The 49,756-nt window shown below is 64.8% G+C and carries 38 protein-coding genes and 3 pseudogenes; 25 read left to right on the top strand and 16 right to left on the bottom strand.

Features of this window, described 5'->3' with window-relative positions; translation table 11 throughout:
• Positions 1-118: 118 nt before the first annotated feature.
• Positions 119-1,159, bottom strand: coding sequence for a type VII secretion protein EccE (eccE, locus tag CSQ99_RS24610; RefSeq protein WP_281258510.1), 1,041 nt, complete (start codon positions 1,157-1,159; stop codon positions 119-121).
• A 50-nt stretch (positions 1,160-1,209) separates the two neighbouring features.
• On the opposite strand from eccE, the gene eccB reads away from it, so the two are divergent.
• Positions 1,210-2,709, top strand: coding sequence for a type VII secretion protein EccB (eccB, locus tag CSQ99_RS24605; RefSeq protein WP_099041622.1), 1,500 nt, complete (start codon positions 1,210-1,212; stop codon positions 2,707-2,709).
• A gap of 4 nt (positions 2,710-2,713) precedes the next feature.
• Here eccB and eccD (CSQ99_RS24600) read toward each other — a convergent pair whose 3' ends face one another.
• Positions 2,714-4,195, bottom strand: coding sequence for a type VII secretion integral membrane protein EccD (gene eccD / locus CSQ99_RS24600; protein ID WP_099041621.1), 1,482 nt, complete (start codon positions 4,193-4,195; stop codon positions 2,714-2,716).
• Between the two features lie 82 nt (positions 4,196-4,277).
• Here eccD (CSQ99_RS24600) and eccCa point away from each other — a divergent pair, with 82 nt between their 5' ends.
• The 12 genes and pseudogenes from eccCa (at position 4,278) to CSQ99_RS24540 (ending at position 27,522) form a co-directional block, all read left to right on the top strand.
• Positions 4,278-8,318, top strand: a complete 4,041-nt coding sequence (eccCa, locus tag CSQ99_RS24595; protein ID WP_176561207.1) for a type VII secretion protein EccCa — start codon at positions 4,278-4,280, stop codon at positions 8,316-8,318.
• A complete protein-coding gene (gene eccD / locus CSQ99_RS24590; RefSeq protein WP_176561206.1) occupies positions 8,315-9,775 on the top strand; it encodes a type VII secretion integral membrane protein EccD in 1,461 nt (486 codons plus the stop codon). Before eccCa ends, eccD (CSQ99_RS24590) begins: the two co-directional genes overlap by 4 nt.
• Positions 9,775-11,160: a type VII secretion-associated serine protease mycosin gene (gene mycP / locus CSQ99_RS24585; protein ID WP_099041618.1), complete on the top strand. Its 1,386-nt coding sequence runs from the start codon at positions 9,775-9,777 to the stop codon at positions 11,158-11,160. The genes eccD (CSQ99_RS24590) and mycP overlap by 1 nt, the downstream gene beginning before the upstream one ends.
• A gap of 84 nt (positions 11,161-11,244) precedes the next feature.
• A pseudogene (locus CSQ99_RS24580) lies at positions 11,245-12,672 on the top strand (MinD/ParA family ATP-binding protein); the annotation flags it as partial.
• A 22-nt stretch (positions 12,673-12,694) separates the two neighbouring features.
• Positions 12,695-13,057 carry a hypothetical protein gene (locus CSQ99_RS24575; protein ID WP_141562730.1) on the top strand — a complete coding sequence of 121 codons (363 nt, stop codon included), beginning with the start codon at positions 12,695-12,697 and terminating at the stop codon, positions 13,055-13,057.
• Between the two features lie 6 nt (positions 13,058-13,063).
• Positions 13,064-13,531 (top strand): YbaB/EbfC family nucleoid-associated protein, encoded by a 468-nt coding sequence (locus CSQ99_RS24570; protein ID WP_099041615.1) that lies wholly within the window; start codon positions 13,064-13,066, stop codon positions 13,529-13,531.
• Positions 13,528-13,839, top strand: coding sequence for a WXG100 family type VII secretion target (locus tag CSQ99_RS24565; protein WP_245909067.1), 312 nt, complete (start codon positions 13,528-13,530; stop codon positions 13,837-13,839). The genes CSQ99_RS24570 and CSQ99_RS24565 overlap by 4 nt, the downstream gene beginning before the upstream one ends.
• 43 nt (positions 13,840-13,882) lie before the next feature.
• On the top strand, positions 13,883-14,863 hold the full coding sequence (locus tag CSQ99_RS24560) for a WXG100-like domain-containing protein (RefSeq protein WP_099041613.1): 981 nt from the start codon (positions 13,883-13,885) through the stop codon (positions 14,861-14,863).
• 838 nt (positions 14,864-15,701) lie between these two features.
• Positions 15,702-24,374: an alpha/beta hydrolase gene (locus CSQ99_RS31785; protein WP_176561205.1), complete on the top strand. Its 8,673-nt coding sequence runs from the start codon at positions 15,702-15,704 to the stop codon at positions 24,372-24,374.
• Between the two features lie 44 nt (positions 24,375-24,418).
• Positions 24,419-24,604 (top strand): hypothetical protein, encoded by a 186-nt coding sequence (locus CSQ99_RS24550; protein ID WP_099041611.1) that lies wholly within the window; start codon positions 24,419-24,421, stop codon positions 24,602-24,604.
• Positions 24,605-24,635: 31 nt separating this feature from the next.
• The gene (locus CSQ99_RS31525) at positions 24,636-26,156 is read left to right on the top strand and encodes a hypothetical protein (protein WP_245909066.1); all 1,521 of its coding nucleotides are present in this window, start codon (positions 24,636-24,638) and stop codon (positions 26,154-26,156) included.
• A 367-nt stretch (positions 26,157-26,523) separates the two neighbouring features.
• Complete coding sequence (locus CSQ99_RS24540; protein WP_141562728.1) at positions 26,524-27,522, top strand: beta-ketoacyl-[acyl-carrier-protein] synthase family protein; 999 nt, start codon at positions 26,524-26,526, stop codon at positions 27,520-27,522.
• Here the strand turns inward: CSQ99_RS24540 and CSQ99_RS24535 are convergent.
• The 12 genes from CSQ99_RS24535 to CSQ99_RS24480 form a co-directional block, all read right to left on the bottom strand.
• Positions 27,509-28,291: an ESX secretion-associated protein EspG gene (locus CSQ99_RS24535; RefSeq protein WP_099041609.1), complete on the bottom strand. Its 783-nt coding sequence runs from the start codon at positions 28,289-28,291 to the stop codon at positions 27,509-27,511. The genes CSQ99_RS24540 and CSQ99_RS24535 overlap by 14 nt on opposite strands.
• A gap of 14 nt (positions 28,292-28,305) precedes the next feature.
• Entirely contained in the window at positions 28,306-29,898 is a 1,593-nt protein-coding gene (locus tag CSQ99_RS24530; RefSeq protein ID WP_099041608.1) for a hypothetical protein, read from the bottom strand.
• Positions 29,899-29,929: 31 nt separating this feature from the next.
• Positions 29,930-30,304, bottom strand: coding sequence for a hypothetical protein (locus tag CSQ99_RS24525; RefSeq protein ID WP_099041607.1), 375 nt, complete (start codon positions 30,302-30,304; stop codon positions 29,930-29,932).
• 75 nt (positions 30,305-30,379) lie between these two features.
• The gene (locus CSQ99_RS24520; protein WP_099041606.1) at positions 30,380-30,664 is read right to left on the bottom strand and encodes a hypothetical protein; all 285 of its coding nucleotides are present in this window, start codon (positions 30,662-30,664) and stop codon (positions 30,380-30,382) included.
• A 14-nt stretch (positions 30,665-30,678) separates the two neighbouring features.
• Positions 30,679-30,948 carry a WXG100 family type VII secretion target gene (locus CSQ99_RS24515; protein WP_176561204.1) on the bottom strand — a complete coding sequence of 90 codons (270 nt, stop codon included), beginning with the start codon at positions 30,946-30,948 and terminating at the stop codon, positions 30,679-30,681.
• Positions 30,949-31,015: 67 nt separating this feature from the next.
• Entirely contained in the window at positions 31,016-31,825 is an 810-nt protein-coding gene (locus tag CSQ99_RS24510; RefSeq protein ID WP_099041604.1) for an ESX secretion-associated protein EspG, read from the bottom strand.
• Positions 31,822-32,904, bottom strand: a complete 1,083-nt coding sequence (locus CSQ99_RS24505; RefSeq protein WP_099041603.1) for a PPE domain-containing protein — start codon at positions 32,902-32,904, stop codon at positions 31,822-31,824. The genes CSQ99_RS24510 and CSQ99_RS24505 overlap by 4 nt, the downstream gene beginning before the upstream one ends.
• Before the next feature lies 1 nt (position 32,905).
• Positions 32,906-33,202 (bottom strand): PE family protein, encoded by a 297-nt coding sequence (locus tag CSQ99_RS24500; RefSeq protein WP_099041602.1) that lies wholly within the window; start codon positions 33,200-33,202, stop codon positions 32,906-32,908.
• A 24-nt stretch (positions 33,203-33,226) separates the two neighbouring features.
• Positions 33,227-34,369, bottom strand: coding sequence for a hypothetical protein (locus tag CSQ99_RS24495; protein WP_099041601.1), 1,143 nt, complete (start codon positions 34,367-34,369; stop codon positions 33,227-33,229).
• 163 nt (positions 34,370-34,532) lie between these two features.
• Entirely contained in the window at positions 34,533-34,817 is a 285-nt protein-coding gene (locus CSQ99_RS24490; protein ID WP_099041600.1) for a hypothetical protein, read from the bottom strand.
• A 393-nt stretch (positions 34,818-35,210) separates the two neighbouring features.
• The gene (locus CSQ99_RS24485; protein WP_245909065.1) at positions 35,211-35,582 is read right to left on the bottom strand and encodes a YbaB/EbfC family nucleoid-associated protein; all 372 of its coding nucleotides are present in this window, start codon (positions 35,580-35,582) and stop codon (positions 35,211-35,213) included.
• The gene (locus tag CSQ99_RS24480) at positions 35,564-35,884 is read right to left on the bottom strand and encodes a hypothetical protein (RefSeq protein ID WP_099041598.1); all 321 of its coding nucleotides are present in this window, start codon (positions 35,882-35,884) and stop codon (positions 35,564-35,566) included. The genes CSQ99_RS24485 and CSQ99_RS24480 overlap by 19 nt, the downstream gene beginning before the upstream one ends.
• 128 nt (positions 35,885-36,012) lie before the next feature.
• Between CSQ99_RS24480 and eccA the strand changes: the two genes are divergently transcribed.
• The 9 genes and pseudogenes from eccA to aroQ all read left to right on the top strand — a co-directional run bounded on the left by eccA (position 36,013) and on the right by aroQ (position 43,887).
• The gene (eccA, locus tag CSQ99_RS24475; RefSeq protein WP_099041597.1) at positions 36,013-37,830 is read left to right on the top strand and encodes a type VII secretion AAA-ATPase EccA; all 1,818 of its coding nucleotides are present in this window, start codon (positions 36,013-36,015) and stop codon (positions 37,828-37,830) included.
• Positions 37,831-37,874: 44 nt separating this feature from the next.
• Positions 37,875-38,858: pseudogene (locus tag CSQ99_RS24470) on the top strand (MinD/ParA family ATP-binding protein); the annotation flags it as partial.
• Positions 38,859-38,897: 39 nt separating this feature from the next.
• Entirely contained in the window at positions 38,898-39,281 is a 384-nt protein-coding gene (locus CSQ99_RS24465; RefSeq protein WP_099041595.1) for a nuclear transport factor 2 family protein, read from the top strand.
• Positions 39,278-39,769, top strand: a complete 492-nt coding sequence (locus tag CSQ99_RS24460; RefSeq protein WP_099041594.1) for a DUF3237 domain-containing protein — start codon at positions 39,278-39,280, stop codon at positions 39,767-39,769. Before CSQ99_RS24465 ends, CSQ99_RS24460 begins: the two co-directional genes overlap by 4 nt.
• 30 nt (positions 39,770-39,799) lie before the next feature.
• A complete protein-coding gene (locus tag CSQ99_RS24455) occupies positions 39,800-40,402 on the top strand; it encodes a TetR/AcrR family transcriptional regulator (protein WP_099041626.1) in 603 nt (200 codons plus the stop codon).
• A gap of 84 nt (positions 40,403-40,486) precedes the next feature.
• Positions 40,487-41,701, top strand: a complete 1,215-nt coding sequence (gene aroC, locus CSQ99_RS24450; protein WP_099041625.1) for a chorismate synthase — start codon at positions 40,487-40,489, stop codon at positions 41,699-41,701.
• A pseudogene (locus tag CSQ99_RS24445) lies at positions 41,701-42,201 on the top strand (shikimate kinase); the annotation flags it as partial. The gene aroC and the pseudogene CSQ99_RS24445, both read left to right, overlap by 1 nt.
• A 139-nt stretch (positions 42,202-42,340) precedes the next feature.
• Positions 42,341-43,423, top strand: coding sequence for a 3-dehydroquinate synthase (gene aroB, locus CSQ99_RS24440; RefSeq protein ID WP_099041592.1), 1,083 nt, complete (start codon positions 42,341-42,343; stop codon positions 43,421-43,423).
• Positions 43,424-43,425: 2 nt separating this feature from the next.
• A complete protein-coding gene (gene aroQ / locus CSQ99_RS24435) occupies positions 43,426-43,887 on the top strand; it encodes a type II 3-dehydroquinate dehydratase (protein ID WP_099041591.1) in 462 nt (153 codons plus the stop codon).
• A 13-nt stretch (positions 43,888-43,900) separates the two neighbouring features.
• Here the strand turns inward: aroQ and CSQ99_RS24430 are convergent, their stop codons facing one another.
• Positions 43,901-45,727: a bifunctional sugar phosphate isomerase/epimerase/4-hydroxyphenylpyruvate dioxygenase family protein gene (locus CSQ99_RS24430; protein WP_099041590.1), complete on the bottom strand. Its 1,827-nt coding sequence runs from the start codon at positions 45,725-45,727 to the stop codon at positions 43,901-43,903.
• Positions 45,728-45,788: 61 nt separating this feature from the next.
• Between CSQ99_RS24430 and CSQ99_RS24425 the strand changes: the two genes are divergently transcribed.
• From CSQ99_RS24425 to CSQ99_RS24415, 3 genes are all read left to right on the top strand, one after another.
• Entirely contained in the window at positions 45,789-46,460 is a 672-nt protein-coding gene (locus tag CSQ99_RS24425; protein WP_425437867.1) for a TetR/AcrR family transcriptional regulator, read from the top strand.
• Positions 46,461-46,558: 98 nt separating this feature from the next.
• Positions 46,559-47,416: a shikimate dehydrogenase gene (locus CSQ99_RS24420; protein ID WP_099041589.1), complete on the top strand. Its 858-nt coding sequence runs from the start codon at positions 46,559-46,561 to the stop codon at positions 47,414-47,416.
• Positions 47,417-47,461: 45 nt separating this feature from the next.
• Positions 47,462-48,820, top strand: a complete 1,359-nt coding sequence (locus tag CSQ99_RS24415; protein ID WP_099041588.1) for an MFS transporter — start codon at positions 47,462-47,464, stop codon at positions 48,818-48,820.
• A gap of 25 nt (positions 48,821-48,845) precedes the next feature.
• On the opposite strand, the gene CSQ99_RS24410 is transcribed toward CSQ99_RS24415, so the two are convergent.
• The gene (locus CSQ99_RS24410) at positions 48,846-49,595 is read right to left on the bottom strand and encodes an IclR family transcriptional regulator (protein ID WP_099041587.1); all 750 of its coding nucleotides are present in this window, start codon (positions 49,593-49,595) and stop codon (positions 48,846-48,848) included.
• Positions 49,596-49,756 lie beyond the last annotated feature (161 nt).

Here is a 49,756-nt window from a genome sequence, read left to right as displayed (position 1 = left end):
CTTCCCAACCAGCGCGCCAACGCCGGTCTTGATCGAGATCCTGTTTCCGTGATGATCATCCTCGGGAAGGTGCGCCCACTTTCACGCCACCTCGCCGAGGCTCATCCACAGGTTCTGATCATTGCTCATCGGCGTCTTCTCGCAGGGTCAAGCACACAGTGGTCGAATAGCTGGGCACCGTCCACAACACCCCGAGGCCCGCGGTGGTGAGCAGATCGGGTTCGACTGCGAAACTGCAGAGCCGGAACTGCCCCTCGCGGCACATTTCCCACTTCTCGTCCACGGTTGCGAGGTTGACTCCGTCGCTGAGCTGATTGGTGGCTCCCGCTATCTCGCTGGCGGTAACTATCCGCGGGCGTAGGCCGGATTCGGTCAGTCGGTTGGACACCCGCTTGGTCGCTGTGGCGGCGGTACGCAGAATTCCTTCGCGCCCACCGCCACGTCGTCGGACGGCCTCAGGGCACCGCGATGGATCAAAGCGCACCACGATCCACACGTTTCGCTGTGCGATGGCGGGCAGCGGCCCGAGTACGGCGTCATACACCGCTGCGACCTCGGTGTGTCCGAACGATCGTGCGCCCTGGCTCACGATGTCGATGGAGTCGAGTGTGATGTCGAATTGACGCAGGCAGTCGATGAGCATGCGTACCGGCAGCATGTCGCCTGTCACAGTCATTCCGGGTTCCATGACCGTCAACGCCTGCGGATTCGCGTCGATCTTGATCAACGACAGCAAAGTGGTCCCGTCCCAGCGGAATCCGATTTGCGCCCCATCGGGGCCCGTGATGTCGAATGGTTCGCTTGGTTCGCCTCGCTCGGAGTTGCGGCGTCGATCGCGCACGAACCCCCATCGCAGCGCCGCGCTTCGGGCCAGCGTCGAGCCGCGCACCGGCGCCACGAAAATCAACGCGACTGCGAAGCCAGACACGCCGCCCTGCCAGCCGGGCAAGCCGAGCGCCAATGCGGCCACCACCCCCACCGCAGTGGATGCTTCCAGAGCGAGGAGATCTCCGAGCGGGATGAACCGGTGAGCGCCAACGTCGCCGGCCTTACTTAGCTGGCTGGGCGCGGCCGGGCGCGAGGGGACGGCCTCTGACAAGCGACGTCGCGGATTCAGCGAGGTCGACTTCCTGTTCGCTGTTAAGGGCAAGTGGGACACCGCGTTTCAAAATATTCGGCAAAGTGCATAACCCGTGCTATACCCGTAGGGTGCCAGCGCAAGTTACCACGCGTGCGCAGGTCAATGGCTACCGGTTTTTGATCCGCCGGCTGGAGCACGCGTTGATTCGCGGCGACTCGCGCATGATCCACGATCCAATGCGTGGTCAGATGCGCGCTTTGATCGTGGGTGTCGTCATCGCTGTCCTCATCACCGGCGCCAGCGGTGTGCTCGCGTTCTTCAAACCGGCACCAAACCTCGGCGACGCCCAGATCTTGCTGAGCAAGTCCAGTGGCGCGGTATTCGTCAAGATCGGAGACCGGGTGCATCCGGTTCTGAATCTGGCATCCGCGCGGCTGATCGTCGGCACCAACGAGAGCCCCAAGGAGGTCGACGACAAATTTCTCAATCCCTTGCCGCGGGGCGCGACAGTTGGAATCATCGGGGCGCCGACGAGCATCCGTCCCCCTGACGCCACTGCGATGTCGTCTTGGACGGTCTGCGACACGTTGCAGACCCCAGGCGTCACTGAGACAACCGGTTCCGTGAGTCTGCAGACCACGGTACTGGCCAACGAGCCGGTACTCGACGGTGACATCCGCGCCGTCGACAACGGGCACGCGATTCTCGCGGAGGCCGATGGCACCACCTACCTCGTCTACGAGGGTGTCCGTGCTCCCGTCGACTTGTCGAATCCGCTGCTGATCAACGGTCTTCACCTGCAAGACGCGTCACCGCGACAAGTTTCACGTGGCCTGCTGAACACGTTCCCGCTCGTCGAGCCGATCACTTCGGTCACCATCGATGGAGTTGGGGAGGCCGCCGGAGCGCTGGGGCCGGACTACCCCGTCGGGTCCATGGTCAAAACCGTCGACTCGCGCGGCGAGCAACTCTACGTTGTACTCCGCGAGGGGCTTCAACCCGTTTCGCCCGCAACCGCCGACATCATCCGCTACGGCAATCCGGGAGCTGACGCCGAAACCCGCGACATCGCTCCGGCCGCACTCGCCAACGCGCCGATCGTTCATCACCTCGCGGTGGACCACTATCCGTCGGTGTCTCCGCAGATCGTCTCACCGGACCCGGACCGGGTGGTCTGCATGGGGTGGCAGCGCTCCAACGTGGCGGCGCAGGCGACGGTTCGGCTGCTTGTCGGCCACCAGCTACCGACGCCCGATAGCACGCAGCCCGTGCGGCTGGCAACCGCGGATGGCAACGGTCCCGGCGTCGACTCCGTCCATCTGGTCGCCGGAACCGGCGAATACGTGCAAGCCACAGGTGGCGGACCCGACAGCGAGTCGGCGGGCCCGCTGTTCTACGTGTCGGACACCGGATTGCGCTACCACATCAAGGATTTGCCGACGGCAGAAGCACTGGGCGTCATCGGTGTCAACGTCGCAGACGGGCCTGCCAACGCGCCGCAACGGGCGCCGTGGCCCGTGCTGTCCTTGCTACCTGCGGGGCCGAACCTCTCCCAAACGGCGGCCCTTGTCGCACACGATGGGATGGCCGCCGATCCAGACAGCGTCACCGTCCGCGTGCCCGAGTGATTTGCTAGATCCGCAGCTCGCGGAAGAACGCGTAGAGCCGGATGATCCAGCAGCACAACGGAAACATCAGGCCGATCGCGAGATATTCGCCTAGCTCGACCCAGCGCCGGGTGACCGGCGAGAATTCCCGTCGGGGCGCGACCAAGCCGAACACGACTATGAGCACCATGAGCGCGACGAGCGCCACGATCGACCGGTTCTGCCAATCATCAACGTGGACCGCCGTTTTGACGATGACGACAATTGCGATCGTGAGTCCAGCGCCGATGAGCACCGCCGATTGAACCAGATCGTGGTGGCCGCGTCCGCGAAGACATAAGGCAGTTGCTATCACTGCAGCGAAAGTAGTTCCTTGCCAGAAGAACCCGTTACTGACGTCCACAGCTTGATAGCTGCCAGCGATCGCAGCGAGCGCAGCGGCGACAAGGATTCCCGTCAGGTATTCGTTTGCGCGCCTGACCCGTCGGATTAAGCCCTCCTCGGTCGGGATGATCTGCTTGCCGATCGCGTTCACGCCCTCCACGGTGGTGCCACCCTGCGTTTCGATGTCGTCGAGCGGTTCGCCCGCGGTGGGAACACGCGGGATGGGGAGCTTCGACAGCCCGATGGTGACGCGTGGCGCCAAATAGACGACGATCACGGCTGCGGTGGCCATGATGGCTCCTACCGTCCGCACTGGGGGATGCCAGAGCAACATCGCGGTCGCTCCAGCGCCACCGAACGTGCACGCGGCAATCACGCCCGTGTGCAGCGCTCGGCCTGCGCCCGAGATCAGAAGTACCACAAGCGAGCTGAGCGCGGTGACGGCAAAGGCCATGGGCAACGAAGTCGCGCCGAAACCGCCGGGCACGACATACAGCGATCCGCCGAAAACCAGCGGTAGCGCCACCGTGGCGACCCACGCCGAGCGCTCCGCGCCGGGTCGGAAGCCTAGAACGGACGCGAACACCACGCCCAACACGCCGAGTGCGAGCACGCCCGCGGGCACCGCCGGATCATCTGCCCAGCGCGGCAGGCTAGCGGCAAGCGTGGTGGTGGCGGCCAGTGCGACACCGAAACACGTCAACGCCTGCGCCTCGCGGGCCAACCAGTCCCGCGCGGGGGAAACCTCTGTCGACACGTGTTCGTCGACGTCATCAAACAGCAGGGGGCTCACCGGCCGTCCGACTTCGCGAATCATCACCAGATCGCCGTCGTGAATCTCGGCTTCGCTCAGCGAGCGTTGCGGGTCGATGGGCGCACCGCCCAACCGGGCCAGCGTCCATCTGTTGGCAGAGTCGTCAAACTGCACGTCACTGGCGGGATCTCGCACCGCGATCTGGTCGTTCGCGATATCGATGACCTCGTAGATATATTCGCCGATACTGACGTCGGCGGGCAGTCCGATGTCGAGATTCAGGGCGCCGACGATCAGCGTCAGCCTGCTCAACTCGGACTCGGACTCCGAATCGGGATCCAGGTCCGACAGTGACGGCGGTAAGGTCAAATGCGGTCAGCCTCCTGCGAATTGGGTGACTCCGACATTGACGATACCCATTCGCGGGTTCCGCGAGGTCGGGAGCAAACGGGTGCGTACGCAAGGTTTCGTCCGCCGCCTGCGGGTGGCGCCGCCCCGGATGCCCGGTGGCGAAGTTAATCTTGCGCCGCCGCCTGAAGTTCCGAGAGCCGTTCCGGGCAATCTGTTGTTTCGGCTCATGCCGTTCGTCATGATCGTCGCCGTCATCGGCATGATTGCGTTGATGGTCACCGTCGGCGGGCGTGACCTCACGAGAAACCCGATGTTCTTGATCTTCCCGATGATGATGATCATGTCGATGGCCGGCATGGTCATGGGCGGCACGGGACGAACCGGCAAGGCGGCAGCTGAACTCAACGAGGAACGTAAGGACTATTTCAGCTATTTAGCCAGCCTGCGTGATGACGCTGACACGACCGGAACCGAACAGCGCACCGCACTCGAATGGAGTCATCCCGACCCGCGCGCCCTCGCCGACGTGGTGGGGACGCGCCGAATGTGGGAACGCCGGCCGAGCGATGCGGATTACTGCCACGTGCGCGTCGGAATCGGAACGCATCGGCTGGCGACACGATTGATGGCACCTGAGACGGGCCCGCCGGAGGATCTCGAGCCCGTCTCGACCGTCGCATTGCGCCGATTCGTCAAGACCCATTCGGTGGTACACGCCCTGCCCACAGCGGTGTCGCTGCGCGCCTTCCCGACCATCACCTTCGAGGGGCAGCGAAAGCTGGCGCAGCAGCTTGTGCGCTCGATGGTCTTGGAGTTGTGCACGTTTCACGGACCCGATCATGTCCAAATAGCCGTGGTGACCGCGAATCCCGACGGCGAGACCTGGAGCTGGGTCAAATGGCTGCCACACGCCCAGCACACGATGACCCGCGACGGGATGGGTTCGGTGCGAATGCTGTTCCCGACGCTGGAATTGCTGGAAACCTCGCTGGCGGCCGAACTCGGCGAACGCGGCCGGTTCAGCCGCAACGCCCAGCCCGCCCAAGGCGTCAAACAGCTGGTTGTCGTTCTGGATGACGGTTTCGCCACTGGCGACGAGCGACTGATCACCGACGCTGGCATGGACAGTGTCACACTGCTCGACCTCAACGGTCCGCGCGACGGCGCGAACGCGCGACGCAGCCTGCAACTGGTCGTAGACGGTGACGACGTCGCCGCTCGCACAGCCGCGGGCGTCGAGCGCTTCGCCACCCCCGACACCATCACGTTGGCCGAGGCCACTGCCACAGCGCGGCGGATCGGCCGCTTTCGACCCGCCAACGCAGCACACATCGTCAGCCTGGACTCCGGGTCGCGCGCGGTTGATCCAGGACTCATGTCGTTGTTGAAGATCCCCGACGCTGCCGAAGTGGTGCCCGAGACGGTATGGCGTCCGCGGTCCCCACGTGAGCGGCTCCGCGTGCCGATCGGCATCACCCCCAATGGCCAGCCAATCGAGCTGGACATCAAGGAGTCGGCTGAGGGCGGCATGGGACCACACGGATTATGTATTGGCGCAACAGGTTCGGGAAAGTCGGAATTCCTACGCACGCTTGTGCTGTCGATGGTGACGTCGCATTCGCCGGAGGCGCTCAACCTGGTGCTGGTGGATTTCAAGGGCGGCGCCACGTTCCTCGGCTTCGACGGTCTGGCTCACGTCGCGGCGATCATCACGAACCTCGAAGACGAGTTGACACTTGTCGACCGCATGCGAGACGCGCTGGCAGGCGAGATGAACCGCCGCCAAGAGTCCCTGCGCGCCGCAGGCAACTTCTCCAAAGTCAGCGAGTACGAGCATGCCCGTGCCAACGGCGCCGACCTGGAACCGTTGCCCGCCTTGTTCATCATCGTCGATGAATTCTCCGAGTTGTTGGCTCAAAAGCCCGATTTCGCTGAGCTGTTCGTGATGATCGGTCGACTCGGCCGATCGTTGCACATGCACCTGCTGTTGGCGTCACAGCGCCTCGAGGAGGGCAAGCTGCGTGGGCTGGACTCTCACCTGTCCTATCGGCTCGGATTGAAGACGTTCTCAGCAGGCGAATCGCGCAGCGTGCTGGGCGTGCCGGATGCATACCACCTGCCTAGCGTTCCCGGCTCGGCATTCCTCAAATGCGATGCCTCGGAACCGACTCGGTTCAACGCGAGCTACGTCTCAGGCGATTACGTCAAGCCCCGGATGGCGGTGCGGACTGGGCGCGTCGCTCATCTGGGGGCGTTGGCACCCAAACTGTTCACCGCGACACCGGTGAAGAAGGACGTCATGCCCAGTGTGGATCTCACTTCAGCGGAGCCCGCGACGCGCGAGCCCGAACCGCTGCCGGTGTCGACGCCGGCCAAGTCCACGGTGTTGGATGTGGTGGTAGCGCAATTGCGCGGGCACGGGCGCCCCGCGCACGAGGTGTGGCTGCCACCGCTCGATGCGAGTCCTGCAGTCAACGAACTACTGCGGGACACGGAATGGGTTGCGGCACAAAATATCAATGGCCAGTTGTGGATACCGATCGGTGTGGTCGATCGGCCCTACGATCAGCGTCGTGACCTGTTGACGGTCGATCTGTCCGGCGCGCAGGGCAATGTGGCGGTGGTCGGTGGTCCGCAGTCAGGAAAGTCGACCGCATTGCGGACGCTGATCATGGCTGCCGCAGCCACGCACACACCCGAGCAGTTGCAGTTTTATTGCCTCGATTTTGGCGGCGGCACCCTGGCCAGCCTCGCCAAGCTGCCCCATGTCGGCGGGGTCGCCGGCCGGATGGACTCCGACGCCATCCGGCGGACAGTCGCCGAGGTCGCCGGCGTGCTGAGAGCGCGCGAACAACTCTTTCGCGATCTCGCTATCGAATCCATGCGCGATTTCCGGCAACGAAAGGCCCGCCTGGCCGCCCTACCGCCCGAAGAATTAGCTCGGGATCCGTTGAGCCAGGACAAGTTCGGTGACGTTGTCCTCGTCGTCGATGGATGGGCGTCGATCAAAAGTGACTTCGAGTCCCTCGATCCAGTACTCCAATCACTGGCCATCCAGGGCCTCTCTTACGGCGTGCACGTCGTAATCTCCGCGTCACGATGGATGGAGGTTCGCCCGGCCGTCAAGGACATGCTCGGCACGCGAATCGAACTGCGCCTCGGCGACCCGATCGACAGCGAAGTCGGGCGCAAGGCGGCCGAACTGGTCCCGATCGGCAGGCCGGGCCGCGGCATCAATCCCGAACGGCTACACATCCTGATCGCCTTGCCCCGGCTGGATTCCAGCTCCGAGGTTGAGGATCTGCCCGCCGGAGTGGCCGCGGCGGTCGAGTCGATGCGCGAACACTACGGCGAGCGCGCGGCGCCGCGCGTGCGGATGCTGCCTCACGACGTCAACCGCGAGGAGGTGATCCGCACCGCCGACGCCGCAGGTCTGTTGAGCAAGTCGCGGATCGCAATCGGCATCAACGAGGAGGAACTCGCCCCGGTCGTCGTGGATTTCGACGCACAACCGCACCTCGTGGCATTCGCCGACACCGAATGCGGCAAGAGCGGCCTGCTACGCAACATCGCCGCCGGCGTGATGGAGCAGGCGACACCGGCCGAAGCGAAGATCATCCTGGTCGACTTCCGGCGGTCGATGCTGGGTGTCATCTCCGACGAGCACCTCGGTGGCTACGCGACTGCACCCCAATCGTGTGCAGAATTGATGACCTCTCTGGCCGGTGCATTGAAGGACCGTCTGCCGCCCAACGACATCACCCAACAGCAACTGAAGGAACGCTCTTGGTGGACGGGGCCCGACCTGTTCGTGATGATCGACGACTACGACCTCATCCCGGGCGGCTCGCTGAACCATCCTCTGGGGCCGCTGGTCGAGTATCTGCCGCAGGCGCGCGATATCGGTCTGCGCGTCATCGTGACCCGACGCAGTGGCGGAGCCGGTCGGGCCATGCTTGACCCGATCATCGGCCGGCTGAAAGACCTGTCCTGCAACGGTTTGGTGATGAGCGGAGGTAAAGAGGAGGGGCCGTTGTTCGGTGGATACCGGGCCACGGCAATGGCGCCCGGACGGGGGATGCTGATCTCCCGCACCATGAAGAGCGGTGTCATTCAGCTGTCGAGGATGCCCGACCTGTGACGGGCGTGAACGAGCTGCGCGAGGTCGCCGTGGTGTCGGCCGCACCCGACGTTGTCCGCGTTTCCGTGTTCGGTGGCCGTACGCAGCTCGATGTGGCGCTGCCTGCTGATGTCCCGGTGGCCGCCTTTGTGCCGGAGTTGGCACAGCTGGTCAATGCCCGCGAAGCCAAACGAGACGACGAAATCGCCGACCGCGACGATCGGCGCACTTTCTGGGTGTTGAGCCGAGTCGACGGCGGCACGGAGCTCACGCCCGAGCAGACACTGCGCGACGCCGGCATCATCGACGGCGAGCTGCTTCGCATTTCGCAGCAGCGCGCATTGTCGCCGCCGACGCTGTACGACGATGTGGTCGATGCGGCCGCCCGGCTGAACAGGGCATCGTATGCCCCATGGGACGCCGCTGCGGCCGGCGTAATGGCCATCGCAGGGTTGTGGCTGTGCGCTGCGGCCTGGGTGTATTTACTTGTCACCCAGGCGCTGTCAGCGCAACGCGGAGTCGTGGTCGGCGGTGCGGTATTGACAATCGCCGCCATGGTCGGCGGCGGGGCACTGGCGCGCCGCACGCTCGGCCGTGCAGACGTCGCTGCCGCAGCCGCGTTACCAGTGGTAGCCCTGAGCGGAGCAGTGGGCTGGGCACTGACACAGCGGGTCGGCAACGTGGGTCTGGCCGTGGCGGCTGTAGTCCTGCTGGCACTGGTCGGCGTCTACTACCGGGTGATCGGAACGGGCCATGCCGTCTACGTCGCCGCGGCGGTGGTGTACGCGTTCGGGGCCGCTGCGTTGTTCGGCAGTGCGTTGGGGGTGCGCACGGAGGTGGCCGCCGTCGCCGTGGCCACCACGGCGGTGCTGGGCGCTGTGGTGGTGCCTATGGTGGCTGCGAAGCCGGGGCGCACAGGGCGGTCAACCGCCAAACGCGGTAAGCCGCGCAGAAAGCCCGACGATGACCCGTTCGCCCTGGTGGACGACGAAACGTCGGCCGCGTCCTTGCCGAGCGCCGAAGAGGTCTGGGCGCGGGTGCACTCGGCCGCACACACTCGGGCCGGGATGTTGGCCGGGATGTCCGTCGTCGTCATTGCAGCGGCGAGCACACTGCTGTGCGCCATGCCGTCCTGGCCTGCATTGACACTCGCGCTGGTGTGCGCGGCCGTTCTCGCCCTGCGCAGCCTGCGGGTCCGCACCGTTGCGGAGCGGGTGGCGCTCGCGGGTCCGGCGACAGCGTTGGTTCTGATTGCGTGCGCGCAGATCCAGTCAGCATCGGGGTCTGTGCGGGTGGCCGGTGTCGCCGTGTTGGGCGGCGCCGCAGTGGTCGCCGCAGTGGCCGGCATTTCCGTCGCGCGGGATCGGCCACCGCGATGGCTGGCGACGGTCACCGCCTACCTGGACTACGCTGCCGTCGCCGCGTTGCTACCAATTGCGTTGTGGCCGCTCGGCGTATACGACCTGCTGGGGCTGTGATGAGTCTCGTCCGCCGCTGGGCGGCGCTCGTGGGCGCTGTTCTCGTCGCGGTCGTGGGCATCGGAATTCCGTCGCGCGCACATGCGGTCACGCCGCCCGTCGTTGCGCCCGGCCCACCTCCGAGCGGGCCGGTCGGTCCGCCCATTCCAACGGAGCTGAAGGCGATCTGTGGGATACCGACCGGCGTCTTGGGATCCACCGACTTCATGAAGCAGACCAGCGCGGAAGCCATGCTCGAATACCGCTCGGCGTGGCGTTTCTCGCGGGGGGCGGGGCAAAAGGTCGCCGTGATCGACACCGGCGTAAACCGGCATCCGCGACTACGCGCATTGGAGGCCGGTGGTGACTACGTGTCGAACTCCGACGGGCTGCAGGACTGCGACGCGCACGGCACGCTCGTGGCGGGGATCATTGCGGCCGCACCGTCTGCCGACGACAGCTTCGCCGGCATCGCGCCCGAGGCCTCGATCCTGTCGATCCGGCAGAACAGCGGGGTGTTCGGGCCCGTCGGGTACTCCGCCGACAGCAGCGAAAATCCCAACGCCGTATCACCGGGCTTCGGCGACACCCGCACGCTCGCGCTCGCCGTCACGCGTGCCGTCGACCTCGGCGCCACGGTGATCAACCTGTCCGAGGTGGCATGCGCGCCCGTGGCCTCCGGACTCGACGACCTCACGCTGGGCCAGGCCGTGCGGTATGCGTTCGAACGCAACGTCGTAGTCGTCGCTGCGGCAGGTAATTTCAACGACCAGAGCACGTGCAGCTCGCAGAACACCATCGCCGACCCCAATCAGCCACTGGACACCGCCTGGGACACGGTCGGCACCATCGCCAGCCCCGCATGGTTCGACGACTACGTGCTGACGGTCGGCGCGGTGACGACATCTGCGGCGCCAGCCGATTTCACTCTGCACGGGCCATGGGTCGCCGTGGCCGCGCCGGGTGAACGGGTCACCTCGCTGGACGCCAACGGGCCCGGGCTCATCAACGCCCAGGTCGGGTCGGATGGGCTGGCACCGTTGAACGGGACCAGTTTCGCGACGCCGTTTGTGTCCGGGTTGGTGGCGCTGATCAGATCACGGTTCCCCCAGTTGAGTGCAGCCGAAGTAATGGATCTGGTCAAGCGCACCGCACGGACACCCGGCGACGGCCCCGATCTGGCCACCGGATACGGGGTGATAGACCCCATTGCCGCCCTGACCTATCAACTGCCGCTCACCGACGGCAAACCACAATCCGCCGCAGGAGTGCCGATTAGCCTTCCGCCGCAACCTGACCCGGGGAATGTGCGCGCCCGCGCGATCGTGCTGACTGTCACCGCAGCCAGCCTCGCCGTGATGGCGGCTTCGGTCGCAATCGCAGTAGCCAGGAGACGGGACCGTTGAAGCCGAACGTACGATCGGAATCGAACGGAGCGCCGGATCGTGAGGAGAGTGATGGCGCACGACATGCCGAACGGTAAACCACGCGACGAGGTCGAAGCGCGCGCCGCGGCTTTGCAAGACCAGATCGCGGCGAGGAAGGTCAGCACGGAGGATACTGAACCGCAGCCCGCCGACGACACCACCGGACCCGAGCAGCCGACACCCGCCCGTCGGCTGGCGCCACCGCCGTGGCAGCTGCACACTGCGATCGGCTCGCGAGCGTACGCCGAGCGTTTCGAGCCAGATCCGTCGCGACCGCCAGCGCCGCCGCGCTCCGAACCCTCGCCGCGGGAGCCGGAGCCTGAGCCCGAGCCGACCGATGTCGAACACACCGAACCGCCGCGGGCGGAGCCAGTGTGGCCGTCATCTCCACCTGTAGCACCGCTACCGCCACCCCCTCCGCTGGGCTGGATGCCTCCGCCCGGCTGGATTCCGCCACCACCACCAGGCTGGCCGCCTCCACCCAAACCGCACCGCATGCCCGCACCGCCGACGGTCCCCCCACCGACCGCCTTTCGAGTGCCGACCTCGCTCGACGAGGCCGAGATCGACCACCGCCCCCGCAACGCTCCGCAGACCGGGTGGCGGCGCGCGGTTCATCGGGTCAGCGGGGGACATGTCAATCCCGGCGAGTCCCTTAAGGAGCGCAGGAAGGAAGACCTGCTCGCCCAGATCCGTCGGCCGATCGGCGGAGACTTCCGCATCGCCGTGTTGTCCATCAAAGGCGGAGTTGGAAAGACCACCACGACACTTGGGCTCGGTTCCACGCTGGCGCTGATGCGCAACGATCGTGTCATCGCGGTCGACGCGAACCCTGACCGAGGCACCCTGGCCGAGCGGGTGCGCGACAACTCAACGGGGTCCACCGTGCGTGATCTGTTGGCGGATCCGGACATCAAGCGGTATTCCGACGTACGTAACCACACCCGAATGGCAGGCAGCCGAATCGAAGTCCTGGCAAGCGAGCAGGAGCCCGCGGTGTCGGAAGTGTTCGGCGAGGCTGACTACCGGCGCACAGTCGAGATTCTGCGGCACTACTACAACATCATCTTGACGGACTGCGGTACGGGCATCATGCACTCGGCGATGGCCGGGGTGCTCGATCTGGCGCACACGATCGTTTTGGTCAGTTCGCCTGCCATCGATGCGGCACGCAGCGCCTCAGCGACCTTGGATTGGCTGATACAGCACGGCCATTCGGCGCTGGTGCGGGAAGCGCACGTGGTGCTAAGCGCATCGCGACCCGGTTCGGCCGCGCTGAAGCTCGACAAGGTCTACGAACATTTCGAGGCACGGTGCCGTTCGGTGCACCTCGTCCCGTTCGATCCGCACCTGGCCGAGGGTGCCGATATTGACTTCGATTTGCTGAAGCCGGCGACGGTGGAGGCGTATCGTGAGCTAGCAGGTGCCGTCGCGGAGAAATTTCCCCGGTTGCGCGGCGGGCGTCACCGGCAGCCAGGTTCACTGAAATGAATCTGCTTCAGCGTCAATATGATTGCTTGATGCCTTGCGGGCAAAGGCACGTCGCGTTGGTTGGAATCTCGATGGCAATTGGGCTCAAACATTGCCTGGTGGTGTGAGTTTCGCAAACATCGATCGACGTTGGTTTCTTCCCGTGAGCAATGCGCCGACGTACCTGCCTATGCAGGAGACGGCGACGGTGGGCGTTGGCCCGCAAAAGCATGGATGTCGACGCGTTCTGATGACGGCAATCTGGTACCCCGGTGCGTTCGCGAGCCAAAATACAATGGCACAAAGGGATTTCATGAAAATTGCTTTGCGGAACTTCGGCGGTCTGAGAGACTATATCGATTCCCTGGTGCGGCTGTTCACGCCGATGGTGCGTTGTCGTGAGTGAGGCGATGTGAGCAACGATGCGTTACGTCATCAACTGACCGAAGTGTTGGCGCTGGCGTCCGAGCAGATGGCCGACATCGCGGCGGTACAACGGAAGCAGGCCGAGCTCACGGCGAGCGGGACGGTGGCTGACGGCATGGTCGAGGTGACAGTCAACGCAGCCGGCCATCTGATCAGCACCGTCATCGACGAGTCGTATCTCGACGAGTACGACTTCGAGGAACTGTCGGGCCACATCACGGAGGCGGCGCAGACGGCCGCACGGGCAGCCGCCGCGCGAGTGGCCGATCTGATGGCCCCGTTGACCGATCGGCGGACCCACTTTCCCTCTCTGGCCGACGTGATCGATGGCGCACCCGATATCCGAGATTTGTTGCCGCGCGCGCTCGAACCCTTTGCGGAGAACCGACCGAATAAGCCACGTCACGATAACGACTCCGCGGCCGACACCGCATTCCCCACCGTGAGGAGATGACAGCAATGGCCGACCCGCTAGGTGTGACGCCGCCCGATCTGCGTGCCACATCAGAACACCTCAACGACGTCAGCGGTCGAATGAAGGCCGTGCTCTCGTCACTGAGAACCAAGCTGGAGGGGGAAGGCGCCGCATGGGGGAGTGACGGTGACGATATCGGCGACCAATTCGCCAAGGGCGGCTCTGGCTACCTGGCGCAGCGAGATTGGGTCGACGGTTCGGTGGACGTCAAGACGGGCCTCCTCGACCATTACTCAACGGGATTGAAGGACGCCGCGAACTCCCTTGAGCAACAGGACCAGGCCTAGCTTCGGGCCATGACGTGTGGCGGACCGCCACACCGGTTCTCATATGGACATCCAGATTCCCCCATCGGTCCAGTGGGTGTCATACCTTGCCGGAGGACACTGGCCCCAGGGCAGCGAATCCGGCATGGCTCGCATCCACGAGATTCTGGCTGCGTCTGCCGAGGAGATGGATGAGCTGATCCCGGACCTGAACAGGGTGCGCGGGGAAACGCTTTCGGTTTTGATGGGCGAAACCGCCGAGGCTGCCGACCGCCAGTTCGCCATGCTCTTCGACGGCGACTACGCGGTGGACAAGCTCACCGACGCATTGCGGGCCTTGGGCGAGGGTGCGGGCTACACCGGCAGTGAGATCGAGTACTCGAAGCTGTCGATCGTAGTTGGTCTGGTGTTGGCTGCGGCCGAAATCTCGTACGCACTGGCGATGGCCGGACCGACGTGGGGTGCATCGACTCTGACCATACCGGCCATCGAATGGGCGACCGTCACCTCATTCCGCACGTTGATCTCACTGCTGCTCAGGCGCCTCGCCGAGAAGGTGCGGGACATGCTGACCAGAACGACAGTGCGGCAGCTATTCCGCCAGGCCGGGCACGCAAGCTGGAAGGAAGCGCTCCAAGAGTTGGGGATTGCGGCGACCCAAGAGGGGATCGTCTACGGAATTCAGGGCAACCGCTACAACGTCAATGGCGAGCGGTTGCTGCTGAACGGAATCGCGTCGACCGTCGGCGGCGGCGCGGGCGGAGCGAGCGCCGTGCCCACTTCGGCATACCTGGGTCCCGCCGCCACCCGAGGCGGGGCAGCCGCCAAGGGCGCGACGACGTTCTTCACCGCCGGTGTCGTGGGGAACATCGCGGGCACCGCATCGGTCGGCGGCACCCTCGATCCGTTCATGGTCGTTGTCAGTTCGACCACAAGTAGTGCCGGCGGTCTCGGCGGCGCGGGTGTGTCGCCGGGGCGTACCCAGACGACATCCGATGGGCAGCAGCCCGGTACGCCAGGCTCCCGACAGCCGGCCACCGCCTGACGGTGATTTGCCGTCCATCGGGCCGGACGGCGACCATCCGGGCGACACCGACCGCCACACGGCGTCGGACAACGGCAGCACGAAGAACAGTCAGGACCCGACCAACGCAAACGGTCCACGGGGTGGTGACCCTTCGACCGATCAGTCTGTATCGGCGACCAAAGAAGAGGGCAACGGCGCTGCAACACAAACTGATCCGGCGACCACGGCACCGTCGCAAACCGTCGACCATCAACCCGCCGACGACGGGGGGCGCCGGGACAGTGCGCCGCCCATGCATGCCGATGACGGAGGCGACCCCTCTTCGCAGGCGCCCGACGGTGCTAGCCCTTCCGCCACCCAGACCGAGGGAGATCAATCGGGCGGCGATCCGATCCACGGCCTGCCCGTCGCGGAAACTACTGGGGACCAGTACCAATTCGCAAATCCCGTCGATGGCCCGGTGGTAGACGGAGTTCAGACAACGACCGCGGATACCTCAGACAACGGCTCGCAACCGATTGCCGTAGAGCCCAACTCCGACCAGTCGTCTCAATCATCGACGACGCCATCGATCGCTGACGAGTCACCCGAGGTCGATGCGGACAATCCGGTGACGGCCACGCCGACCGCGCCCACGAATGGCCACGGTCAGCCTCCGACCACCGGATCACCGCCGCCGACATCAGCGCCTGTCACGTCGCCCTCGGCTACATCGCAACCGCCTGCCACCAAAGCGCCGACCCAATCGACGAGCGAGGGCCGGGAACCGTCGCGCGACCGGACTCGGCCCGCTGAAGCCGATGGACCGGCGAAACAGTCCGCTGGTGCGTCTAACACATCGCAAGCTACGGAACCCGTGGCTAGCATCGCCGAAACCACGGTCACACCAACGGATCCCAACGGTGATCAGCCGACGGTCGATTCGAGGACCAACACCGATCACGTCGGCCCAGACCCACAGCAGGACGCCGACAAGGAAAACTGTGTCTACGCGAACGCTGACCAGCTGACGCGCAGATATGCCAAATACGGTCGAGACTTCCGCGTCACCGCGGAGATCACACCGGAGGGGGTGCCAGCCCGGGAGCTATTCGAGGCCGCCGACTCCGATGCCGACTTCGCTACCTACGAAGAGGTACGAAAGCGATTGCGGATTCTCGGGGACGGCTCGTCGGCGATCATTGCCTCGTCGTGGGCCGGCCAGCGCCAAGGCGGACACACCTACCTTGCAGTCAACGACGGCAATCAGATCTATCTGATTGACCGGGGTATCCGTTCGCCTTGGCCGCCGGACTGGGGTGAGCAACAGGTCTCGCAGACAGCCGTCGGTTACCTTGACAAGTACGGCAATCCGGAGTCATCCCTTGCAGACTCGGCCATCAAGCTGAAGGCCGCGGACGCTATCGGTTTCGCCAAGGGCCACCCGGACGGCGGGTATGGGTCGTCCGATGGCGACGGTCGGTCCGGGGATCAATGGCGCGACGAGGTCTCACAGCGCACAGTGGCGGAGAACGCATTGGCAGCGCGTGGGCTGACGCCGGACCAGGCCGATCAAGTGCGTAATCCGTTGGGTCTCATGGAAGCGGCGAGTGAGAGGTCCCGGGACAACGCCACGTGGTGGGATTCACTGACGGGTCGTGAACAACGCGCACTGATCGAGACTTACCCCCAGGACATCGGCAATGCCGAAGGAATCCCGGCCACCGCTCGACACGCGGCAAACACGCAGTCGATGAAACAAGAGCGCGCCGAACTGCAGAAGCGGCTCGATCGCGGGGAACGACTCACCAGGGACCAACGCAAGCAACTGGCGCGCCTGGACCGGATCCAACAGGCCCTAGATAAGGCAGGAGAGGTGGCGACGCAGGCCGGCGTGAAAGGCCCGCTGCTGATTGCCTTCGATCCAACGGCGTTCGGCGGGGACGGGCGTGCGCTGGTCAGTTTCGGCACCACAAACTCAGACCCGTACCAAGCGACCTCGGTCGCCTGGCATGTGCCGGGCCGCGGGATGGACATCGATCAAATCGGCCCGGTGATGGGCGATGCGTTGAACCAACTGCGGTCCACACTCGCCGAGGAGCCGAAGATCAATGCAGCCTCGATCGCCTGGATTGGCTACGACACGGCAAGCGGGTGGAAGGGATTCCGCGCTGCCGGTAGCACGTTCGCCGCGGCGGGCGGTGCCATTCTCTACAGCGATATCCGGGCGTTCAACACTGCTCACGACATCCGAACCCCCGACGACAAACCCTTCAGCGGCAATCACATCTTCGGCCATTCGTACGGATCGACCACGACCAGCCACGCCGCCAAGGGCGGCCGACTCGCGCGCCAGGTCAGCACGGTCACTCTGATCGGGTCGCCGGGCGCGGGGCCGCTCCAGCAGGCGAGCGATGCCGGCATCGGTGCCGAGAACTTCTACGTCGCTTCGTCGTCGCGTGATCCCTACACGGTGCTCGGCGGGCGGACGCCCGGATCATCGGGCCGGCTCTTCGGCTTCGGCCTCGGAGTGGATCCGTCCATGCAATCATTCGGCGCACAACGCATCGCAGCGGAGTTTTCCGCCGAGATGGACAGCCGTCGAACGAATCTCACACACAACGCGTACTACCGGTACGTCGACAGATCCGCCGATCCGCCCGTGCGCACTGAGTCATTGGCCAACTTCGGCCGGATCGCGGCCGAGCACGACGTTTCCCGAGAACAACACCGCACCGTCGATGAGCGACCTCGCCACCAGCTGGGCTGGCGCACAATCGAACCGGCCGATGGGCGCGCGCTGCGGCTCGATGACGATATCGGCAGGACGCACGCGGGGGACCGCGACACCCGTCGTCTGTGGAATCCGCGGTTCCGTACCCCTGCCACCGAAATCGATGGCCACACCTCGCCGAACGAGCTGTCCACCACGGAAAGCGACACCGCCGATGGCACGCCATCGCCAGCCGACGTGCTATCGACTATCAATGCGCGCACCGCCCGTGAGCTCGCCGATCACGCACTGCGGCTGCGGGTTCCGCCGGTCGATGCCGTCCGGCTGGCCAACCCGTTGGGTGAGGCCGAGTTGGCGGTTGGGCGAGCGGAGGCCAACGCGAAATGGTGGGCGTCGCTGTCCGACGGACGAGGAGAAGGCTACTCGGATGCGCAGAAGGCATTGCTCGCGACCTACCCTGCCGAACTGGGCAATGCCGAGGGAATCCCGCCGCTCGTACGTCACGAGGCGAACAACTCTCGGCTACAAGAGGATTTGGCGCGTCGTGACGATCTGGTGAACCGGCGTGACAACGGACTGCCCCTGAACCGTGAGCAAGTGGCGTTCATGGAGCGTATGAAGGCGATCGAAGACGCGATGCGGTCCAGTGCGAAGGCCGCGCACGGGGCGGAGGTCGGCGGTCCATACCTTCTGGCCTACGACCGTGACGCCTTCGGAGGCAACGGCCGAGCCATCATCTGTTTCGGTGATGACCCGTACAAGGCAGAATCAGTGTCCTGGTATATCCCCGGGATGACGACGAAGATCGACAAGCTGCGCACAATGGCGTTGCGCGCGGTGCACCAACTGGAGTCGGTCAAGCGCACTGATCAGAACCTGTCCGCGTCGTCCCTTGCGTACATCGGCTACAACGCACCCGGCAGTTTCGACCCAAGGGTGGCGTTCCCCACGATGGCGCGCGCCGGTGGCGAGACGCTGTACAGCGACATCGCGGCGTTCAACGCCGGGCGCGACGCATATGCCAACGACGGCAGCCACTTCAGCGGCAATCACATCTTCGCGCACTCCTACGGCTCCGCGTCGATCAGCTACGCCGGTGAAGGACAGCGGTTGCGAGGTCAGGTCACCACCATCACCCTGATCGGGTCGCCGGGCGCCGGCCCACTCAAACACGCAGCCGACTTCGGTATCGGGAACAATGTCTTCGTAGCAGCATCATCCCGCGACGAGGTCACGTCGTTCGGTAGCGATAAACCCGGCGGGCGCGGGCGGGCTGTTGACAAGATCGGCCTCGGAGTCGATCCCGCCATGGAGTCGTTCGGTGCACGACGGGTCACCTCGGAATTCACCGCCGAAATGGACCACGTCGGCCGCGGCTCGCGCGGAACTCACAGCACGTACTGGTCGTATGCGGCCCACGATGGGGAGGTCCGAGTTCGCAGCGAGTCGCTGGCCAACTTCGGCCGGATCGCGGCGAACCAAGGCGCCAGCGTCATTCCGGAACAGCGACGCACGCTTGTCGAAGGCGCGCGCAATAAGGTGCGGGCGGCTCAGCGCACCTATGATCCCGCCGTCGGGCGCCCCCTGTTGTATGTCGACGATCCCGGACATCCGCGTCGCAACGGCCCGAGGCATCTGTGGAATCCGGGATGGAACACCGGCGGGCCCGGCATCAGTACTCCCATCGGGCATCTCGACGCCGACGGCAATCCGGTCGGCTTCCCCAAACCCGACGAGATCGGCCGCGGCCATCACGACGCCGGCGACGATTCGACTCCGGCGCAACGCGCGTTGCGCCAGCGAGTTCCGCCGCTGACGCCCGCAGAATTGGCCAGCCCCCTTGGACGGGGGGAACTGGCGGCCACCCGCGCACAGGCGAACGCCGAGTGGTGGAACCGACTCTCGAGCGATCCCGAGGCGCACCAGGCACTGCTGAGGACTCACCCCTACGCGATCGGCAACGCCGATGGCATCCCCGCAGACGTGCGCGATACTGCGAACCACCGTGTGCTACAGGGATATCGAGATCGCGCTAACGGTCTGAGGGCCGATGCCGCCAACGGCCGACGTCTCAAGTCGTGGCAACGCAAGTGGGTCGAGCGGGTGCGACAAATTGATGCGGCACTGCAGCAGGCGGCCGTCGCCGCCGAGCGGGCCGGCCACGATCGCCCACTCCTGCTCGCATTCGACCCGGGTGCGTTCGGCGGCAAGGGCCGTGTGCTGTTGAGCTTCGGCGCGGATCCCTATCACGCGCAAGCGGTGTCGTGGCATGTGGGCAGACACTCGATTGACGGACTTCAGTCCGAAGTCGGATCTGCGCTGACCCAGCTGCAGGCGAATCTGGACCAGGTTGAGTCCGCATCGGCCATCGTCTGGGTCGGCGATGAAGCCTCGAAAGTGCGACTTCCCTGGGCATCGACTCGCCCGGTCGGCCCTGACGGCGTCCTCTATAGCGACCTCGCGGCGTTCCGCGCCGTGCGCAACGTGTTCGGCGCCGGTGATCCGCTAGTGGGTAGTCGGGTCTATGCGGGCGGGAGTGCCGCGCACTCCCGCACCTTGTGGCTTCCTCCCGATGCCGGCTCCCAGGTGGTCGCGCATCGCGGTGCGTCACATGAATTTCCCGAGCAGACCCTGGCTGCGTACGAAGAAGCCCTGCGCCAGGGTGCCAATGCCCTCGAATGCGATATCCACTTGACCAAGGATGGGCAGCTGATCTGCCTCCATGACAAGAAGGTGGATCGCACGTCGAACGGTTCCGGCGACGTCAGCGAGATGACCCTGGCGCAGTTGCAGGCATTGGACTTCGGCGGCTGGCATCCGAGCGCCGAACTGGGCGATGCGCAGGGCGACACCGGGATACTGACCTTGGAGCGGCTGCTCGAGCTGGTGAACGGCCGCGACCAGCCGGTGACGTTGTTCATCGAGATCAAGCAACGCGGCGGCGAACTCGAAACTGCGCTGGTCGATCTGCTGAACCGCACCGGACTCGCCAACCCGGCTTCGCCGGCCGACGCGCGGGTCGCGGTGATCTCGTTCTACCCCGACGCGCTGGTGCGGGTGCACCGCGGGGCCCCGAATGTGCCGACGGTCCAGCTGGGTCTGACGCAGTTGGGTTCGATCACCCGCCATGTCGGTGGCACGATCGGCGCCACCGCGATCGGCCCGTCGATCGCCGCGCTGCGCGCCAACCCCGAGATGGTCGAACTGGCGGCGGCCCGGGGGATGGCGACCTACTGCTGGACGGTCAACGACCAGGCCGACGTGCAGTTCGCGCGCGACCTCGGAGTCACGTGGATCGCGACCGACCACCCGGGCCGGACCAGTGCCTGGCTGCAGGGTGAAGCCACCATCCCGACGAGTGACCAAGGTACGCCCGGCGATGTCACCGAATCGCAGTCTGGGGCCGACACCACCCCCGTCTCGGAGCGGTCGGAATCAGAGGCTGAAGCGAGGGTGAAAGATGCTCTGGCGCAACGAGTACCGCCTGTCACGCCGGGAGAGCTGCGCAACCCGTTGGGACCGATGGAGGAGGCGCGGGCCAGGGCGCGGAACAACGCCGCCTGGTGGAAGGGTCTGACACCGGAGCAACGCCAACTGTTGATCGATGCGCATCCCGCCGACATCGGCAACGCCGAGGGAATTCCGCCTGCCGATCGCGATGCCGCGAACAACGTGGTGCTGCGGCAGCTTCGGGATCAGGCAGATCGTATTCAGACCAAGATCGATCAGTTCGAGCGACCGACAAGGGCAGAACGCAAACTGTTGGCTCGGGTCAACAAGTTCGAGGCGGCACTGGACAAGGCCCGGCGCGACGCCCAACGCGCCGGTGTGGATGGGCCGCTGCTGCTGGCATTTGACCCCGCCGAATTCGGCGGTGATGGACGGGCGGTGCTCAGCTTCGGACACGACCCGTACGACGCGGACTCGGTGTCGTGGCATGTACCCGGGATACAAACCACGCTGCGCTCGCTGTTCGGCTTCTACACGGGCTGTGCCCTTAACCATCTGCAGTCCACCATGCGGGAAAAAACGAACCTCAAGGCCGCCTCGATCGCGTGGATCGGCTACGACACACCAAGCGGTTTGAAGCTCGTGCGCATGATCAACCAGAGTTTCGCACGCGTCGGCGGAGACATCCTCTTCAGTGATATCAGCGCGTTCAACGCAGGGCGTGCCACGACCACCGGTGGTCACTTCGACGGCAACCACGTGTTCGGCTACTCCTACGGGTCGACAGCCACGGCCCACGCCGGACGCGACGCGCGGTTAGCCGGTCAGATCCGCACGGTGTCGCTGGTAGGTTCGCCCGGCGCGGGCCCGGTGCAACACGCACGCGATTTCGGGCTCGATCAGGACAATGTTTTCGCGGCGTCCTCATCGCGAGACTTGGTCACCGCGCTCGGCGGCCGCACCACCGACTCAACCACCCGAATCCTGAGTCCCATTGCCCGACTTCTGGGTCTCGGCCTCGGAGTCGACCCGACAATGGATTTCTTCGGCGCTGTACGGGTCACCGCCGAGGTACCCGCAGCCATGAATCGCCCACTCATCGGCGGGACCCACCACGCGTACTTCCTGCACGCGAATGCGGCGGCCAACCCTAGGGTGCGCAGTGAGGCTCTGGTGAACCTCGGCCGGATCGCCGCCGAACAATCCAGGTCGGTCTCACGCGAACACCACCGGACCGAGGGCGAGCGTCGCGGACTTCTGCGCACGGTCGATCCCGCCGGCGACCGGTCCGTCCACCGTGTCGGCAACCCGATGTGGCGCGATACCGCCGACTACCGCACCCCCGAGTTCGGGCAGAGCCAACAGCATTACCGCGCGATGGACCCGGAGACCAGGCAGGCCGACACGCGGTACGCCGATCGCCTCGGCGAGGTGGTCGACGGCACTGACGACGTGGCCGCGGCAACCCAGCTCGCATCGGATTTGTCTGGTCAATACGGCCCGTATCGGATTCGGTTGGAAGCCTTGCGGTTCGGAAGCGAAGTCAGATTGTCTGGGGTGATTCTCAACGGAGACACCGAGATCGGCACATTACAGTGGATCTTCGACCGCGATGCCGACGGTAAGCTGGTGGCCACCAATAGTGGGCTGGTCATCCAAGACGCCTTCAAGGCTATGCGAGGCAAGGGATTCTCGCGCGCCTACTCGGGCCAGTTCGAACGCTATTTCGTGCGGTCCGGGGTCGATCGCATCGAGCTGAAGACTCACGACAAGGGCGGATACGCCTGGCCGCGTCAGGGCTTCACCTGGAACACCGATCCGCAGCTACTGCAGGAGTCGCTGGACAGCATCAAACGATCGGCGGCCGGGCTGTCGCCGGAGCTCAGCGATCAATCGCGCGCTGCGATCGACGACATGGTGGCGCGGTTGAACCCCAGCCACCCCCGGCTGCCCGAACCCATCGACATCGCCAACCTGGCGACTCCCGACGATCCCCATCTCGGTCAGCGCCTTCTGGAACGCGTCGGTCAACGCCAGACGGACGGTTTTAATCTCGTCAGGTATATGCCGCTGGACACGGAGTTCATCACGTCGCGCCCGCCCGGCCGGTTCAAGTCGTGGCTTGCCGGCGTGTTCGAGCGGCGTACCGATCCCAACTGCGGGCACGACACCATCGCCAACGTAGCGCAGCGGTACGGGAGGGACATCCGCGTCGCGGTGCCACGCTCACGCACCGGCCTCCCGGCATGGGCAGTGTTCGACGCTGTCGGGTCCAGCTCGGATTTTGTGGCCAGCCACGACGAGGTGGCCGCCGAGCTTCGGAAGCGGCACCTCGGTCCCGGCTCAGCAGCGGTCTTGAGTGTCCGCTGGTCCGACGGGCGCACAGGCGGGCACGCCTACCTCGCGGTCAACGACGGTGGACGCATCTATCTCGAGGAGCGCCGAAATGGCCGAACCGTGCGGTCGGACTGGCCCCCGTATTGGGGTGACGGTGCGGTCAGCCGTATCGCCGTCGGCTATCTCGATTCCGATGGAAACGCGGTGCGTCCGCTGCACGACGTACCCCTGCGGTTGGCTGCCGCCGATGCTATCGGTGATGTGCAGGGCGTCCCCGACGACCCGGATTTCCTGCAGCGTCAAGCCGATTACCGCGCCGAGGATCTGACCAGCCGCGAGGTGGACACCCGGTACGCCGAACCGCTTGGCGACGTGGTCGACAATGCATCCGACCTGGCGCGGGCAGTCCAACTCGCTTTGGACTTGTCCGGCCGGTACGGGCCATACCACGTGATCATGGGTGCCGAGGTGGGTAACGAAGGCGTCGTCGTCAGCGGTCCGATCTTCAACGGGGACGAAGAGATCGGCCTGCAGGGCCGCACTTTCTATCGCGACACCCAGCCCGAAACACGTGGCGAGCTCGTGGTGTTCGAAGATCTCATCGGCATCGATGACGAAGACCTTCGCGGTAAAGGTTTTTCGAAGGCCGTCATCGAGAAATTGGGTGCGTACTACGTGGCCTCGGGCGTCGATCGCGTCGAGTTGAAGGCGGCATTGGACAATGGCGGCTACGCCTGGGCCAGACAAGGTTTTACCTGGCTACCGCATTCGGACAAACTGCAAGAGTCGCTCGACAACATCGCCATCTCAGTGCTCGAGATGTTGGAGGAGACAGGACCGGACGCGGTGGGCCCGCAGGCCAAAGCCGTCCTGGCGGCAATGCTGCCCAGGTTGGACCCCGAAGCGAATGACATCCCTGAGCCGATGGAGCTTGCGATGATGACGGCGCGTGATGAACCGAAACTTGGATACAAGTTGATGAACGGCGTCACTTGGTGGGGCGCCCTGTATGTGAAGGACCAGACCTGATGGACCCACGCCGAATCGACCTCAACCGTAGACATAGCCGGGAAATGGGTTTGCTGTTCCAGCGGTTCATCGATGAGCATCCAGATCTGGATAACGACGCACACGGCGCAGAGATGACCGATGAACAGGAAGCGCAGTGGCGCGCCTACAGTGCCGAGGCCTTAGCTCGACACCAGGCTCAGCGAGCCGCGCTCGCCACCGAGCTCGAAGCCGAACAGCGCCGGTCGTAGGGTCGAAGGAAGAGTACGAAAGGTATAGGCAGTGGAAGCTACGCAAGCGATCTCAATGGTGACGGAGTGGATCCGGTCGCGGGGCATGGACTATCCCACCGATGGGCTGGAGGCCGACCGCTTTGCGGCCGGCTGGAGCGTGTATGCGCCGGTCGAGGTCGACGAGAGCGATCCGATGGCGTTCCTGCAGATGCCGGTTGGCCGATCGGTGTTCCTCGTCGGTGACTCCGGGCGTATCGAGGAGGTGTCGTCGTCGGTTCCACCGCAGCAGGCGGTCGAGAGGTTCATGGCGAAAGAACCCGCCTCGGTATCGGGCAGTGCTGCGGACGAGTCGGACTTCATGGCGGAGTTCGAGCGCCAATTCCGGGACGCCGCATCCGACGGCCCGCCGGCGTTCGCCGACTTCACCGTCGTCGATGGCCCGCGCGAGAATGCAGATCTCTCAACCGTCGGCGATGAAGTTGCAACCGCCGACGAGGCGGGGCGGCTGATCGAACCGATCGTGCAGCAGCTGGCCCAGCTGGGCCCGGCCGGGTGGGACGAATTCTCCGCCGTGTTTGCGTTCACGGTCACCTCCCAGATCGCCCAACTCCAGTTTTCGTCCGAGGACCGGACAGGACTTGTGCCAGTGCCCCAATCCGTCGCCGAGCTGGTCCGCCAACAACGGGAGGTCGCGGCGCGGATGCCTGCGGGCCCCTGGTTGCGGCTACTGCTGACATGCACCGATCGTGGCGAGACGACCGTGGAATACGACTACGGCGACGAACCGTTCCCCGACGATCAGCTGGTGGCGCCCGAGCACTACCGCAATGACTTGGAGGCGTACCCCCGCCAGGAATTGCCGGTGTGGCTGGCCGGATATGTCGCAGGACCCGCGGCGCAGGGTCGAGATCCCCGGCAAGCGGTGACATCACAGATCGCAGACGAGGCCGTCGGCCGCACGGCGGCCGCAGCCACGGACCTCCCGCAGTTCGGAGAGTTGTCGGCTCGCTGGGCCGTGCTGTCGGCGGTGTATGCCGGCGTCGGATCTGATTGGGGGCCACGCATTTTCCCGGGCTACTTCTGGTTCGAGAGCGATGGTCGCAGCGGTGCGACACTCTTCATTCTCCCCGGGGACCGCGCGGTGCTATCGGGTGGCAAGTGGGACTCGGAGCTGCTGGACGCCGCCTACAACGGCCTGGAGCCGATGCCTGATCTCTACGGCGGTGCACCGGCTTGGGTCAACGACAGCGCGCTCAACACGCGTAATCGCAACGGCCTTTTGACTTTCTGTTACTGGTGGGCCGACGGTCAGTGGTACCGGGGCGGCACCGACACGTCGGGCGAACTTGCCGTCGCACTTCCCCCGGTGCTCACACCCGAAGACACCATCCGGGCAATGATCAGTCAAGCGGGTACCGGTGCAGAAGACGAATGCGAGGCCTTGCTGGCCGCTGCGGTCAGCCACACCGCTACGCCGACCGACGTCGCCGCCGTATTCGCGGACAAGCCGGACGCCGACGTTGCCGCTGCAGTCAACCAGCTCAGCCTCGCCGGCGTGTTGATCAGCTAGCTGGCGAAGTGCTTGTCGCTCAATGTATTAATGCCTGCTGAGGTCACCGGCAATACCGTGGCTTGCGGTGACCTACATATTCCCGGCCATCTGCAGTGGGTGTCGTATCTCGTCGGGTCGGAACGGCGATCCGTGTAGTCCTACGATCTCCGGAAGCTGATCTGGTGACTCAGCTTTTGGGCTGGGGGAACGACAAGATCGGCAACCAGTTCGCTGTCGGTGCGCAGGGTTACCGATCTCAGTAGGACTGGGTGGCGGGCTCGATCGATGCTAAGACTAACCTGCTCGACCACTACGCAAGAAGCCTGAGGGCCGCCGCGGACCATCTCGAACAGCAGGACGATGCCTGGGCGTAACGTGTGGCGACGTGACGGATTCCTTTTTGACTGCCGTCTCAGTGCTGCTGCCGGTCGCCACCCCGGTATCGGAGGAAGTGGCATCGGCCCCCGAGTGGCGTTCCGTGTGCCAGGACCCGGGTCGCACACCCGTCGACATGGCGATCGAATCGGGACGGCCCGCCGTCGAGAACTGCCGAATCGCGCCGGACCGGTTCGACTGGTTGATCCACACGGGTAGCGGACCACAGGGCACGCGGTCGTGGCCGGCACACCACGCGATTCAGGCGGCCCTCCTGGGATCCCACGGCAACGCCTTCGAGGTTCGCCAGTTCTGCGCCGGTGGTTTATCGTCGTGGGTCCTGGCCGACCGAATGCGGGGCAGCGACAGGGCCGTCGTCTGTACAGCCGCGGACAACTGGTCATGGACCGATCGGTTCGCGGTATCCCGCAACGACAGTGGCGAACCCGGCGCCGATCTGGCGAGCGCAGCGGTCATCGGCCCGAATGGATTCGCACAGATCCTCGGCTCGGGAAGTGCGAGCTGCCCAGAACATGCGGAAGCGTGGCGGTCGGACGACCGGTATTGGGAGTTGCAGCCTAACGAAGAGTTCCGTGATGTCTATGCACGAGCAGTGTCCAGCCAGACTGCCTCGTCGGTGGCGGCTATGGTCGAGATGATCCGCAATGCAATACTTTTCGCGCTTGGTGACTCGGGCATTTCGCCATCAGAGGTGACGCATTTCGTCGCGCCCAGTTCACGCAGCGGCGAACCGTATCGCCACCTGGCCGGCGAGTTCGGGTTGCCGTGGAGCGACGACTTGTATCGGTTCCACCTCGAACATGGGTATCTCAGCGTCTCTGCCCAGGCGGCCGCGCTGGTGAGCCTGGCAGAGGGGGGACTATTGACAACAGGATCGACCGTGCTCTTGACGGCAACCGAATACAACGTGAGTACCACGGCGATGGTCGTGCGGATTACGACACCGCCGCAGGTGGTTTCGCAACACCGCGTGACTACTGTTCGCTAGCTGGGTCCTGCTCAGCGCGCAGGTCACGAAGCTCGGCGACATCACCGGCGATCAAGCGGTTGATGCTTCGGGTCAACTGGGTCCGTGTCACCGGTGTCGCGAATTCGTAGGGCGCCTGCACCACGTAGTCTCCGTCGGCGGTGGTGATCCAGCCGATGAATTCCTTTGTCCGATCGGGCGCCCACTGCGTGGGTGGACGATGATCGGTGTGTATTTCGCCACCAGCCACCAGTTCGTCGAAAGAAATGACGTTCAGCGGATCGACAGTCGTCATTTCGTCGAAGATGGCAGAGTCGGCACGCGAGCCGGCGGTCGGGCGCGCTCTCACGTCCAGGCTGGGAACAGACACCTTGGAATGCGAACCCGGCACACCGGACAGCGCGGCGAGCTTTGCGATCTCTGTTCCGATCTCGTAGGCCGACATTTGGCGTACGGATATGACGTCATCTGCCCCCTGGTTGGCGATGAAGCCCAGATCATGCCATCGGGTTGCCGAGAATGCGGCGGTGATTTCGCGTGTGTTCATGAACATTGACTCGACACGAATCTCCGCATCCCGCAACTGAACATCCAACCAGCGTCGAAGATGCGCGAACTCGCCGGCGGCGAATCGCTCCATCAATCCCGTGCGGTAGGACCTCAGCTCGCCTTCGTAGCGGTATGGAACGGGTTTGGTGAAGCGGAATGGATAGGGCAGCGCACCCCGTCCGTATTCCTGGCAGAAGGTGTGAAGCTCCAAAACCGTAAGCGTGCCAAGGTTGCGCGTCATAAATGTGCACCGCGCTAGCGATTCCCCTCGGGTGGTACCAACTGTTGTCGGTGCCGCTGCTCGGCTTCGGATCCTGCACGCTGCACGACCTCTTCGCGGTGACCTCGATCCAATGGCGCAGGGGGCCGCCGGCGTTCTGGGCTGCCCGACTCGGCTCCCTGGCCGTGATCCTCACCGATCACCGGCACGACGGCGTCTACCTCGCCGGCGATCTCGCTTCCGTTCTGGCGACTCCGTAGCGCCTTGTTGACCTTGTGCTCCTTTCCTTGCGCAGCCCCCGCGCCATGTCCGGCACCGCCGGGTGTACCTGGCGGCCCCATAGCGCCCGCACCAGCGCCCGCTGCCGGTCGCGACGCTCCGGCGCCGTCAGCCTGCGTTGCCGCGGCCGCCAGACCCGGAAGTCGTGAAAGTTCTTTCGGCAGACCGCCGAGGCCTGCGCCACCGCCACTCTTGCCCGCGGTGCCCGAACTTGCGCCGCCCTTCCCGAGCTGAAGAGCGCCCTCGGGGAGGCTTGGCTTCTTTCCGGCATTGCTCGGAAGCCCGGTGGGCGACGCCTTCGCAGCCTGAGTGGCCGACCCAAGCGCCTTGCCGAGGCCGTTGGCCAGACCGCTCGCCGCGCCGGTTGCCTGCGACGGATCGGATGGTGACGGGCCGGTTGGCTGGCCGGGACCGGTGCCGTCAGCCGGTGTTGTCGGTAGGTTGGGCTGGTCACCTAGCCCCGTCGGCAGAGACGGCCCAGGACTTTTCGGGATCGAAGGCGATGCGCTGCCGAAATTGGGCGTCGACCCGCCGCCACTGAAGGGTGACCCGTTATAGCCACCGGTGGTCGTGTTGTTGCCTCCGGTCTCGTTGTTGGCGCCCGGTTTCTCGGGTAAGCCGGGGATATCGACCGGCTCGGCCGCCGCGGTGCTATCCCTGAAATGCGGATAATTGTCGTAGATGGCGTTGATGTTCGGTTTGTAGCTGTGGTTCATGACGATTCGCATGTACTCGTTGTAGTACTGACGGATCGCCTCTTTCTCGGCCTCAGTCGTTTCTTCGTAGTAATAGGACTGCTGTCCTGGGGCGCTTTCGATCGGTTGCCTTCTGTTGTCACGGTCGTGTTCGTACCTCTGATACATGTTGTCGAACTCGCCGAGTGGGTCTTTGACGAGATTGTCGTAGACGTAGGTGAGGGTGTCCCGGAATTTGTGAACCAGTTCTGCGCCCCGCAGCGCCGCCGTGCCGGTATAGAAGGGTTCGGACACTGACTCGACGGCATTGGTGAATGCCGCCTCGATGGTCTTGCCTTCCCAGTCGCCGGATTCCTTCAGGCTCTTCACTTCTCGTTCGAAGGCGAGTACGGAGGTATGAAGTTGTTCTCCAATGCTTCGCCACCGCTCATCCAATCGCGACGGGGCGGCGTCGGTCTGTATGCCTTTGACCTCGTTCCACACGTCTTCGAAGGTTCTGGTCCCGAAGGCTTCCAGTAAGCGGGGTTTCAGGCCGGCGGCGGTCAGCGATTCCTGACCGTCGGAGGCTGTAATACCGTCGGACAGTTCATTGTCGTTGTCTTTGGAGACATCTTCTTTGTTGATGTCCGGTGCTGCTGGATCGTCTCCGCACACGTGCCAGACCCCTCTCGTCTATCTGGCGGTGCTAGCCACTGTCTACATCGTTGAGCCGCTCGTAGGCGACCTTGATTCCCTTTTGAAGCTCAACGAGGTACTTCCGGTAGTTCTTGACGGCCGCCTCGATTTCTTCGGGTGCCGTCTCGTTGAGCAGGGTTCTGGTATCCGTTGCCGAGACGAGGGTGCCGACGTGTGTCGAGATGTCGCTGAGGTCGGCGACCTTGGTCAGTATCTTGTCGTCGATGTCCTCAATGAAGGCGTTGATCGCGGTGTCCCAGGAACGCCAGGCCGTCTCACTGAATTTGACGAACCCGTCCCCGTCTTCATCACCCTTCGTGGCGTATTCGGCGCCATCGTGGAAAGTCTCGGCGAATTCGATGTTTTGATCGGTCGATCCGGCCATGTGCTACCTCTTGATAAATGATGTGAGGCCCGGGCTCGTCCTCCCCGGTGTCGAGCCCGGGCCTTGGGCAAGATGTCAGAAGGCCGAGGCGTTGGCCCGGTCCATCGCCTGCATGGCCGACTGCTGGTCGACGGCTTGCTGCTGTGTGTTGGCGACATTGTTGAGAGCCTCGTCCATCATCTCGCTCACCTTCACCTGCGCCTGGTTGAGTGCGAGGGAACCCTCGCCCTCATAGACCGTGGCCAGGGTGTTGAAGATAGACGCGATGTCGGCGCGGACTTCCTGAATTGCCTGGACGCCGCCACTGACGTCGTCGAGCGAGGCGAAGTTCTGACCGAAGTTGTAATGAATTTCACTCATGACTCGATGTCTCCTTAACCGTTGTCCAGGTTGGCAACTGACCGCATGTGCGTGGAGCCCTTCTCCACGATGTCGTTCAGCGTCGCGATGAGTTGATCGAACTCCTCGCGCTGTTGTTGCGCGGTGTTGCCATAGCCGCTTGCATAACTCCCGCGCCAGGCGGAGGTCAGCATGGTCTGCTGTGTGTCGCTGATCTGGTTCAGCTTGGCGACTGCTTGGTCGCGCGCATCGGTGATCTGCTGAATCTTCTGTTCAGCCTCTGCGGGTGTGAGCGAAACTGACATGTCGTTTCCTACTCCTCTCTGGTTGTATTTGCCGCGTGTGCATCGATCTGATCGGGGTGCAGTACGTCTAGAAGTCCCCCCATCCGCCCGAAAGCTCCACGAGCGCACCGATCGCCTGCCCGATGGCATGGTCGGAGCCACCCTTCAACGTCGTCCACAGTTGCCCCACCGGCGATGCGCTCGGCCCAGCGACAATGCGACCACGCTTTGTGTAGAAGACGCCGACGGCGGCCGGACATCGTGAGATCCGGTCCTCGTCACCGTCCAGTGCGTAGTACACAATCTCGGCGAATGCCTGCCGAGAGGCCAGTGCCGAACCGAGAAGCATCGCGGTGCGCGGTTCTGCACCGAACGTGCGGATGCGGTCGGACAGCTCGGTCGCGTCGTTGGTGCCGGAAAGCGCTTCACTGGCAGTATCCAGCGGAGCGCCAACGGCGGCGATCTCTGCGGCGGGCGCCGAGGGCAGATGAGCGAGCAGAACTCGGGCTGCGAGGGTAAGGCTTGGTTGGCCCTCGGCAACCTCAAACACGATCTCATCTTCGATTCGACGCGCCGAAATGCATTGTGCGCCCGAACATATCACCGAGACTCGGGCTATGCCGTCGGGAGTGACAAGCCGCATCGCCAGCTCTCGATCGGGTCGCTGCAACGCCCGCAGCAGTGCCACGAGATCGGGTGTCACCTCTCCGTTGTGGATCAGTCCCCGTCCGGTCAGCGCCCGGGTGGCATGGTCGACTGCGGCGTTGTGTGCCGTATCGGTGCCGTGCCGCGGCCGTACGGCAAGCACTACGGGCAGCGCCTGGACATCGACGCGAGATGCGACGACCTGCACCTCATCCTCGGTCAGAACGAAATGCGTTGTGAGAGTGCTATTCACAGTGTCAGCTCGCGATCCACCCCGATCACCGGGGGGGCCACCCAGCGGTCGTCGACCCGTTCCAGCGCGCGCTCCGGCTCCTCCGCGTAACCCTCGGCCGCGGGCTCTTCGGGTGCCGAGAGTTCGTCGAACACTGCCGTGTCGGGCCCCCAGCTGACGCTGGACACCATGAACGGCGAGTCGTTCTGCTCTGTGGTGGGCAGCCAGGATTGCCCGGAGTCGGACAGCCCCGCCCCCGGGTCGCCTGCGCCGTCGAGCGCGGCCGCGGGCTGCGTCGATTCATAGTCGCGAGTGTGGTCGCCTCGCGCCATCGCACCCATCGGGGCGAAGGGGGCACCGCCCATTCCAGCCGCGCCGGAACCGCCAGCCGACGCAAATCCCGTCTTCTGCAAGCCCTTCGGGTCCGTGGTCGATTGGACCTCGCGGGCGGTCATCGGTGCCAGCGGTATCGCAGGCACGCCGGCACCGGCCGCCCCACCACCGCCACCGCCTGCGGCTGCGCCATGGCCATTCTGCTCGGCTGCCAACGCGTTGCCATTCGACACCTGCGGCGGCAGCGGCTGTTCCCACGGTTGCGCGAGGTGAGCGACGGCTTCCTCATACTGCGTCATGACGGTGGCGGCGTTGGCCGCATCGGCGGTAGCAGCTTCATCGAACTCAGCGAAGCTGCCCGTGAGCACGGCGCCGTTGTACGCCGCCAAGGACGCCATCATGTCTTGTGCGGCCTTGGCCTCTATCGCCTCGGGCACACTGGGCATGGCCAGCACAGCCACGGTGTTGGCGACGGCGGCCTCTTCGGCCCGCTCACCGTTGGCAGCGGCGCTGAGACTGACCGCCTGCAGCCACTTGCCGAACTCCTCCAACCGTCGTGAAGCAGCGCCTGAAGCCTGACTTTCCCACACCGCGTTGAGGCGCATCAGGAGCTTGTCGAAATCGGTTGACACATTAGCCAATTCGTTGGCGACCCGCACCCACGCTGCACCGGCTCCTCCGACGGATGCCGGCCCTGGCCCCTCGGTGAGGTCGCGAGCCAGTTGCTCCGTGCTGCGCGAGGCCCACACAACGTTGGTGAAGCCCATGTCAGGAGATGAAGCCCTCGTCGGCGGCCGAGACGCTTTCCGATTGGCCACGCAGAGTCGCGGCGACCTCGTGCATCTCGGCGAGCGCCTGTTCGGTCGATGTTCCGAACGATGTGTGAACCTCGTTGAGGGTGCCTGCAACTCGCTGCGACACCTCATCGCGGCCCGATGCGGTTACGGTGAGGTTGGCTGCCTCGTCGCTCAGCACCCGCTCGGCACGGCCGGCGAGTTCGTCGAGTTGACGACTGATCTCGGCCACCTCGGTGGGCTGGATCGACAGTCCGCCGCTATCGGTCATTGCGCTTCTCCTTCAAATACCTATCTAGATCCGGAGTTCGATATCCGGGGACTCGTTGGGATCGGCCTCCCCGAGGACTGGGGGTGCCGCGGTGCCGAGATCACCGACGATCTCGCCGCCTTGGTCGCTGGTGTGCAGGAACGACGCCGCGGTGTGGCTGTTCGATGTCGAGTTGGCTCCTTGCCCGCCCATTGCGCCGTACGGTGCGCCCATCATGCCCGCGCCGCCCATCGGGACGGCGCCTCCCGGGCCGCGTGCCGACGCGGTTTGTGCCGGCGCGGCACCTGTTTCCGGCTGCACCATGGGAGGTGAGGCGATCGAGCGCAATGCGGGTGTGCCGCCGCCGCCACCGCCGCCGCCGCCGCCACCGCCAGTTCGTCCGGTACCCGAAAGCGGCGCCCCGGCGGCGCCGGCGCCAATCGGTGGGGCCACATCCGGTTGAGCGGCAGCACTATTGGCCGCCGACGCGGCTCCTGTGCCCGCATTGGCGCCTGCCTGGGCAGCCTTCATGGCCATTGACATCAGGGGTTTTGCCAGGCTGCCCATCGGTGAGGCACCCGCCCCGGGGGCTGCGGTAACGCCTACCGGCGCCCCTGCTGTCGTCACCTGCGCGGCCTTGGCGCCCAACGAACTCTGCAGTTCCGTGATCACCTCGGCCGCGCCTGCGATCGCCTTGTTCGCCGCCGCAATCGCGGCCGCCCAACCCCACGGAAAGATGATGCTCGGGCCGATCGCTGCCATGGTCGCCTGAAACTCGGTGATGATCGCGATCATCCGCACACGGGCCTGCGCCACATCGGCGGTCGCCGTTGCGAGGTTCGTCCGCAACGCATCGGATTGGGCGCCGACCTCGGCCCCGTCGGCGATCGCTGTCGCCGTCTTGGCCGCCGCGGCGGCACCAGAAGCGCCTTGCCATGCGTCTTCGGCGGACCCCAGTGATTTTTGCAGCGAGCCACTGGTGGACTGAAACGCCTGAGAGATGCCCGCCAACATCGTGGCTGGATCGACGTCCTCGAAAAGACCCGACCCCAAGGTTCCCAGTGCGTCGGTGACGGGACTGATCAGTGCGCTTGGGTCCATCGGCGGGGCCGCGTCCGGTGGCTGGCCTTCTTCCGGCGGCGCCTCGTTCTCATCCGGCTTCGCTTTTTCAATCGGCGGCAACCCCAATCGAGCCAGAATTTCTTTTACTGGCAAATTCAGAAACTCTTGCAAACTCTGCTCTTGAGCAGCAATAGCGGGCGTTGCGTCGTAGCCAGGGAGATTCTGGGCTAGGTCGCCTGTGGGGTTGACCGGAGTTGGTGGCAAAAGAGCGGCCATGTGCTCCGCCGCGCTATCCGTGGTCGGTGGCGACGATGGAGGCCTTTGACGCATCGGTGGCTGCACTGACACCGGCGTGTACACCGCCGACGAGCAGTGTGCCTGCCAAATTGTTTGCCTGCGAAGGGCCGTAGGCCGCTAGATAGGTTGCGCCGATGGGTCCCAGCGCTACCGCCGCCGCATTGAGCATCGCCGCAGAATCCGCGGATCCGACCGCAGTGATCATCGCGGAAGCCACCTGATTGGCTGTCGAGAAGTCCGCCATTCCCGCAGGAACGGCATGAAACGCCTCACTCATTGTTGTAATACCTTCCCCGGCTCGGTGTTAGGGCTGGTCCGCATGAGTCGGGATTCAACTATAACTGTGAGAGACCTGTGCAGCTAATTCTTTTTCCTGTCAATTGCGGCCCCCTCGAGCGAATTCTCTTAATTGACGTATCGTCAAATTGCTGAGCAAATGGTCGACTGCTGTGATCAGGGTCACTCAGCACGCCGACCTACATTTCGGGGATGAGATGGTGAAGTTGAACCGTTAGCCCATCACCATGTAGTCGATCGATTCCAGTTGGCTCAGTGCGGGAAAACCATTGTGCGCGTGGCGTGTTGGAGGTCGAGCTCAGCTAGCTTATCGTTGCGCTGTGTATGACGATTACCTGCGGTATCGACGATAATGTCGTGCAGGGGCAAAGGGCTATCGGGTGCCGGGCTCGAAAGTCGTTCCATCCCAACGAGTCAGGGGCCCCCGCTGGAGTTCACGCATGCGCTCGTGCAACTGCTCAGTGAGGTATGCCTGACGGTCCGCCGCGACCTTGGCAGCGGCGTGGGCGGTTTCCACGACCAGTTTGGCCAGCGCGTCAGCGCCGAGCTTGTGGGCATTGGGGCCGAACCAGAGTCCGGTCATTGAACCGAGGCCGTCGACTTCGACGCTGACGTTCTGGTCACGGCTGGTGACCCTGGCCGTGATCGATCGGCAGTGCTCGTCCATCGCCTGGACCAGGTCGCGCTGCTTGACGATGCGTGCGATCAACGAGTCGGCGAGTCCGGTCATACCGATCTCATCCACGTCGGCGGCGTGCCTTCGTCATCACCGAGAGCTTCGTGCTCTGCACGAATCACGTCTTCATCGGTGGCAAGGCCGAGCGTGCGAATCACCGTGCTATCGAAGCCCTTTTCGGCGAGATCGCGCCGGCGGGCGGCCTGTGCCCTGGCCGCGGACAACCTGCACAGCGACAAGATTTCGGCGGCCAGTTGCTGCAGCGGTCGCTTCAGTTCGGTCTCTTCGAGACGAAGCGCCAGTGGAAGCCCACGCTCGGAGGTGTGCACGGTGATCGTTCCATTTGCTGATCGAACGGTCGGTTGCCGCATACACCTAGGTTAGACAAACGGCGCGCGTTGCAACCGCGGAACTTAGTACAATCGCGGGCGAATTCGAGCGTCTAACCTCGCATGTCCGGCACGGGCGTACGGCGAAGTGGGGAGACAGGTCACCTTCAATGAGTGGTACCAACGACGCGCAACGGGTGTTCGACGCCGGCGTGCTCTCGCTTGGCATCCCGATCGACGGGCTCGAGGCCGAACGCGATGTGGGCTATGCAGCGCTTGCGTTCAAGCGGGCCACCGAATACGACCCCGACATGTGTGATGGCTGGTTGGGCCGCGCTGCTGCGGGCGACACCAGCTCGGAGGTGATCTATCACCTCTATCGGACCAGCACCACGTCGTTGTTCCGTGAGCAGAGAAGGCTGGGGCTTCCGCCCCGGGCGCTGAGCGGGCGGTTCCAGACGGGGTTGTACCTGGATTATCCCCTGGGCACCAAGACGGAGATCTGGCTGGCATATGCGGCCAGCATGATCGGCGCCAAGGATTACGACGAGGCGGAGTCCGTGCTCGACGAACTGGACGAGGTGCGCGCGACGGCTTCGGACGGGGACATTGAGTCCGCCGAGATCTGCGCCTACGTCCGGGGGGTCCTGCATTTCACCACCCAGCGGTGGCCGGATGTGCTCACGGCGCTGAGCAATTCGGCGTCGATTGGCGACGAGTACATTGCTGCGGGCGCTCATTTGATGGTGGGGTCGGCGTGCGCCCAGATGGGACTGTTCGGCGAGGGTGTCCGCAGACTGGATCAGGCGATCGAGGGGCCGATCCCGGCTGCGCGTAAGGCAGCGGAGTTCTGCAAGGGTCTGACGCTGCGTGAGATGGGCAGCGAGCAGGATGCACGGGTCATTTTCGAGCGGATCTACAGCGAGGAGCCGGGATTCGAGGCCAACGCCGCGGCACTGGCCGACCCGAAGTACCGCCTGGTCATCACGTCGAAGGAGATGATCGATTCACGCACCGACCGCTGGGATCCGACCAGCGCACCGAGCGCGGCCGATCTGCTCGGTGACGATCTGACCGAACGCGGCAACGAATACCTGCGCGCCGCGCAACACGAATTGGACCGCCAGATCGGTCTGTCGGAGGTCAAACTTCAAGTTGCCAAACTGAAGTCAACCGCGATGTTGGCAAAGGTCCGTGGTGACAAGGGGCTCAACTCCGCCGCCCGAACACTGCATCTTGCGTTCACGGGTCCGCCCGGCACAGGCAAGACCACTATCGCGCGGGTCGTCGCCCAGACCTATTGCGGACTGGGATTGTTGCGGACACCCAACGTCGTCGAAGCGAAGCGTAAGGACTTCGTCGGGCAGCATCTGGGCAGCACGGCGATCAAGACCACGGCGCTGATCGACTCGGCCATGGACGGGGTGCTGTTCATCGATGAGGCTTACACGCTTATCCAGACGGGGCTTTCGGGCGGTGACGCATTCGGAAAAGAGGCGGTCGACACGCTGCTGGCCAGGATGGAGAACGACAGGGACCGCCTGGTTGTGATCATCGCCGGGTACGACGCCGAGATCGACCGGTTCCTCGGATCCAACGAAGGTCTGACCTCACGCTTCTCCAAACGGATCCGATTCCAGTCGTACAACGCGTTGGAGTTGGGTGACATCGGGCGCCTCATCGCGCGGTCCCGCGACTCGGAGTTGTCAGAGGCGGCCTACGACGAGATGGTCGCCACCTGCGCCACTTTGTGCCAGGGCGAGGGGCTCGACTCATCGGGCCAAATGCGTCGACGCATTGATCTTGTCGGCAATGGTCGGTTCGTGCGCAATGTCATCGAGGCGGCCGAAGAGGAACGCGAGTACCGACTGAGTGAAAGCCACGGCGCGAATCTGGCCGAGCTGGACGAGGCATCGCTGATGCGTATCGAAGTCTCGGATATGACCGCGGCGCTCAAACAAGTGCTCGGCATGTTGACCCCGAACTGAGAAGGGGAGTGGCCATGACCCAACCGTTCCACCCCGACGACGGTGCGGCGCCGCCGACACCGTTCACAAGGGCGTCGGCTGGCACCGCGCGGCCGCTGGTGCCCACCGACGGCGAACTCGGACTGGTCTATAAGGAGCCCGCACCGCGTACCGGGTGGCGTGGCGCCGTGCACCGGGCGACCGGCCTCAATCCGGGCGTGTCGACGCGGGAAGCGGGCTATCGAACTCTGATGGACCGCGTGAACCAACCGATGCGGGGTCCTTCCAGCATCGCCGTTCTGTCCCAGAAAGGCGGCGTCGGAAAGACCACCATTACCGTCGGCCTGGGCGCGACCATGGCGGCCGCCCGCGGCGATCGCGTCATCGCGGTGGACGCCAATCCCGATTTCGGCACCCTTGCTCAGCGCGGACCCGACGACTGCAGTTCCACTGTGCGAGATGTGTTGCTCGACCCGAACATCGATCGCTATTCCGATATGCGGTTGCACACCTCCCAGAGTCCAAGCCGACTGGAGATCTTGGCTTCCGAACGTGACCCGGCCACCTCGGAAGCGTTCTCGGGAGCCGACTATCGCGGCGTCCTGGACGTTCTGCAGCGGTTCTACAACATCATCTTGACCGATTGCGGCACAGGGCTGGTGCATTCGGCGATGGCGGGTGTCCTGCATGACGCCGCCATGGTGATCGTGGTGGCATCGCCGGCTGTCGATGCCGCGCGCAGCGCATGGGCGACCCTGCGTTGGCTGGAGCGCAATGGCTATTCCCATCTGGTTCCCGGCGCGACGGTGGTGTTCAGCGCGTCACGGCCCGGGGAGCTCGGCTTGGACCTGAACCAGCTGGCCAGGCAGTTCCTGCCGCATGTGCGGGCGATGCATGTGATTCCGTTCGACGATCATCTCGCCGAGGGATCTGAGATCGATATCAGGCTGTTCACCAGGCAGACCCGCCAGGCGTTCCTGGAGTTGGCGGCGACCGTCGCCGACGGCTTTTCGGCGATGGGGGCCACGCACGGGTTCGGCCGCGCCTAGCTATTGCATACTCACAGTATGCTATTGCATACTGCGGGTATGCAAACTGTTGAGTTGGACCTGAGAACCATTTCGGAGCGCTACTTCGCCGCGTGGGCGGCCCATGATCCGGATGCGATCGTGGCTCTGCACACGCCCGACACTCGTTTTTGGATGCACATGGGCGGTGACCCCGTCGTCGGCCGCGATGCGGTGCGCGCCACCTTCGCCGAAATCTTCGCCCAGTTCCCCGATCTCACCTGGGAGACCTACCGGGTGCTCTTCGGCGACGACCACTGGATTCTCGACTGGGCTCTGATCTCCGGCGACGTCAGATTCGACTGCCTCGACGTCGTCAACGTGACGCCTGACGGGCTCGTCGCCCGCAAGGACACCTTCGTCGACGGCACGCAGCTGCAGGCCGCGCTGGGGACCCCCACGTGAACACCGCAACGCCGGTCGATCAGTTGCCGCTGATCGATTCGCTCCCGGTTGAGCACCTTTTCGATATGCACGTCAACCTGCAACCGGCACAACCGATCACGACTCCGGCGGGTATGCGGATGACCTTCATCACGACCGGCGGTGTTATCGCCGGGCCGAAATTGCAGGGTGAGCTATTGCCCGGCGGCGGCGACTGGCTTCTCGTCGGATCCGACGGTGTGGGGCGGGTGGACGTCCGTGCCACCATCCGAACCCACGATGACGCGTTGATCCACTGCGAGGCGCGCGGCATCATCAAGGTCCCAGCGGACGGGCTCGAGCGGCTGGCGGCAGGCGAGGTACTGGGATTCGACGAGACCTATGTGCGGACGACGCCGACGTTCGAGACCGCCGACGAACGCTACGCATGGCTGTCCGGCCTGGTCACTGTCGGCTACAACGTCCTGTCGCCGAACCACATCGACTACCGCATCTATCGGGTGCTCTGAACCCGGCTCATGTTGGGCTATGGTCGGCCCGTGGCGACAAGGGTGGCCAGACGAACCCAGGCCGAGCGCACCGAGGCGACGACAGCCGCACTCGTGGACGCCGCACGTGAGCTGTTCGCCCGTGACGGCTACGACGCGACGTCACTCGACGCCGTCGCTGCGCGCGCCAAGGTGACCAAGGGCGCGGTCTATCACCACTTCGAGGGCAAGCGCCAGTTGTTCGAGGCGGTGTTCGGCCGTGAGGTGGAGGGGATGGGGACTCCGCTCGCCGCGGCCTATGCGCGGAAGAAGGATCCCTGGGACGCTTTCAAGGCGGGCTGCAGGGCGTTCCTTGACGAGTGCCTCGACCCCGGTCTGCAGCGCATCGTTCTGCTGGATGCGCACGCCGCGATCGGCTGGGAGGGCATCCGCCGACTCGAAGCTCCGCTGCTGGAGATGATGGAGCTCGCGATATCCCGCGCGGCCGATGCCGGCCGGATCGCGCCGCGGCGGCCCGGCCCGCTCGCGTCGTTCCTGTTCGGTGCGATCTGCGAAATGGCGATGATCGTCGCTAGGGCCGACGACCAGAAGTCCGCGCATCGCGATGCGCTCGCCGAGATCGGCCGGGTCCTGGACGGCCTCGCGACCCCCTAACAGCGACTTCGGTGCGCCAACGATCGCTCAGCGACCGTATGCGCACCGAAATCGCAAGGGGTGAGCTATGGGAAGATGGGACGCGTGTTGCGATGGACTACAGCTGGTGAATCCCACGGCCGCGCTCTGGTGGCCGTTGTCGAAGGCATGATCGCCGGCGTCCCCGTCACCTCCGACGAGATCGCGGGCCAGTTGGCCCGGCGCCGCTTGGGCTACGGCCGCGGCGCCCGGATGAAGTTTGAAAAAGACCAGGTCACCGTGCTCGCGGGAGTCCGTCACGGCCTGACGCTCGGCGGCCCGATCGCCATCGAGATCGGAAACACCGAATGGCCCAAGTGGGAGACGGTCATGGCCGCCGACCCGGTCGAAGAATCCGTGCTCGGCGAGGAGAGCGCTCGCAACGCGCCGCTTACCCGGCCGCGGCCCGGCCACGCCGACTACGCGGGCATGCTCAAGTACGGTTTCGACGACGCACGACCCGTCCTGGAGCGGGCCAGCGCGCGTGAGACCGCTGCGCGGGTCGCCGCGGGCACGATCGCCCGGGCGCTGCTGCGGGAGGTGCTCGGCGTCGAGGTGCTGTCGCACGTCATCTCGATCGGCGCATCGAAGCCCTATGACGGTCCACCTCCGCAGTTCAGTGACCTGACGGCCATCGACGAGAGTCCCGTGCGCGCGTTTGATCAGGCCGCTGAATCTTCGATGATCGCCGAGATCGAGGCGGCCAAGAAGGACGGTGACACGCTCGGCGGAATCGTCGAGGTGGTGGTCCACGGGCTGCCCGTCGGACTCGGCTCTTTCACGAGCGGCGACAACCGCCTCGACAGCCAACTGGCCGGCGCGGTCATGGGCATCCAGGCGATCAAAGGCGTGGAGATCGGCGACGGCTTCGAGACAGCCCGCCGTCGCGGCACCGTCGCCCACGACGAGATGTATCCCGGCGCCGACGGTGTGATGCGCTCGACCAATCGGGCGGGCGGTCTGGAAGGCGGCATGACCAACGGTCAGCCGCTGCGCGTGCGGGCGGCGATGAAGCCGATCTCGACCGTGCCGCGGGCACTGGCCACCGTCGACATGGCCACCGGCGACGAGGCCGTCGCGATCCACCAGCGCTCCGACGTGTGCGCGGTGCCTGCCGCGGGTGTCGTCGTCGAAACCATGGTGGCGCTGGTTCTGGCGCGGGCGACCCTCGAGAAGTTCGGTGGCGACTCGCTGACCGAGACGCGGGCCAATGTCGACAACTACTTGCGTGCTGTCGCCGAGCGCGAGCCGTCCTCGCAGCCGGTTCAGGCGTCGGGCTGATGGCGCCGAAGGCGGTGCTGATCGGGTTGCCCGGATCGGGCAAGTCGACGATCGGCCGTCGGTTGGCCAAGGCGCTTGACCTCACGCTGCTGGACACCGATGCCGCGATCGAGGAGACGACCGGCCGCACCATCGCCGACATCTTCGCCGTCGACGGCGAAGCGGAGTTCCGTCGCATCGAGGAGACCGTCATCCGGTCCGCGCTGGCCTCCCACGACGGCGTGTTGTCGTTGGGCGGAGGAGCCGTCACGACCGAGGGTGTGCGAGACGCGCTCGCCGGACACACAGTCATCTATCTCGAGATCAACGCCGCCGAGGGTGTGCGCCGCACCAGCGGACCCACGGTGCGCCCGCTGCTGGCCGGCGGAGACCGCGGCGAGAAGTTCAAAGCGCTGATGAACCAACGAGTCCCGCTGTACCGGAAGGTCGCCACACTGCGGGTGAACACCAACCGTCGCAATCCGGGCGCGGTCGTGCGCTACATCGTGGACCGACTCGAGAGTTCGGAGATGTCACGCCAACAGCGGCGACGGCGTCGTCCACCGTGGCGTCGCACTCCTACGACGCTGACACCGGCCCCCACCAACGAGGCGCCCCCGTCGCCGTCGGCGCTGGCGGCCAAGAAAGCTGCGGGATCTCATGAGTGAACCGGTCACCGTCGAGGTGCTCGTCGATCGGCCGTACCCAGTGATCATCGGTACCGGCCTGCTCGGCGAACTCGAGCGCACCCTGGCCGGTCGGCACAAGGTTGCCATCCTGCACCAGCCGACACTCGCGCAGACGGCGGAGGTTATCCGTAACACCCTGGCGGACAAGGGGATCGACGCACATCGCGTCGAGATCCCGGACGCCGAGAAGGGCAAGGACCTGCCGGTTCTCGGGTTCATCTGGGAAGTGTTGGGCCGCATCGGTATCGGCCGCAAGGATGCGATCGTCAGTCTCGGCGGGGGAGCGGCCACCGACGTCGCAGGTTTCGCCGCCGCAACCTGGCTGCGCGGAATCGACATCGTGCACGTGCCGACCACCCTGCTGGGCATGGTTGACGCAGCGGTCGGCGGCAAGACGGGGATCAACACCGATGCGGGTAAGAACCTGGTCGGTGCGTTCCATCAACCGGCCGCCGTGCTCGTCGACATCGCGACGCTGGAAACGTTGCCGCGCAACGAACTCGTCGCAGGCATGGCCGAAATCGTAAAGGCCGGCTTCATCGCCGACCCCGTCATTCTCGACCTGATCGAGGCCGATCCCGAGGCCGCGGTGGACCCGACGGGAACCGTGCTGCCCGAGCTGATCAGGCGTGCGATCGCCGTCAAGGCCGAGGTCGTCGCGGCCGACGAAAAGGAATCGCAGCTTCGCGAGATCCTCAACTACGGCCACACCCTTGCCCATGCCATCGAGCGGCGGGAGCGCTACGAATGGCGCCACGGCGCAGCGGTGTCGGTCGGCCTGGTCTTCGCCGCCGAACTGGGACGGCTGGCCGGTCGCCTGGATGACGACACCGCAAATCGGCATCGGACCGTCCTCGAGGCGCTGGGGCTACCGGTCGAATATGACGCCGACGCCCTACCGCAACTGCTGGAATACATGGCAGGCGACAAGAAGACGCGCGCTGGGGTACTGCGATTCGTCGTGCTCGATGGACTCGGCAAGCCCGGACGCCTGGAAGGGCCGGATCCGTCGCTGCTGGCGGCGGCCTACTCGGTGATCGGAAAGGTGGCATAGCGATGAGCGAACCGCAGGAAGAGCAGTCACGGTTGAAAACCGTGCTCGTGCTCAACGGGCCGAATCTCGGCCGCCTCGGCAAGCGTGAGCCGGAGAAGTACGGCAGCACAACCCATGACGAGCTGGTCGCCCTGATCGAAGGCGAAGCCGAGGATCTTGGCCTGAAGGCCGTTGTGCGACAGAGCGACTCTGAGGCAGAGCTGCTCAATTTCGTCCATGCGGCCGCCGACGCGGGTGATGCGGTGATCCTCAATGCCGGTGCGCTGACGCACACGTCCATTGCACTACGCGACGCGTGCGCCGAGCTACGGGCGCCGTTGATCGAAGTGCACATCACCAATGTGCACACCCGCGAGGAGTTCCGACACCGGTCCTACATCAGCGCCGTCGCGACGGGCGTGATCGCGGGGCTGGGTGTGCAGGGTTACGTGCTGGCATTGCGGTATATCGCTGCGGTCCAGTAGGTCGCACGCACGATCATCGCTTTGCGCTGAGGCGTCCTGCCCGTTGGGCGGCGAGCCGGACTGGGGCGTTGTCACTGCCGTAGCCGTCGTAATTGCCGCGGCGCTCGACGAATTCGAAGAAGACCGAGCCGACCGTGCGGGTGTAGAAGTGGACGAACTCGCCATCGGGACTTCGGTCGTAGAGCAGGTCGAGCTGCCTCAACGCCGCCACCGTATCGGCATCCACGCCGAAACGCCCTGCGACATAGTCGTAGTAGTTGTCGGGGACCGATAGGAACGCCAAACCGCGCGCACGTGCCCGACGCGCCACCTCGAACACATCAGAGCATGCGAAGGCAATGTGTTGCGGCATCCCGGCATCGTCGAGCACATGCGGGGCGACGTTGAGGGGCAACCGGACCGCGCCGTCGACGGTTCGCATCACCTGGCTGCGCACCAGGCCCTTGGGTGCGGCCACCTCGGTCGGCGCATCGGCGGAGAGCTCGAAGATGCTCGTCAAGAAGAGCACCGCCTCATCGGCGGTCTGCCATGGTTGCGCAAGGTTGACATGGTCGATGGCGCGCACCGCGGTACCCGTGTTGACGGGCATGCCGTTCTCGAATTCGTCGACCCACGCCGGTGGCAGCCCGGTCGGAGGCGCGGTGACCCAGAAGATCTCGGAACCGTCGGGGGCCACGGCGCCGCCCATCGGCTGTTCGGAAGCATAGGTGCGGCGGTAGGCGGGCGGAGCCATCAAGTCCTCGGCCCGTTTGGTGGTCGCGTCGGCGTCGGGCACCTGAAGGCCTATCGCTGCGATGTGCGGATCCAGACCGCGTGCTTGCTGTTCATTGAGGACGATACGGGCATCACCGGCGACCCACAGCGACACCGGCTTGGTCCGGTGGCGTCCACGCGGGGTGAAGCCGAGCTGCTCGAGGAGAACCTCAACCTCGGTCGTGTCCTCGGCTTTCAATTCGACGAAGTCAAAACCATTGGGCGGCTTGGCATCTGTCACCGGCCGTAACCGCCTGGTATCGACCAGTGCCGACTGTGCCGCCACCTTGTCCTGCAGCCACACCAGTGAGCGCAGCGCGTGCAAGGCCGTCCGATCCGGGTCGGTCTGGCGGAAGGTGTCGTTGAACACCTCCAACGACAGCGGTCCGTCGTATCCGGCCGCCAACACACGCGACACGAAGGTCGCGAGCTCGAAATCGCCCTCACCGGGGAACAGCCGGTGGTGGCGGCTCCAGGACAACACATCCATCGACAGGGCGGGAGCGTCGGCAAGCTGCAGATAGAAGATCTTGTGGCCGGGAATGCCTGCGATGGCCGAGGTGTCGTGACCGCGGGACAGTACGTGGAAACTGTCCAGGCAGAGTCCGACCGCCGGATGGTCGGCCAACTCGGCGATCCGCCAAGCTCGGCGATAGTCGTCGACGAAACGACCCCAAGCCAGCGCCTCGAACGCGACCTTGATGTCGAACTTCCGCGCCAGGTCGCCCAAGCGGCGAAGCTGGCCCGCGGAGTGCTCGTCGGAGTCGACGGTTGCGGTCGCGACATTGCTGCACACGAGGACCGTTCCTATGCCGAGGCGGCGCGCGGTCACGAAGGTGGCTTCAGCGCGCCGCATGTTCTCGGCGAACGTCGTCTCGTCGACGCCCTCCATATCGCGCAGCGGCTGATAGAGATCCAGTGACAGGCCAAGGCGTCGGGCGAGACTTCGGACCTCCTCGGGACTGTGGTCGCTGGCGATGAGGTCAGGCTCGAAGACCTCGACGCCATCGAATCCGGCCGCCGCGCAGGCGTGCATTTTCTCCGTGAGCGAGCCGCTGATCGAGACGGTGGCGATGGATGTCTTCATGGTGCCTCCATTCGAACGTAATGTACCAATTGGTTAATTAGTTGGGAAGAGGTGCCGAGTAATGCGCCGTCCTGCCAGTAAGCTGCCGAAGGTGACCGCCGAGTCCCGCCCGGAGCTACAGCGCGATGCCGAACGCACGCGCGCGGACTTGCTCGCGGTCGCGACCGAGGTATTCGCCGAGTCGGGCTATTCCGGCGCCCGCGTGGACGACATCGCCGAGCGCACCCGCACCACGAAGCGGATGATCTACTACTACTTCGGCGGCAAAGAACAGCTCTACCTGGCGGTGCTGGAGAACGCGTACCGGGGCATCCGCGAGGCCGAGCAGCGCTTGCAGGTCGACCACGTCGATCCCGTCGTCGCGATGCGCAGGCTTGCCGAGCTGACGTTCGATCATCACCTCGATCACCAGGCATTCATCCGGCTGGTATCGATCGAGAACATTCACCGGGGCCAGTTCATCAGCCGCCTCGACTCGCTGCGCGATCTGTCGCAGCCGGCCACGTCGGTGCTGGATCGGATTCTAACTTCCGGCCACGCGCAGGGGGTCTTCCGTGATGACGTCGATGCCCTGGATGTCCATATGGTGATCAGCGCGTACTGCGTATTCCAGGTGGCCAACCGCTATACGTTCGGCTTCCTGTTCGGCGTCGACTTCACGGACGTCGCGCAGCGCGCGCACCTGCGACGCATGATCGGCGACGTCGTCGTCGGCTGGCTCACCGCCCGCTGATCAGAGAGCTCCGTCACTACTGGTCCTTGACGAGACACGCACCACAGTGTTCTACTGCACGTACGAACTAGTTAGTACATTAATCAGGACGGTGCACTGTGAGTTCCAGCCCCTATCTGGTCGGCCTCGTCGGCCAGGGTGTCGGCCCGTCGCTGACACCGGCGCTGCACATGGCAGAGGGCCGCGCCAATGGCCTCGACTACGTGTACCGCACCATTGACCTGACGACGGCCGGTGTCGCGCCCGAACGCGTCGGCGAGGTTCTGCGCTGGGCCCGCGCGCTGGGCTATAACGCGCTCAACGTCACCCACCCCTGTAAGCGGTTGGTGATCGATCACCTCGACGCACTCGACGAGGATGCGGCCGCACTCGGCGCGGTCAACACCGTGGTGTTCGAGGACGACCGCACGGTCGGCTACAACACCGATGCTCCTGGCTTCGGGACCGGGTTCGTCGAAGGGCTACCGGGCGCCGCCACCCAGAACGTCACACTCGTCGGTGCCGGCGGAGCGGGCGCCGCGGTCGGGCATGCGCTGCTCGATCTGGGCACCGAGCATTTGACCGTCGTTGATCTCGACGTCGACCGGGCGACCGTACTGGCTCGCGAGTTGGCAGGAAGACACCCCAGCGCACGTGTCGACGCTTCGGCATTCGACAAACTGTCAGTGTTGCTGCCGGTCAGCGATGGGGTAGTGCACTGCACGCCAACGGGAATGGCAGATCACCCGGGCATGCCGTTCGAGGCGAACCTCCTGCACCGCGGGCTGTGGGTCGCCGACGTCGTCTATCGACCGCTGAACACCGCGCTTCTGACGGCGGCACGTGAGGTCGGTTGCCGAACGCTCGATGGCGGTCACATGGCGGTGTACCAGGCCACCACCGCGTTCGAGCTGATCACCGGGATCACCCCGGACGCCGCCCGCATGTCCCGGCACTTTCGCAGTCTTGTCGGGTGAATTCCCGCCCGTGAGAACCACTTCATCCAAAACTAGGAGGAGCCCATGAGCGTCATCGACAGCAATCCACCCGACCGGGTGCCTGCGGGCGCCCCAGAGCGGACACCCAAGAAGGCCGCACTGGCCAGCTTCATGGGTAGCGCCGTCGAGTACTACGACTTCTTCGTATTCGGTTTCGTCGCCGCATTGGTCTTTCCGAAGATCTTTTTCCCCGAGGGCAACGAGACTGTCGCGCTGGCCCAGTCGTTCGCCACGCTCGGAGTGGCCTACATCGCCCGGCCGGTCGGGGCGTTCGTGATCGGGCACTTCGGCGACCGGATCGGGCGCCGGAACGTGCTGATGTTCACGCTGCTCCTCATGGGCGCATCGACTTTCGCCATCGGCTGCCTGCCGACGTACGAGTCGGTGGGAGCACTCGCACCCATACTCCTGGTGACGTGCCGCCTGCTGCAGGGCTTTTCGGCCGCCGGTGAACAAGCGGGCGCCAGTTCGCTCACCCTTGAACATTCTCCCGACAACCAGCGGGCCTTCTACACTTCCTGGACCCTCACGGGCACTCAGGGCGGCCTGATTCTTGCCTCGCTCGTGGTGATCCCGGTCGTGGCGCTGCCCGACGAGGACCTGCTCTCGTGGGGTTGGCGTGTTCCGTTCTGGCTCAGCGCCGTCGTGGTGGTGGTCGCCTACTTCATTCGTCGCCGACTGAACGAGACCCCGGAATTCGAAGAGGCGAAAGCCACGGGCACCATCGCCCGGATGCCGCTGAAGCCATTGTTGCGCGACCACTGGCGCGACGTTCTCCGAGTGATCTTCTGCGCCTTCATTGCCGCGGTCTCCACGGTGTTCGCCAACCTGGCCATCGCCTACGGCAAGAAGATGGGCCTGAACGCGGACGAGACGCTCTGGCTGGTCGTGGTCGCGAACGTCGTGGCTCTGGGCACCCAACCGCTGTTCGGAAAGCTTGCCGACCGTATCGGACGCAAGCCGGTGTTCATCTACGGTGCGTTGTCGTCCGCGGCACTGATGCCGCTGTATCTGCTTTCGATGACCAGTGGCAACGACGTCCTGATGTTCGCGTTGGCTATAGCCACCTTCTCGTTCGGCTACGCAGCGGCCAACGCTGTCTGGCCCTCGTTCTACGGCGAGATGTTCTCGACCAAGGTTCGTTTCTCCGGACTGGCGATCGGCACCCAATTGGGTTTCCTGGTTGCGGGTTTCGCACCGGCGATCGTCACCGCGCTCGGTGGCGTCAGTGAAGGCGGTTGGGTGGCGACCAGCATCTTCACCGCCGTCGTCTGCCTCATCGCCAGTGCTGCTGCGCTGACGGCGCGAGAGACAAAGGATGTGCCGACCGCGCAATTGGGCCATAAGGGTGCCGACTCGGCGCGGCAACTCGTCGATCACTGAGAGTTCTGCGATGGTGCCCTGCCGGTCACAGCAAGCGGCCGATGCCGCGCGCGGCGACCTGCAGGGCACCGAGCAGTCTCTGGCGATCGCGTTTGAGGCTCGGCACGACCACGCCGATCGCCGCCGCCACGGTGTTGTCGGACGACCGAACCACCGGGACAGCCAGCGAACATGCACCGAGCGACATCTCCTCGCTGGTGGTCGCGACGCCGTCTCGACGGATTCGTTCGAGCTGCGTCGCGAGGACCGGCCGGACGACGATCGTGTAGGGCGTGATTCGAGTCAGGTTGGCAAACACGCGTTCCTGGACCTCCGACGGTGCGTGCGCGAGCAGGACCTTGCCGACACCGGTGCTGTGCATCGGCAGCCTGCTTCCGACGCTGCTGATGATGGGCACCGACGTGCGGCCCATCATCCGCTCGAGGTAGAGCACCTCGTCGCCTTCCCGGATCGCGAGGTGCACGGTGGCCAGAGTCGCCGCGTAGACGTCGTGCAGAAACGGCTCGGCGACCTGCCGCAACCTTCCCTCGACGGGTGCCAACAGGCCCGCGTCCCACAACAACCGACCCACCTCGAAGCGCCCGTCTTCCCGGCGCTGGAGAGCGCTTCCGGCAGCGAGTTCGCCGGCGAGTCGATGTGCGGTGGGAACCGGCAGACCCGCGCGGTGGGCGAGCTCAGAGAGAGCCAGGCTGCGGTGGCGTTCGTCGAATGCGCCGATAATCGCCAGCAAACGACTTGTGACAGTGACGCCGGGCGTCGAGGTGTTTCCCGCCATTTTCCTGATCCTTCCGCTGAGCGAAACTCTAGTCCGAGGTGCCTCACCTAATTGTGAGCGCGAAGGGTGAGCTGGTGCCTCACGCATAATGAGCGCGTGGGGGCTTGCGTTACTTCGCCGTGGCCAATCGGTTGATTGACGGTTGCAATGCTTCCAGGTCG

The sequence above is a fragment of the Mycobacterium neglectum genome (genome assembly GCF_002591975.1).
GTDB lineage: Bacteria > Actinomycetota > Actinomycetes > Mycobacteriales > Mycobacteriaceae > Mycobacterium > Mycobacterium neglectum.
Note: the sequence above shows the minus strand (reverse complement) of the source record. Positions and strands in the feature narration are given on the sequence as shown.

Excerpts from the sequence above, each read along its gene's own strand:
- CSQ99_RS24480 (WP_099041598.1), bottom strand. The coding sequence starts at position 35,884 with ATGCGGCAACCGACCGTTCGATCAGCAAATGGAACGATCACCGTGCAC.
- CSQ99_RS24430 (WP_099041590.1), bottom strand. The coding sequence starts at position 45,727 with ATGAAGACATCCATCGCCACCGTCTCGATCAGCGGCTCGCTCACGGAG.
- CSQ99_RS24520 (WP_099041606.1), bottom strand. The coding sequence starts at position 30,664 with ATGAGTGAAATTCATTACAACTTCGGTCAGAACTTCGCCTCGCTCGAC.
- CSQ99_RS24505 (WP_099041603.1), bottom strand. The coding sequence starts at position 32,904 with ATGGGCTTCACCAACGTTGTGTGGGCCTCGCGCAGCACGGAGCAACTG.
- CSQ99_RS24410 (WP_099041587.1), bottom strand. The coding sequence starts at position 49,595 with ATGGCGGGAAACACCTCGACGCCCGGCGTCACTGTCACAAGTCGTTTG.
- CSQ99_RS24500 (WP_099041602.1), bottom strand. The coding sequence starts at position 33,202 with ATGACCGATAGCGGCGGACTGTCGATCCAGCCCACCGAGGTGGCCGAG.
- CSQ99_RS24490 (WP_099041600.1), bottom strand. The coding sequence starts at position 34,817 with ATGAGTGAGGCGTTTCATGCCGTTCCTGCGGGAATGGCGGACTTCTCG.
- CSQ99_RS24465 (WP_099041595.1), top strand. The coding sequence starts at position 38,898 with ATGCAAACTGTTGAGTTGGACCTGAGAACCATTTCGGAGCGCTACTTC.
- CSQ99_RS24525 (WP_099041607.1), bottom strand. The coding sequence starts at position 30,304 with ATGGCCGGATCGACCGATCAAAACATCGAATTCGCCGAGACTTTCCAC.
- eccA (WP_099041597.1), top strand. The coding sequence starts at position 36,013 with ATGAGTGGTACCAACGACGCGCAACGGGTGTTCGACGCCGGCGTGCTC.
- aroB (WP_099041592.1), top strand. The coding sequence starts at position 42,341 with ATGAGTGAACCGGTCACCGTCGAGGTGCTCGTCGATCGGCCGTACCCA.
- CSQ99_RS24515 (WP_176561204.1), bottom strand. The coding sequence starts at position 30,948 with ATGTCAGTTTCGCTCACACCCGCAGAGGCTGAACAGAAGATTCAGCAG.
- aroQ (WP_099041591.1), top strand. The coding sequence starts at position 43,426 with ATGAGCGAACCGCAGGAAGAGCAGTCACGGTTGAAAACCGTGCTCGTG.
- CSQ99_RS24535 (WP_099041609.1), bottom strand. The coding sequence starts at position 28,291 with ATGACGCGCAACCTTGGCACGCTTACGGTTTTGGAGCTTCACACCTTC.
- CSQ99_RS24560 (WP_099041613.1), top strand. The coding sequence starts at position 13,883 with ATGGACATCCAGATTCCCCCATCGGTCCAGTGGGTGTCATACCTTGCC.
- CSQ99_RS24425 (WP_425437867.1), top strand. The coding sequence starts at position 45,789 with ATGCGCCGTCCTGCCAGTAAGCTGCCGAAGGTGACCGCCGAGTCCCGC.
- mycP (WP_099041618.1), top strand. The coding sequence starts at position 9,775 with ATGAGTCTCGTCCGCCGCTGGGCGGCGCTCGTGGGCGCTGTTCTCGTC.
- CSQ99_RS24415 (WP_099041588.1), top strand. The coding sequence starts at position 47,462 with ATGAGCGTCATCGACAGCAATCCACCCGACCGGGTGCCTGCGGGCGCC.
- CSQ99_RS24565 (WP_245909067.1), top strand. The coding sequence starts at position 13,528 with ATGACAGCAATGGCCGACCCGCTAGGTGTGACGCCGCCCGATCTGCGT.
- CSQ99_RS24550 (WP_099041611.1), top strand. The coding sequence starts at position 24,419 with ATGGGTTTGCTGTTCCAGCGGTTCATCGATGAGCATCCAGATCTGGAT.